Here is a 56,470-nt window from a genome sequence, read left to right as displayed (position 1 = left end):
GCCGGTCACGTTGGGGCCGCCGGTGTGCGTCAGCTGCCACTGGTCCCAGATGCGGTCCGCGTTGGCGTGCAGCAGGAAGAAGATCGGGTCGTTCGACGAGGCCATGGGCTGACTGAGCGTGCCGCGGCACCAGTTGTGCACATTGTTGTGGGCGGCCACCTCCAGGCCGTTGGGCTGGACGCCGGCCATCACCCTTCCGAACGTGAAGGCCGTGAACGTGGGGCGGGTCAGGAGCCCGTCGATGGTCGCCTGGGTCGGCAGACCGCTCGTGGCGGGCGCCGGCCGGGAGACGCCGGTGGGCTTCCACACCCAGTCGGGGCGGGCGTGGTCGTTGGCGTAGTCCCAGTAGGGAATCGTCAGCGCGGGATCGACCGAGCGGAGCAGGTCCTCGAACTTGAGGCAGTACGCGCGGTGCCAGGGCAGGAAGCGCTGGGTGGCGGCCGGTCCCATTCCCTGCATGGTGTGGTGCCGGTGGCTCATGTCCTGGTGGTCGGCGATGAGCTGCTTGTACGCCGGCGTGGTCGCGAGCTGACGCAGCACCTCGTTGTACCGGTCCCGCTCGGCGGTGCTCAACTGCCGGTGGTCCTTGCGCACCCGCTGCGAGGCCCGTACGAGCCTGGTCACCAGGGAGCGGAGCCGCTCCGCCTCCATCGGTGGGGCCATCGGCGCGGCCGTCCCGTCGGCCACGTTCCACCCGGCTTCGCCGAGACCGGCCGCGGCGAGGTGAGCGGCGGGCGCGGCTGGGCCGGGCGGCGCCATGCCCGGCTGGGCGTGCGGCCCGTCCGCCATCATCCGGTTCAGCCGCAGGCCGATCTCCTCGCTGTCGATGAGCTGGGCGGGCGCCCACTCCGAGGCGATCTCCAGGGCGTCCTCGGCGGTGGGGAACCCCTCCGTCGCCACCTTCGCTGCCTTCCTGGGACTCATACGCGGCTCACTCCTCACTCTTGTCCGCCCACACCCCTTCCGGCCGGGCCACCCCACCCACTCTGGGAGGAACCGCACCGGGCGGCGACCGCGGCGGGCCGAACGGACGAGCGAGGGAGACGGAGTTCGCCGCCGAGCCGTCCTTGTGCCTTACGCGGCGAAGCGCTCCGCGAGGGCCTTCGCCTTGCTGGTCGCGTCCTGGAGGGCGCGGTCGCGGGAGGCCTCGAAGAGCGGGATCAGCTCGGACATCGCCGGGTTCTGCGGGGCCATGGTCAGCTCCGGGACGATGAAGTCGAGCTCGAGCCCGAGCGCGTCGCCGAGGACCGCCGTCAGGTAGTTCTGGACGTACTCGTACGGCTCGCGCGGGGTGCCCGGCGCGTAGGAGCCGCCGCGGCTGGCCACGACCGTGACGGGCGTGCCCTTGGCGGAGGGGGCCTCACCCGCGGTGCGGCCGAACAGGATCACGTTGTCCAGCCACGCCTTGAGGGTCGAGGGGATCGAGTAGTTGTACATCGGCGCGCCGATCAGCACCGCGTCCGCCTGCTCCAGCTCCTCGATCAGCTTCACGCGGTCGGCGAAGGCGGCCGCCTGCTCGGGGGTGTGCGCGGCCGCGTCGACGAAGCCGGCGGTGTGGGCGTGGGCGTCGATGTGCGGGACGGGGTTCACGGCCAGGTCCCGGTAGATCACCGTGCCGCCCGGATGCTGCTCCTCCCAGGTCCTGCGGAAGGCGTCGGTCACGGCGCGGGAGGCGGATGCCTCGCCCGGGAAGAGGGAGGAGTCGATGTGGAGCAGCGTGGCCATGGGGGTCTCCAAGGGAACGAGCCCGCGGGTGACGGGATGAAGTTTCGTATGCAGCTATGTCTAACACAGGTACTTACTTTTTTTCATCCCCATACGGTCGGGTAGTACCCTGGCTCCATGGCGGCGGAGCAGACGCATGACGCGGCTCAGTGCAAGCGGGTGGACGACGGCATCACTCGCGTCTTCCAGGTGCTCGGAAAGCGCTGGAACGGCCCGATCCTGTCCGTCCTGCAGGGGCGGCGGACGCACTTCGCCGACCTGCGCCGGGCCATCCCCGGCATCAGCGAGCGCATGCTCTCCGACCGGCTCGCCGAGCTCGGCGGAGCGGGACTCGTGGTCCGCGAGGTCGACGAAGGACCCCCGCTGCGGGTCTCCTACCGCCTGACCGAGTCCGGCGCCGCGCTGGAGCCCGCGCTCAGGGAACTCGGCACCTGGGCGAAGAAGCACCTGCCGGACGCCCCGCCCTGCACGGAGAACGGGTAGACCTGCGGCGCGTACAGATGGAGAGCGGGGCCGACCGGGCTTCCCCAGCCCGGGTGAAACGCCCAGGACTTCCGGGCCGCCGCGCCTGATGCCGTCCATGGGAGCGGCATAGTGACGGCGTCTGAGTTCCGGCCCGCAGGAGGACACGCATGCTCGGCACCGACTTCCGCGCCGGGTCGCCCGTCTGGATCGACCTCGGCAGCCCCGACACGGACACGGCCGCCGCCTTCTACGGTGCCGTCTTCGGCTGGCAGTACCTCTCGCTCGGGCCCGAGGCGGGCGGATACGGGTTCTTCCAGCAGGACGGCAGGACCGTCGCCGCTCTCGGGCCGCTGACCGAGGAGGGTGCGGCGTCGGCCTGGACGACGTACTTCCGCAGCGACGACATCGAGGCCACCGCCGGTGCCGTGACCGCCGGCGGCGGCGGTGTGCGCGTCGAGCCCATGAGCGTGGGCGAGGGCCGGCTGGCCCAGTTCACCGACCCGCAGGGCGCGCGGTTCGCCGTCCTGGAGTCAGGGATGGGCCTGGAGAGGACGTCGAAGAACAACACACTGGTGTGGGTGGAGCTGCACGTCCCCGACCCGGAAGCGGCCATCCGCTTCTACCAGGGGCTGTTCGGCTGGCGCTCCCAGGAGATGCGGGTCCCCGGCATGACCTACCGGGTCCTGAGCATCAGGGAAGGCGACCAGCTCGAGGGATCCTTCGGCGGCGTGGCTCCGCACCGGGGAGAGCAGGAGACGGCGCGCTGGGTGCCGTACTTCGCCGTGGCCGATGCGGATGCCGTCGTCACGGCCGTGCAGGGGAACGGCGGGGCGGTGCTCATGCCGGCCGCGGACGTGCCGGACGTCGGGCGCATCGCCTGGCTCGCGGACCCGGGCCAGGCCGTGTTCGCCGTACTGAAGCCGAACCCCCGCCAGAGCTGACCTCTCACCAGCCTTTCGGCGCGCCGCTGCCCGGTGCGGTCCGTGCGCGGGCCGCCCGGTACGACAGTTCGGGCGCCGCACCCTCTCCTGCCCTGACTCCCAGCCAGGTGAGGAAGGCGAGGACGAAGACTCCCTCGACGAGCAGAGAGAGCGGGCCGTAGGGCGCCTCCCAACCGGGTTCGTAGTAGCCGTTCGGCAGGCCGACGGTGCGCGACAGCAGGAAACCGACGATCATGCCGAGGCTGACGAGCGCCCCGGCCGCCCAAGCGACCATGGCGCGCCGCATGGTGACGAGCGCGAGCGCCACGACCAGCATGACGGCGCTGCCCACGGCGAACAGGACGCCGATGTAGAACATCTCCTCAAGGTGATCAGGAACGAGCAGAGTGTGCAGCACCGTGTTTCCGACGGCACAGCACACTCCCAGCCCCCTCAGGGTGACTTCGGTGGCATTGGAGGTCATCATGACTCCAGCTGTTCATTTCGCAGTGTTTCGTCAGGATTGATCCCTCTGTCTCTATACGGCTGGCAGCGCTCGGGGGATTGCGCCCGGACTGCCGCTTCCAGGGCGCGTCGCCCTGCGAGACCGTCACCACCTGGGCGACGGGGCGCAGTTGGACGTGATCGGGCATGGGATCCGGGCCAGGAGTGCCGGATCCCGTGCCAGGACCGGTGAGGTCAGGGACCGATGGCGGCCTTGACCGGGTACGGGAAGCTCTCCTGCTGCCAGACCACCGTGAACCGGGCGCTCGGGGCGGTGTCGACCTGGGGGACGCGGCCGTCCGAGGTGAGCGTCTTCGTCGCACCGAACGTGCCGGAGCGGCTGACCGTGCGGGCGCTGGTCCTGGTGTAGCTGTACGGGGGCGTCGACTTGGGCACGATCGTGTGGAAGACCAGCATGCCGTCGCCGTCGTCGTCGAGGGCCAGGTCGGGCCGGTCGCCGAGGCCGAGGGTGGTGACGGCGCCCCGGGTGCCGCCCGCGGACAGCCGGCGGCCGAGCAGTTCGAGCTTGCCGTCGGTGTAGCGGGTCCACACGATCACCGAGTCGCCGTCGAGGTCCGTCGCGAGCGCGTGGTGGAAGCCCACGTTGTCCGTGGCGGCCGAGATGCGCAGCGGGGCCGCCAGGGTGCCGGTGCGGCTCCAGCGCGAGGCCCAGACCTGCGCGACGGTGCCACCGCCGGAGTGGTAGCTGATGACCGCGTCGCCATCCCGGTCCACGCCGACCCGCACCATGCCGAAACCGCCGTACGACGCGATCGGCGTCGTCAGCACCTTCGTGGCGGAGACGGCTGTCGAGGTGATCCGCTTGGCCACGACGTCCGAGGCCCGCGCCCAGGCCACGACGAACCGGCCGCTCCGGTCGACCCCGACGGCCGGCTTCTCGGCCGAGCCCGAGCCGAGGGAGACGGGCGCGCCGACCGTGCCGTCGAGCTCGAGGCGCCGGGCGACCGTGTACCAGCTGCCGTCGCGGCTCTCCGTCCAGGCCGCCAGCGCGGTGCCGCCCGGCGTCACCGCGACGGCCGGGGTGGTGGCGGGCGCCGACGTGGAGAGCTTCTGGAGCGGTCCGACGAGGCTGCCGGAGGCGGCGACCCGCCGGCCCACGACCTGGCTGTCCTGCTGCCAGACCACCGCCGAGTCCCCGGTGTCGTCGGAGGCGATCTCCGGCCAGGACACCGCGGCACCGTCCGGCGACAGGGTGCGGATCGCCCCCTTGGTGCCGCTCGCGTACCGCACCCGGGTCTGGACCCGCTGGTAGGAGTACGTCGTCGACATGTCACCGGCCGTCCAGGCCAGCAGGGCGTCGCCCTGGCGGTCGACCGACACCTGGGGCGAGTCGGCGGCGGACCAGCCGGACGCCGACACGCTCCACGACGACGTCCAGGCGGCCTCGGCGTTCATGCCCACCGTCGCGGTGACCGCGAGACCGGCCGCCGTGGCGACGGACATCCCTGCGAGCACGCGACGCTGCACTGAACGCCGATGACGTGCGATACGCGGAGCCACGCTCATCCCCTTGTCCTGGCTTCCATGACAGGGGTCACAGCCGTCACACAGGTACCCCTGGTACACCAAGCGCACATTCAGGCTCAAACATCACAGCGGCCACTGCTCGGCAGCCGGGGCGACGGGCTCACCCCCTGGGGGGCGCGGCCGGTCACCGGGTCCCGCCTGAGTACGAGAGCGGATGCCGGGCACGCCCCCGGGCGCGCACGATCCCCTCATGACGCTTTCCTCCCCGCCCCCGCCGGGCCGAACTCCCGCCACCGCCCTGCTGGTCCTGACCGCGGTCCTGCTGGCGCCCCTGGTGTACGGGCTGTACTGGCTGGGCCACGACGCCATGGAGTGCACCAGCGCGACGGGCTGCCGCGGCAACCACGACGACAAGGTGGCGCTCGTGAACGCGGCCCTGGTCCTCTTCGGCGCCCCCTCCGGCGGCGCCGCCCTCACCGGCTTCGCGGGAGCGGTCCTCGGACGCCGGGCCGGCGTCTGGGCGGCGACCGGCGCCCTTCTCGGCACCCTGGCGACCTGGGCCGCCACCATCGCCTGGCTGTACGTCAGCGTCCAGAAGGCGAGCTTCGACTTCTGAGCCGGGTTTCCCGCCTGAGGGCACGTCGGCCGGCTGCGACTCAGTCACGCCGCGTTCTCGGTGGCGGCGATCGTCCGGCGCAGAAGGCGTCGCGCGGTGTCCAGTTCGGCGGCCCGCTGGTCGAGGACGTCCAGCTGGGTGCGGAGGGTGGTGAGGACGCCGGGACAGGGGCGCAGCGTCGCCTCGTCGAAGGTGCAGGGCAGGACCTGGCGGATGATGCGGGTCGGCAGGCCGACGGCCAGCAGGGCGCGAATGCGCCGCACTGTCTCCACCGTCCGGTCGTCGAACTCGCGATAGCCGTTGGCGCGGCGCTCCGAGCTGATCAGCTCCATCCGCTCGTAGTAGCGCAGCAGGCGCTCACTGACTCCGGCACGACGCGACAGCTCCCCGATCAGCACCGACCAGCTCCCTCCGACTTGACCTTCCCACCGTGTCAGGGAGCAACAGTGCACTGATCGGCCACATTCCGCGCCGATCGCCAAGGAGGGAGAGAGTCATTGATCATCGATGCGCACAGCCACGTCCACGACCCCGTCGAGGCACACGTCGGGCTGCTGGACGAGGCCGGGGTGGACCGCGCCGTGCTGTTCGCCACCCGCCCACACCCGGAGCGGGCCGGTGACCTTGCCTCGCTGCGCCGCGAGATGACGATCCTGGACGAGGCCATCGGGGGTCGCGCCGGCGACGTCGAGGGGTACCGCAGAGCGTGGGGGGAGTTGGACGCCGCGCTCGCCGCACAGCCGCAGCGGTTCATCGGCTTCCTGTCCGTACCGCTGGACCTGGAGCCGGAGCAGACTGCCGCGACCGTGGAACGCGAGGTCGTCGGGCGTGGGCTGCGCGGAATCGGCGAGCTGACACCGCCGCCGGGACGGGCAGAGGTGATCGAACCGGTGCTCCAGGCGGCGGCAGATCACGGTGGGCTGCCCGTGGTCGTGCACGGATCCGCCCCGACCACGGCGGACGATCTGATGAAGATGTCGGCGCTCGCCGGCCGGTATCCGACGGTCCCGTTGGTGGTCAGCCAGCTCGGCGGGCTGAACTGGATGCAGGCTGTCGAGCTGGTGAGGGACACCCCGAGCATGTACCTGGAGCTGTCCACGGCCAACATCGTCTTCGCGGTCCGGCTGGCCATCAAGGAGATTCCGGACCGGACCCTGTTCGGATCGGACGCGCCGTACGGCGACCCGGTCCTCGCCCGGGCGATGGTGGAGCGGGTCACCAGCCCGGGAGAGGTACGCGACCGGGTGCTCGGCGGGACGATCGCCGAACTGGTCGGGCTCGGCTGATGCGGGCCCGGCGTCCCCCCGGTGCCCGACGGATCGGGCGCTTCGGATGCTGCAGGGATGACCGCGATGCCGTAGGGACGTAGGTCAGTCGCCTTCGCCCCGTCCCCGGTCCCGGTACGCGTGGGCCAGTTGCCGGTCCCGGCGGATCAGGGCGTACGTGGTCGACGCGACGAGTGCGAGGGCGGCCGACACGGGGGCCAGGAAGTACAGCATCAGGACCCGTCCCGTACGCCGGTCGCCCGGGTGATGGCGGACTCGACCGCCGCGACCCGGTCGGCCAGCAGGCCGAGGGCGGCCACCGCGCGGGTCAGGGGGTCGTCGCCGGGGCCGCCGAGGGTGCGGGCGCGGACGTCGGCGGTCTTCACCTCGGCCCAGCGGGCCGCCTGTTCGGGGCCGAGGGTGCCGCGCAGTTCGGCGAGCTTCAGCAGGTTGGCCTCGGCGCCGGTGGTGAGGGTCTGGGCCTCGGCCGTGTAGTGGTCGGTGATCACGGCGGCGAGTTCGGTGTCGTTCATGACCGGGCTCAGGCGCTGGGCGATGCGGTTCAGGTCGCGGTAGGAGCCCTGGAGGCGGAACGGCGGTTCGGTGCGGGCCGCCTCGGACCGGGCGGCGGAGGCGATGTAGGCCGCGTTGACCGTGAGGACCGTGTCGCGGGCGGCGAGCAGGTGGCGCAGGACCGCGAGGACACGGTCGAGTTCGGCGGGCGGGACAGGGTGGGCGAGGCGGTCCGCGCGGGCCGTGGGGTCGGCGGAGGCCAGGCGGACCAGCAGGTCCAGGTCCGCGCGGTCGCGGCCGGCGAGCGGGGCGAGGAGCGGGTGGGCGGTGAGGGCGTTCTCGACGAAGCTGAGCGCGAAGACGTCCTCCTTGCCGGTGAGGACGTCGCCGAGGTTCCAGACGTCCGCCCGGTTGGCGAGCATGTCGGGCACGCGGAAACGGTCCCCGGACTCGGTGTAGGGGTTGCCGGCCATGCAGACCGCGAAGCGCTTGCCGCGCAGGTCGTAGCCGCGCGGCTCGCCCTCCCACACCCCGTCGACCCGGCGGGTCGCGTCGCACAGCGGGATGAACTGCTGCAGCAGCTCGGGCGAGGTGTGCTGGATGTCGTCCAGGTACAGGAGCGTGTTGTTGCCGGCCGCCAGCGCGAAGTTGATCTTCTCGATCTCGCGGCGGGCGGTGGCGTTCGGGGCGTCGGCCGGGTCGAGCGAGGTGACGCCGTGGCCGAGCGCCGGGCCGCTGACCTTGACCAGCATCAGGCCGAGGCGGTCGGCGACGTACTCCATCAGCGTCGTCTTGCCGTAGCCGGGCGGGGAGATCAGCAGGAGCAGCCCGCCGGTGTCGGTGCGCTTCGACTCGCCGGTGGTGCCGAGCTGCCGGGCCAGGCTGTCGCCGACCAGCGGGAGGTACACCTCGTCGACGAGGCGGTTGCGGACGAAGGCGGACATCACCCGGGGGCGGTGGTCGGCCAGGCGCAGGCGCTCGCGTTCGGCCGCCACCAGGGTCGTACGGCGGCGCTGGTAGGCGCGGAAGGCGGGGACCTCCAGCTCGGCGAACCGGGCCGTCCTGGCCAGGAACTCGTCCAGGCGCAGCGGCAGCCGGCCGCCCGTCACGCGCGGGTGGGCGCCCAGCAGGCCCTCCGCGGTCGCGGTCAGCGGGGCGTCGCCGTCGTAGCGGGGCAGGTCCGGGCACAGCTCGGCGGCGACCGCCTCGGCCAGCTCACCGGGGCCAGCCTCGGCACCGGTGGCGGCCGCGTACGACGTCAGCCACGCCTCGGCCACCTGCCGGCGGGCGCCGAGGTCGGCCAGGGCCTCCAGGTCCCGGGCGTAGTCCGAACCGCCCACCGTGTGCCGGAACTTCTCCAGCAGGGTGCGCGCGGTCGCACCCAGGACGAAGCCTTCGGAGCCGGACGTCAGCTCGTCGAAGAGGTACGCGGCGGCGGCACGCCCCGGCGGCCTGTCACCCCCCTCACCGGCGTCCCACCGCCCGATCGCCTCCGCCAGCTCCCCCACCAGCTCGGTGAGGGCGCCCGACGGGCCGAACGTGTCCCGGGCCCGGGCCAGTGACAGCGCCCGCCGGGACCAGGCCTCCCGCGCGGCCGGCGTCGTGCCGTGGGCCCAGAACAGCTGGGCCGCGGCCCGCGCCGCCGGTTCGTGGCGCAGGGTGCCGGCGCCGTCGTGCAGGGGCAGCAGGGCGGTGAGGATCGTGGTGGTGTCGTGGTCGTGGACGCCGCGTTCGTAGCCCTCGTCGTACGACTCCTGCGCCGCCTCCCGCACCAGGGCGGGCAGGTCGGCCGCGGCCAGGGCGGCCGGGCCGTGCTCGGACAGCAGCCGGGCGGCGAGGTGTTCGGCGCGGTAGACCTCGGGCGACTCGGACGGCAGGTGGCGGCCCCAGAACGGGCGGGTGTCCGCGAAGCCGGGGTCCGTCACCGGGCGGCGGTAGTCGGTGCCGGTGACCGCGAAGGCGAGGCCGTCGCCGTGCGGGACCAGGGTGAGGTCGAGGGGCTGGGTGTTGACGGCGAAGCGGTGGCCGCCGAGGAGCAGGGTGCGGCCGTCGTCGGCGTACAGGTCGGTGCGGTCGCGCAGGGCGCGGGCGGCCTCCTGGCGGGCGGCCTTGAGCCGGCCGTCCAGCTCCTCGGCGCGCACGCCGTCGCCGAGGGCCCGCAGCTCGTCGGCGGTCCGGCGGACCTTGGCGACCATCGGGTCGGAGGCGAAGTACGTGGTGACCGCCTCGGTGTCCGCGAGTGCGGCCGCGCGGCGGTCGACCGTCTCCAGCACCCGGGCGGCGGAGGCGGCCAGTTGCTCGGCGCGGCGGGCGCGGGCGTCGGCGAGGGACTGCTTGCGGGCGGCGAAGGCCTCGTAGATCTCGGCGCGCCTGTCGGCGAGTTGGCCGAGGAAGTCGTCGAACTCGGCGAACCGGGCGTCCAGGTCCTCCAACCGGCCGAGCAGCAGGGTCAGTTGGTCGTCGCAGGCCTGAGGGCTGGCGGCGGCAGCGAGCGCCGCGGTGACCGCCTGGGCCAGCAGGGCCGTCTCGGCGGCGAACTCGGCGCGGCCCTCGTGGTCGAGGAGGGTACGGCGGCGGGCGTCGAGGGTGGCGCGGGCGCGGTTGACGCCGCCCAGCACCTCGGCGATCCGCTCCAGGACGGCGGTGCGGACGGTGGCGTCGGCGATGTCCAGGCCGGTGACGACCTCGGTGACCGTGCGCAGCCCGTCGGCCAGCTCGTCCAGCCGGGCGGCGACGGTCGCGGCCGCGGCGACGGTCGGCGCCGCACCCGCCTCCGCCACCAGCTGTTCGACCTCCGCCTGCTGGATCGCGAGGGCGTCCTCGCGGGCCAGGAAGGACACCGCGCGCCGCCCGAAGGCCGCGAGGTCCCCCGCCGCCTCGGCGGCCAGCTCGTCCACCCGGGCGGTGTCCGCGTACCGCAGCTCCTTCAGCGTCAGCAGATGGCCCTGCGCGTGCCGGAGTTCGGTGAGCCCCCGCACCCAGGAGGCGGCGTCCCGCGGGGCCTGACCGCGCAGCCGGCGCACCACGGCGGCGATACGGACCGCTGCCTCCTCCAACGCCTCATCGGCCTGCCGGGACAGGGCCCGTACGGTCTCGAACTCGGCCAGCACCTGCTCGGCGGTCTCCCGCACCGCCGCCAACGGTGTGTGCAGATCGCCGAGTTCGGGCTCGCCCAGCCAGTGGTGGGTGTCGGCGGCGCGCACGCAGGCGGCGGCCAGCACCCGGTAGCCCTCCCCCGTCCCGATGCCCTCGGCGACGAGCCGGGCGACCGACAGACAGTCGGCGAGCCCGCGCACGAGGTCCGCGTTGCCGATCCGGGCCAGCACGCCCGTGCCGGTACGCAGGGCGGCCGCGTGGGTGTCGGAGACGTACGGCGAGGTCCACCACTGCACGGGGTGCGCGTGCGCGGGCTCGTCGCCGTCGGCGCGCAGCACGGCCAGGGTGCCGTCCTCGAACAGGGCCCAACCCCGGCAGGGCAGCGGGGTGGCGACCTCCTTGCGCAGGGTGTTGTACGACAGCAGGAGCGTGCGGCCCTCGGCCCGGGAGCGGAACGCGTACAGCACGTCCTCGCCGTTCGGCGAGCGCACCTCCCGCTCGAACTCCAGCCCCGTCGCGTCGAGTTCGTACCTCTTGTGGACGCCCGAGGCCAGGCAGTAGCCGCCCGGGAAGACGATGCCCTGGTCCTCGGGCAGCCGGCGGCACGCCTGTCCGATGCCGTCCAGCCGGACCACCGACCGGCTGAGCGTGTCGAACACCAGGTACCGGTCGGCGTCCTCCTTGTACGGCCGCACCCGCAGCAGGACCAGCGCGCCCACCTGCGCGTGCGCGACCCCGGCGTCGGCGAGGGCCTGCAGCGGCTCCTCGACCGGCTCGGCGTACAGCTCCTCGCCCTCCGGACCGCGCACGGTGAGCCGGCCGCCGACGGTCGCCACGCCCACCCCGCCCGGCACCGCCACGTACGGGTCCCGGCCGCGGCCCCCGAGAACATGGTCCTCGCGGGTGGTCCCGGTCCAGGCGAAGTCGTGGGCGGGCGGGACCACGTCGTCGCGGTCGCCGCGCGCGTCCAGGAACCGGGCCCCGCCGTCGGCGGTCAGGCTCCAGCGCAGGGCACGGACGTCCTCGGCCTTCTCGCCGGTGCGGAAGACGGCCAGCAGCCGGTCGTCCAGGCGGCGCAGCCGCAGCAGCCGGGCCTGCCGGTAGTAGCGGTGCAGGGCCGTGAACTCCCGCACGAACGCGGGGTCCTCGAGCAGTCCGGGTACGGCGTCCTCGGGCAGCCGGTTGAGGTCCCGGTCGTACAGGGCGAGGACGTCCGAGGCCGCCGTCCCGTCGGCCGTCCGGCCGGTGCTGCCGAACAGCAGCGCGTCCCCGACGGCGACGACGTCGCAGGGCACGCACGCGTGCCCGGTGCGCAGCCGCCCGGTGGCCGTCAGGCCCAGCCCGGCGGAGCCGAACTCCTCGGCGCGGCGCGCGTTGAGGGCCTCGGCCCGCCGGGCGAGGTCGGCGGCCTGGGCGGTGAGGCGGTCGCGCAGCACCTCGTAGGTGCCGGCGTCGACGGCGTCGTACGAGCCCGTCTCCGGGGCGGTTGCCATGGACGGCGCTTCCCTTCAAGGGCTTCGAAGACTGTTGAGTACGTGAACTTCGCGTGGGTGAGCAGGGGGCTGCCGGGCCGCCGACCCCCGTACGGCGACCCGGCAACCGGCCGTCAGTTCCTGGCGGCGCCGTTCAGCGCGGTCAGCGGGGTGTCCGCGAGGCCCAGCTCACCGGCCCGGTCGAGCAGTTGCCGGAACTGTCCCGCCTCCGGGCCGCCGGACTTCATCAGCTTCATCAGCAGCGCCGACACCGTGAGGTTCTGCACGTCGGCGGTGCCGAGCGAGCCGAGGATCCGGCTCAGGTCGTCGGTGAAGCTGCCCGAACCGTCCAGCCAGGGCTTCGCCAGCGCCTGCGCCGTACGGGAGTTGTCGACGAAGCCGTCGACGCCCTTGCCGAGCGAGACCGCCGACACCAGCCGGTCGAAGAAGACGGACTCCCCGCCGACGATGTCGATGTCGGCGTTCTCCAGGCCGGTCGCGAGGACCGTGGCCTGGGCCTCGGCGACCTGCCGCTGCGTCTCCAGGCCGGCCAGCCGGATCTCCTTCTCCGCCTGCAGCCGCAGCCGGTACTCCTCGTGCCCGCGGGACGCCTCGTCCAGGGCGGCCATCGCGGCGGCCTTCTCGGTCAGACCCGCCGCCTCGGCCTTCAGCTTCTCCCCGATGCCGGTGGCCTCCGCGAGCGCCTTCGCCCGGGCGCCCTCCGCCTCGGCCTTCAGCCGCGCCTCGGTGGCCTGAGCCGCGGCCCGCGCGCCCTCGGCCTCGGCGAGCGCCTTGGCCTGCGTGCCCTCGGCCTCCGCGCGCAGCCGCGCCTCGGTGGCCTGTGCCTCGGCCCGGCCGGACTTCTCGATGACCTCGGCCTCCTTGTCACGGACCTGCACGGCGGCGAGCCCCTCGGCGGCGGCCTCGGCCTGGACGCCCTCCGCGAGCCGCAGCTTGGCCCGGGCATCGAGGTCGGCGGTCTTCAACCGGGCCTCGGCGAGCGTGAGTTCCTCGGCGGCGCGGTGGATCGCGGCCTGCTCGGCGGCCTCGGCCGCCTTGATGTCCTTGACCAGCTTCTCCTGCGCCTCGGCCTCCGCGCCGATGACGAGTGCCTGCCGTTCGCGCTCGGCCTCCTCGACCAGACGCAGTTTCTTGATGGACTCCTCCTGCTCGGCGACCGTACGGTCCACCGCGACCCGCTCCCGGATGACCTCGGCGATCTCCCGCTTCTCCGCCTCGACCTCCTTCTCGGCGGCGATCCGGGTCAGCTGGGTCTCCCGTTCCCGGGAGATGACCTCCAGCATCCGGTCCTTCTCGATGCGTTCGTTCTCGACGGCGATGACCCGCTCGCGGTTCTTCGCGGCGACGGCGACCTCGCGTGCCTGGTTCTCCCGCTGCACGCCCAGCTGTTCCTCGGTGCGCAGGAAGGCGCCCTGCGCGCGCAGCCGCTCCTCCTCCACGACCCGGGCGGTCTCCGCCTCCTCGCGGGCCCGGGACGTTTCGATCTCCCGCTTCTGCTTGATCTCCGCGTCCGCCTGCCGCCGCTCCAGCTCCAGGATGGCCTCGCGGGCGTCGACGTTCTGCCGGGTGATCTCCTTCTGTTCGTTGCGCTGCGCCTCGTTGGTGCGCACGTGCTCGACCGCCGTCAGCTCGGTGATCTTGCGGATGCCCTGGGCGTCGAGGACGTTGGCCGGGTCGAGCTGGGTGAGCGGGGTCTGCTCCAGGTAGTCGATCGCCGCGTCCTCCAGGTGGTAGCCGTTGAGGTCGACGCCGATCAACTCGATGATGTGGTAACGCAGTTCCTCGCGCTTGGTGTACAGGTCGGTGAAGTCCATCTGCTTGCCGACGGTCTTCAGCGCCTCGGAGAACTTCGCGTGGAACAGCTCCTGCAGCGTGTCCTGGTGGCTGGCGCGCTCGGTGCCGACGGACTGGGCGACCTTGATGACGTCCGGGACGGTCTTGTTGACCTTCACGAAGAACAGGATCCGGATGTCGGCGCGGATGTTGTCCCGGCAGATCAGCCCGTCCCGGCCGGAGCGGCTGATCTCGATGGTCTTCACCGAGATGTCCATGACCTCGGCCTTGTGCAGGATCGGCAGCACGACCTGCCCGGTGAACGACACGTCGACCCGCCGCGTCTTCGACACGATCAGGGCCTGGCTCTGGTCCACCTTGCGGTACAGCCGGGCCGAGGCCGACAGCGCGAGCAGTACGACGGCGAGACAGACGGCGACCAGCACGCCGAGCGCTTCCATGGCATACGTCCTTGTGCGTCAGACGATGAAGACGAAAGAGCCCGGCTCCGGTGCCGGACACCTGCCGGTGTCCGGCACCTGAACCATCCGTAGTGCTCCCCCGTCCGGCGATCGTGCACCCGGGGCGTACCCCCGCGCACTGCCGGTCTCCGGCAGCGTTCACTATGTTCTCGATGCCGGACAGGCGCTAAGAGAGCGTCACCGGCGCATCAAAATCACGGGGGATGGGGACGGCGTGACCGAGCAGGCGATACCGGCGCACTATCTGGACGGCTATGCCCACACTCTGGCCGAGGTCGCGGCCACCGGCCGCCGGCTGACCCGGGAGGAGCTGGCCGCGCGCCGGTCCCTGGGCGAGCAGGCCGCCGAATCCGGCCACGGACTGCGGGCCCTGGTCGTCGCCCACCTGGCCGCCGCCCGCGCGGCCTGGCCCGGCACGCCCGGCTCGGCCGACAGCGCGCTGGCCGCCGTGCAGCAGGCGGTCGACGCCTTCGCCGAGGGCTACGAACGCGCCCAGCGGCTCGCCGTGCGCCGCGAGGAGGCCGCGCGCCGGGAGTTCATCGACGACCTGCTCTACGGCCGCAGCGATCTGGGCCGCCTCGCCGAGCGCGCCGAGCGGTTCGGCCTGAGGCTGTCCCGGGCGCACGCGGTCGCCGTCGCCGAGGGCCCGGCCCCCCACACCGAGGGCGACCCGGTGACCCGGCAGGTGGAACGGGCCGTCCTGGCCCGCTTCGACGCCCGCAGCATCCTGCTCACCACCAAGAACGGCCGGCTGCTGTGCGTCGCGCCCGGCGACGAGGACGAGGTCCTCACCTACTTCGCCAAGCAGGCGTACGCGTCGGCCGAGGGCTGCCGGGTCGCGGTCGGCCGCGCACAGCACGGACCCGGCGGGGTCGTGCAGTCGTACGAAGAGGCCGTCGCCACACTGGAGATGGCCGCGCGGCTCGACCTGGACGCACCGCTGCTGCGCGCCGCCGACCTGCTCGTGTACCCGGTCCTCGCCCGCGACCGGCAGGCGATGGCCGATCTGGTCTCGCACACACTCGGCCCGCTCACCGCGGCCCGCGGCGGACCGCAGCCGCTGCTGGACACGCTCACCGCGTACTTCGAGTCGGGCTGCGTGGCCGCCGAGGCCGCCCGCCGGCTCTCGCTCAGCGTGCGTGCCCTGACCTACCGCCTGGAGCGCGTGCGCAAGCTGACCGGCGCCGACCCGGCCGACCCGGCCCACCGCTACCCGCTCCAGACGGCGGTGATCGGCGCCCGCCTGCTGGACTGGCCCGCGAAGCCGCTCTGACCACTCCTTACGGAGGGGTGACGTACCGCCCGTCGCAGCCGGCCGCGGGCGGGTCGTGGACCTAGCGTGGCCGTATGCGTGTACTGGTCACCGGCGGTGCCGGCTTCATCGGGTCCCATGTCGTCGACGCACTGCGGGCGTGCGGGCACGAGCCGGTCGTGTACGACGTCCGGGACGATCCGGCCGCCGACGTGCGCAACCCGATGGCCGTCGCCCGCGCCCTGTCCGGCATGGACGCGGTCTGCCACCAGGCGGCCATGGTGGGCCTCGGCAACGGCGTGGCGGACGCGGCCGAGTACGTCTCCCGCAACGACCTGGGCACCGCCGTCCTGCTCGCCGCGATGGCCGAGGCGGGCGTACGGCGGCTGGTGCTGGCCGGGTCGATGGTGGTCTACGGGGAGGGCCGCTACGACTGCCCCGTACACGGTGCCGTACGTCCCGGCCCCCGTGCCGCCGCCGACCTGACCGCGGGCCGCTTCGACCCGGCCTGCCCCCGCTGCGGCACCGAACTGTCCCCCGGCCTGGTCACCGAGGACGCCCCGACCGACCCGCGCAACGTGTACGCGGCCACCAAGCTCGCCCAGGAACACCTGTCCGCCGCCTGGGCCCGCTGCACGGACGGCACGGCGGTATCCCTGCGCTACCACAACGTCTACGGCCCCCGCATGCCGCGGAACACCCCGTACGCCGGGGTCGCCTCCTTCTTCCGCTCGGCCCTGGACCGCGGCGAGCCTCCACGCGTGTTCGAGGACGGCCGCCAGCGCCGGGACTTCGTGCACGTCCGGGACGTGGCCGCCGCCAACGTCACCGCACTGGAGGCCGAGCCGCGCCCCGGAACGCTCACGGCGTACAACACCGGCAGCGGCACGCCCCACACGGTCGGCGACCTGGCCCACGCCCTGTCCACCGCCTGCGACGGCCCCGAACCGCTGATCACCGGCGAGTACCGGCTGGGCGACGTCCGGCACATCACGGCGGACTCGTCGCGGCTGCGGGCGGAGCTGGGCTGGAAGCCGGAGGTGTCCTTCGAGGAGGGGATGCGGGAGTTCGCGCGGGACCGGTGAGGCGTTACGGCACGGTTACTGCTCTTGCCACTGCCGAGGAGTTCCACTCCGGCTGTCGCCCGCCGCGAAGAACAGCCGGCCGGGGATCCGTACGGACCGGGGTGACTCCCGTCGGCGTCCACAGCCTGTGGACGGGCGGTCAGGGCCATCACCCGGTCAGCAGCAACTGAATCAACCGCCCCGAAGACCGCAGGAATTAACCGAACTCCCGTACAACTCTCGCCTTTCTTCGACGGTCTCCTCATAGCGCCACCTGGCGCCCGGGATCCGCCCCGACCGTGGGAGACACTTTGCGCAAGCGCACCTGCCTGCTGACCGCCACGCTGCTCGCCTCCGGCCTGACCCCGGTGGCCCTGGCCGCCCCCGCCTCGGCCGCCCCTTCGGGGCTCCAGGGCGACTTCAACGGGGACGGCTACCGGGACGTGGCCGTCGCCGCCTCGTTCGCCACGGTGGGCGGCAAGGCCGAAGCCGGCCAGGTCGCCGTCGTCTACGGCACGGCGAGCGGGCTGAACCCGGCCAAGCACCAGCTGATCAGCCAGAACACCGCCGGCATTCCCGGCGACGCGGAGAAGGGCGACCAGTTCGGCGAGCAGATCGCCACCGCCGACCTCAACCGCGACGGCTACAGCGATCTCGTCGTCGGGGCACAGCACGAGAATGCCGGCAGCGCCCAGGAAGCCGGCACGGTCGTCATCGTCTGGGGCTCCAGGAGCGGCCTGTCCGGCGGTACGACGGTGAAGAACCCGCAGACGCTGTACGGCAGTTACTTCGGGCTGAGCATCGCGGCGGCCGACTTCACCGGCGACGGCAAACCCGACCTGGCGATCTCCGCGCAGAGCGACACGCAGAACCCCAGCAGCTGGCGGGTCCGGCTGATCCGGGGCCCGTTCGCCAAGTCCGGCTCGACGGGCCGGGTCTCCTCCTACTCCCCCGGCATCGACAGGCCGGACCTCACCGCCGGCCGGGTGAGCGGCGACACCAAGGCCGACCTGGTGGTCACCGGGCAGAAGCCCAACAGCGACCATCTCGCCACGGCCGTCTACTACAAGGGCACCGCCGACGGCATCAGCAAGACGGCGAGCCTGCGCACCGCCGAGACGGCCGCGATCGGCGACCTGAACAAGGACGGCTTCGGCGACATCGTCCTCGGCAACCCGGAGGACCCGGCCACCGACCCCTCGGCCTCCACCGGCGGCAAGATCCACGTCATCTACGGCACCTCGTCCGGCCCGAGCGCCACCCGCCGGATCTCGCTCACGCAGAACACCTCGGGCGTCCCGGACTCCTCGGAAGAGGTCGACCGCTTCGGCCAGGCGCTGGCGATCGGCGACTTCGACAAGGACGGCTACGGGGACCTGGCGGTCGGCGCGCCGGGCGAGACCTTCGGGGACGACTCCGACTACCGCTCCTCCGCCGGAGCGATCACCCTGCTCCGGGGCTCGGCCTCCGGCCTCAGCACAACCCGCCCCGTGTTCCTCACGCAGGACAGCCCCGGTGTGCCGGGCACGCTGGAGGCGGGCGACAACTTCGGCGACACCCTCCTCGCCTCCGACGTGAACCGTGACGGCCACGCCGACCTGACGGCCGCCGCCGTCGGCGAGAACGACCCCGAGGGCGCGGTCTGGTTCCTGCCCGGTGCCTCGTCCACGCTCTACTCGACGACCGCGTCCACCACCTTCGGTCCGACCGCGCTGGACCTGCCGGCCCGTAAGTACACCGACTTCGGGGCCGAGCTCGCGGGCTAGGAGACGTCTACGCCTCCGCCGCCGGCAGGGTCACCTCGAAGCGGCAGCCGCCCGGGATGTTGCGGACGGTCGTGCTGCCCTGGTGCGCCTCGACGATGCCCCGGACGATCGCCAGGCCGAGCCCCGCACCCGCCGGCGGCGTGCGCGCGTCCGTGCCGCGCCAGCCGGTGTCGAAGACGCGCGGCAGGTCCTCCTCGGGGATGCCGCCGCAGCCGTCCGTCACCGACAGCACCACGCCGTCGGGGGCCCGCTCGGCGGCGATCGCGACCGTGCCGTCGGCGGGGGTGCGGCGGATGGCGTTCACCAGCAGGTTGGCGAGGACCCGGCTCATCTCCTTGCCGTCGACCTCCACCGGCAGCGGCTCCACCCGGTCGCCCACGAGCCGTACCCCGTGCTCGCGGGCGAGCGGCCCGACCCCCGCGAGGGCGTCGCCGACCAGGTCGTACAGCGAGATCCGGGCCGGGCTCAGGGGCAGCGTGCCGGCGTGGATGCGGGAGAGTTCGAAGAGGTCGCCGACCATGTCGTTGAGGCGTTCCACCTCGGTGCGGATCTGCTTGAGGTAGCGGTCGGGGTCAGCGGCCACCCCGTCCTCAAGGGCCTCCGACATGGCGCGCAGCCCGGCGAGCGGGGTGCGCAGATCGTGCGAGATCCACGCGACCAGTTCCCGCCGGGAGGTCTCCAGCGCCCGCTCGCGTTCCCGGGACGCGGCGAGCCGGGCGCTGGTGGCGGCCAACTCACGGCTGAGCGCGTCCAGTTCCGCGGTGGCGGGGGCCTCGGGCGCGGCGAAGGCACCGCCGTCACCGAAGTCCCGTGCCGCGTCGGCGAGTTCACGGCTGCGGGCGACGACCCAGCGGCCCAGCAGCAGCGCGGTGACCAGGGAGACCACGGCCGCCATGGCCACGACCGTGGTGACGACCCGCAGGTCGTGCGAGGACAGGAACATCGCCTGGGCCACGGCCATGGTCCCGGCGAGCATGGCGACCACGCCGACGGCCGCCACCACGGCCAGCGAGGCGGTGAGGGAGCGCCGGCGGATCAGCCGCAGCACGGCCGCTCCGACGAGGCCGGTGGCGGCGGCGCCGAGGAAGGCGTAGAGGGCGATGAGCAGGGTGTCGCGCATGTCAGTCGCCCTCCGTCCCGGTACCGGTGGGATCGAAGCGGTACCCCACACCCCACACCGTCCGGATGAGGCGGGGGCGGGCGGGGTCGTCCTCGACCTTGCCGCGCAGGCGGCGCACATGGACCGTGACGGTCGACAGGTCGCCGAAGTCCCAGCCCCACACCTCCCGCATCAGCTCCTCCCGGCCGAACGCCCGCCCCGGATGCCGCAGGAAGAAGGCGAGCAGGTCGAACTCCCTGAGGGTGAGGGCCAGGTCGGTGCCGTTCTTGGTGGCGCGGCGGGCGGCCGGGTCCACGGTCAGACCGGCCGCGCCCAGCGGGCCGCGCGGCACGGCGGGCCGGGCGCGGCGCAGCACCGACTCCACCCGCAGCACCAGCTCGCGCGGGCTGAACGGCTTGGTCACGTAGTCGTCTGCGCCGACCTCCAGGCCGAGGATGCGGTCCTCCTCGTCACCGCGCGCGGTGAGCATGACGACCGGCACCGGGCCGTGCTCGCGCAGCCGCCGGCACACCTCCAGGCCGTCCATCCCGGGCAGCATCAGGTCCAGCACCACCAGGTCCGGCCGGTGCGCGGCGGCGCGGGCGAGGGCGTCCGGGCCGTCGGCGGCCCGGTCCACGGCATATCCGGCCCGGTCCAGGTAACCCGCGACGACCTCGGCGACGGTCGGATCGTCGTCCACGACGAGGATCCGGCCCAGGGCGCCGGGGTGCGGCCCGGCCTCGGGTGATGCGTACGGCTGCTGCATGTCTCCACCCTGGCACCGAGCCGCCCGGGAGGCTCGGCCGCGGCTCCGACGTCCGCGTTTCGTAAGGAGGCGATGACCGCTTTGCCCCGGTTCGGCTTCGTAGGGTGAACGCCGTGACGAGCACCTCCCCTCCCCCTCCCGACGTGGATGTCGTGCTGCCCTGCCTGGACGAGGCCGAGGCACTGCCCTGGGTCCTCGCGCGCGTCCCGGCCGGCTGGCGCGCCCTCGTCGTCGACAACGGCTCCACCGACGGCTCCGCCGACCTCGCCCGTGGCCTCGGCGCGACCGTCGTGCGCGAGGAGCGGCGCGGCTTCGGCGCCGCCTGCCACGCCGGGCTGCTGGCCGCCACCGCCGACGTGGTGTGCTTCTGCGACTGCGACGCCTCCCTCGACCCCGCGCACCTGGTCCCGTTCGTCCGCGAGGTCCGGGCCGGCGAGGCCGACCTGGTGCTCGGCCGGCGCGTCCCGCGGACCCGGGGCGCCTGGCCGGCCCACGCCCGCGCCGGCAACCTCGCCCTCTCCCAGCTCCTGCGCCGCCGCACCGGCCTGCGCCTGCACGACCTCGGCCCCCTGCGCGCGGCCCGCCGCGAGCAGCTTCTCGCCCTGGGCCTCACCGACCGCCGCAGCGGCTATCCCCTGCAGATGGTGGTCCGCGCGGCCGACGCGGGCTGGCGCATCACGGAACACGACGTCCCGTACCTCCCGCGCACCGGCGCCTCGAAGGTCACGGGCACCTGGCGCGGGACGTGGCAGGCGGTACGGGACATGAGCCGAGTCCTCAAGGAGTAGCCGGAAGTCCTTTGGCCGCGGGCCGGTGGGGCTGGTCGCTCCCCCAGGTTCTCGGCTTCGCTCGAACAGGGGGCACCCCCACCGCGGCGGAGCCGCATATCGACACAGCCCTGCGCCCCTAAGGAGTTGCGGTGCCGTCGGCCGCGCAGGCGCCGCAAGTGAAACCGAACCCCGCCCAGCCCCCACTCCGGTCACCAGCCAAGGAAGGCCCACATGACCACCCTCCTCGTCATCGCCAAGGAGCCCCTGCCCGGGCGGGTCAAGACGCGGCTTACTCCGCCCTTCACGCCCGAGCAGGCCGCAACCCTCGCCGAAGCCTCACTGGCCGACACCCTGCAGGCCGTGGCCGAAACCCCGGCCACGCGCAGAGTCCTCGTGCTGGACGGCCGGCCAGGCCCCTGGCTACCCCCTGGCTTCGACGTCGTCCCCCAGTGCACCGGCGGACTCGACACCCGCCTCGCCGACGCCTTCGCCCGCTGCGCCGGCCCGGCCCTGCTGATCGGCATGGACACCCCCCAGGTCACCCCGGACCTGCTCACCGTGGACTTCGCGGGCTGCGACGCGTACTTCGGCCCGGCCGAGGACGGCGGGTTCTGGGCGCTGGGCCTGGCCCGCCCGGAGCCCGCGCTGCTGCGCGGCGTACCGATGTCCACGCCGGAGACCGGGGCCGTGCAGCGGGAGCGGCTGGTCGCGGCCGGGCTACGGGTGCGGGACCTGCCCCGGCTGCGGGACGTCGACACCGCCGCCGACGCCCGCGCCGTCGCCGCCCTCGCCCCGCACGGCGCCTTCGCCGCCCGGCTGACGGACTGCACGACGGCCGGTACACGATGACGCCCGCACCCGGCCAGACGGCAGCTCCACGCATCCGAGCCGCCGCAACCGCCACAACCGCAACCGCCGCAGCCGCCGCAGCCGCCGACGGTGAATCCGCCCCACAGGGGCCACCCACGCCCGACGATGAAAGTGTCACGGGTGGTGCGGGTGGGAACACGATCGCCGACGGCGCGGCCGAGGTGGTGTCGGCCAACGCCCCGCAGGGCCCCGCCTGGGCCGCCTCCGACCCCTACGCCACCGCCCTGCGCACCGGCCGCGGCCCGCTGTACCTGCGCCGCACCGACGGCTGGCTGCTGCCGCTGGAGGTGGAGCGCTGGTGCGCCGACGCGGACACGGTGGACCGGGCGGTGCTGGACCGCTGCGAGGGCGCCGTCCTGGACGTCGGCTGCGGCCCGGGCCGGCTGGTGGCCGAGTTGGCCGCCCGGGGCCGTACCGTCCTCGGCGTCGACGTCAGCGAGGCGGCCGTCACCCGCACCATCACGGTCGGCGGCCAGGCCCTGCGCCGCTCGGTGTTCGACCCGCTGCCCGGCGAGGGCCGCTGGGGCACGGTCCTGCTCATGGACGGCAACATCGGTATCGGTGGCGACCCGCGCGCCCTGCTGCACCGGATGGCCCAACTCCTCATCCCTGGCGGTCTGTTGATCGCCGAGACCGCCCCACTGGACCTCGATGAGCGCACCCGGGTGCAGGTCGTCGACGTCACCCACGGGCGGGCCGTGATGGGCGACCCGTTCCCGTGGGCGCGGATCGGCACCCCGGCCCTGCTCCGGCTCGCGGACCGGGCCACCAGGTGGCGCACGGAGGCTCAGTGGACGGCGGGCGAGCGCCGCTTCGTATCCCTGCGCACGCGCATCGCCAGCAGCAGCGCCGAGCCGCCGAAGAGGACGGCGCTGATCAGCAGCCAGCGACCGAGGAAGACGTTCGCGGACTGACCGGCGGCCAGGCGGTAACGCCGGTCCACCAGGTCGAGGATCAGCGGGAACCACACGAGCAGCAGCAGCCCTGACAGCGCGGCCGGCACCCGCACGTACATCACCCACCCCCGCCGCCCGACCGCGTCGAGACCGTGCACGACCACCCGGTCCGCCATGGAGTACAGCGGCACCAGAACGAGGTCGTGCAGCAGGGCTGCCCCCACGACCCACAGCGCCACCCCGTACCAGTCACCGGCGAGCAGCCGTACACCGGCGTACACGGCGAGCGCGAACGAGCAGCAGAGCAGCAGGATCTGCAGGGGACTGCCCGCAGGCAGGGGGCGCATCACAGACAGGCGGCGCATCACAGGTCTCCGAAGTTCAGCCGGGCCACCCACTTGGTGTTGAGCACTCCGGGTGCGGCGGGCACGATGACGCGCGCCGGGTGGCCGTGGTCGGGGGACAGTTCCTCGCCGTTGACGTACAGGGCGAGCAGGGAACGCGGGTCGGCCACCTGGTTGGCGCGCAGGGCCGCGCGGCGGAAGGCGCCGTGCCGCTGCAGGGACTCCACGAACACGTCCGGCGGGTAGCCGTCGTACCCGACGAGCGCCGCGAGGTCCCGCAGCCGCACCCCGCGCCACCACTGGTCGGCGGTGGACCAGCCCTCCACGCAGGCGATCGGCAACGATGAGCTGTGCAGGGGCAGTTGCAGCAGTTGGGCGCGGCTGAGGCGCACGGTTCCGGTGCGGCCGGTGACGACGAGCCGCCAGGCCTCCGCGCTGGTCTCCGCGGCGTCGATCCCGGCGTACGCGGCCGTCTTGTTGATCTGGAAGCCGTTCGGGCCGCCGGCCGGGTCGGCCCCGCCGTGCGGCGCGAGCAGGGCCGTACGCCGGAAGGGTCCGCCAAGGCTCTGCCCCACCGTGGTCAGGAACAGCAGCAGCGAGCCGCCGCCGACCAGCCACAGCGCCCCGCGCCGGGACATGGTGGGCGGGTCGGGGTCCGGCGCGACCAGGTCGTCCGCGTCCTTCTCGTCCCCCTCCCGCAGCCGCCGCCGCACGGTCCGCACCGCGGCCGGCGACTTCAGCACCGCGTGCGCCACGAACGCGGCGAAGAACACCCACGCCCCGTAGAAGTGCAGCGGATAGAAGGAGCCGGGGAAGACGTAGTCCAGCTGGACGTTGAGCACCCCGGTCGTGAACTCGAACAGCCCGCCGCCGACCAGCAGCAGCAGCGAGATCCGCTCCAGCGCGTGCGCCACGGAGCGGGCCGGCGGCAGCGTGAACAGCTTCGGCACCACCGACCACAGCTTGGCCAGCAGGACCGGGATCAGGGTGATGCCGAGGATGACGTGGAGGCCCTGGGTGAACCGGTACAGCCACACCGGGCCGGTCGGCCACGCGAAGAGGTAGAAGCCGAGGATCCCCTTGTCCGGGGTCGTGTCGTTCACCGGGTGCAGGTCCGGGTTGTAGGCCGCGTACGACACCAGGCCGGTCACGAACAGCACGGTGATGCCGACGAGCAGCACGAGACCGAGCACCGAGGTGAACCAGCGGCCGCGCAGGGGGCTGCGCCAGAAACCGGGGGAGGTGGGAAGTCGGGGAAGGTCGCGCATGCCCCGACCGTAAGCCGCTAAACGCCCGGGAAAGGGGGCGCGACCCATGACGAAACGCTGACGTCCGGCCTGTACGACGACCCGTGCGGGGCCGTGCGGCCTAACGTGCCGACGTGACCCGCTCCCTCCGCCGTGATCTGTACGCCGCCGGGGCCGCCGCCCTGCTCGTGACGGCGGCCGTCCTGGTCGGCCGCCACCTCCAGGACACCTACCGGATCCTCTTCGTGCACTGGCCGCCCGTACTGGCCGAGTGGGACCCGCACGTGGGCCCGGGCACCCCGGCCGCCGTCGTCCTCGCGGCGGCCGGCGTGGCGTACGGCCCTGCCCTGGCCGCCCGGCTGCCGTGGCGCGCCCTGCTGGTGACGGCCTGGGGGTCGGCCATGGCCTGGATCCTCTCCCTCGCCCTGGTCGACGGCTGGCAGCAGGGCGTCGCGGTCCGCCTCACCACCCGCGAGGAGTACCTCCGGGTCATCGGCCGCTTCCACGACATCCCGGCCACCCTGCGGGACTTCACCCACCACATCGTCAGCGGGACCCCCGCCCCCTGGCCGGCCCATGTCGCCGGTCACCCGCCGGGCGCGACGCTCACCTTCGTCCTCCTCGACCGGATCGGGCTGCGGGGCGGCGGCTGGGCCGGGATGTGGTGCGTGACGGTCGGAGCGACGGCCTGTGTGGCGGTCCTGGTCGCCGTCCGCGCCCTGGCGGACGAGACCCTGGCCCGACGCGCGGCCCCCTTCCTGGTCCTGGCCCCGGCGGCGGTCTGGCTGGGTACCTCCGCCGACGCCTACTTCGCGGCGGTGGCCGCCTGGTCCGTGGCCCTGCTCGCCCTCGCGGTCACACGACGCACCCTGCCCTGGGCGGCCGCCTCCGGCCTGCTCCTCGGCCTGACCTGCTACCTGTCGTACGGCCTCACGCTCTTCGCCCTCGTCGCGGCGGCGGTGCTGCTGCTGGGCCGGGACGGGGTACGCGAGCGCCCGGCGCTCCTCCTGGCCTACCTCGCCGGACTCGCCGTCGTCCCGCTGGCGTTCACGCTCGCGGGCTTCAACTGGTGGACGGCGTACCACCTGTTGGTGACCCGCTACTACCAGGGCGTCGGCGGCAAACGCCCCTACGGCTACTGGGTGTGGGCCAACCTGGCCTGCACGGTCCTGATCACGGGCCTGGCGACGGCGGCGGGCCTGCGCCGCACGGCCACGGCCCTCACCCACCGCACCGACCACGCCGCCGTCCGCCTGGCGGTCCTCGTCTCCGCCGCCCTCCTCGCGCTCCTCGTCGCCGACCTGTCCGGGATGAGCAAGGCCGAGACCGAGCGCATCTGGCTGCCGTTCGCGATGTGGCTGCTGCCGGCGTGCGCGTACCTGCCCCGCCCCCGGGCCTGGCTCACCGCACAGGCGGTGCTCGCGCTGCTCCTCAATCACCTGCTGCTGACGGGGTGGTGAGCGGGCGGTGAGCGGCTTTCGTCCACAGGGTTGTGGGCGAACCGGAAGAGAAGAGCCTCCCTTCGCGTCCGCTCATGACGAGATCACGCCACTTCCACCCATACCGCGTTGCGTGTGCAATGCGCGATGCGAGAGGGTGTTCGATGAGCGCACAACGCACATACGGGGGTGGGTGCATGAAGTTCGACATGGGGTCGACGACCCTGTCGGAACTCGGCAAGAGCACGGGCGGCTCCATCGAGGACCTGGGCACGCTGATCAAGTTGCTCATCCAGGCGTCGGAGCCGCTGGAAGGCAAGTTCAACGGGGCGGGCAAGGCCGCGTTCGACCGGTTCAAGGCGCACGCGGACCAGATCACGAACGATCTGAACGGTTCGCTCGACGCGATCCTGGGCGGCCAGTCCGGTATGGACACCGCGTTCGGCTCCGGTGATGTGGAGATGCAGGACAACTCCCACCAGAACATGGGCGCGGCCAACTTCACCGCCGCCCGGTTCGGCGCGCGCTGACGGTCAGTCGCCGAAACGTTCACCTTCACGTGCACCGCCACCGTTCTTTCGAGTTCCGACCTTTCGAGCCTCCGAGGGGGATCTGACTGTGGGCCAGAACCAGGACCGCCGTTCGTACGACACCGACGCCTCGGCCGAGGTGCAGATGAGCCTGGCGGCCGTGATCGCCCAGCTGGAGAGTGTGCTGTCCGACCGCGACCGGGCTGTGAAGGCCGCGATGGCCGACTTCCAGGCCGACGGGGTCTCGGACGAGTACCACGGCAAGGAGGTCCGCTGGCACAAGGCCGCGCACGAGGTGCGCACCATCATCCATCTGGTGCGCACCACGCTGGAGCAGAACGACTCCACCGCCCAGTCCACGCTGGCCAAGGCCCGGGCCGCGGTCGCGAACATCGGCTGACGGACGACGGGGAACCGGCCACCTGAGCCAGGGGCGCGGGAGTTACGGAGGATGAGGGGACTGTCGTGACGGGGTGGGACATCGACCCGGCCGGGGTGTACAGCGTGCTGTCCAAGACGGGAACCGCGGCGAAGAACCTGTCGGACGCGCACAGCGCCATGCAGGACAACCTTCGGGAGGCCGCCGACGCGGCGGGCACCCTCACCAGTCAGTACGGGCCTTACACCAGCACCGCGGGGGAGGTCGGTTCGGCACTGGCCCAATTCCTGCAGCACTGGAGCCCTGACCTGCTCTACATCGCCAAGCGCGCCTCGAGGTCGATGCACGGGGCGGACCAGGCCACCGGCGAGTACGTGAAAGGCGATCTGGAACAGGCGGCGAACGCCCAGCACACGGCGGCCCAGGAGCCGAAGATCGACATGCCGGGCAAGGGCGGAACCGGGCACCGCACTCAGGGCGGTTCGTCGTGACCGAGAAGCTGATCAACCCCTCCGGCATACCGCACTTCATCGGCGACCTGGCCACACTCGACACCGATGTGATGCTGCTGACCGCGGACGCGGGTCAGTTCCGCGCGTCGGGCTCGGACGTGCACACCACCTTCCAGGGCCTGTCCGCGTTCTACAGCGCGCCCGAGGCGGAAGACCTGTTCGCCACCACGCTGCCGGTACAGACGAAGTCGGACGCGTTCGCCGACGACCTGGAGAAGGTCGCCTCCGCTCTGTCGGACTACAGCACCGAAGTCCAGCCTCTGGTGAAGAAGCTGGACGCGCTCAAGGCGGACGCCACCGCGTTCGTGAACTCGGTGCAGGGCGACGACGACTGGCACAAGGACGAGGACAAGCGCAACCACAACAACGCCCTGTGGTACGACGTCAACCACACTGTCGCCGCCTTCATGGCCGCCGAACGCACCGCCTATGGCAAGATCATGGCCCTGATCGGCGGCACCCCGCTGACCGCCGACGACGGCTCGCACGGCGAGAACATGTACGGCTACACGGCCGAGGACCTCGACCACGCGCCCGAAACCCCGTGGGGCGCCCCGGCCGAGCGCGAGTACGAGGGCCTGGCCTGGCTGGTCCACCAGGGCAAGCAGGTGTGGCACGGCGTCTGGGACGATGGCGTGATCGGCACCATCAAGGGCATCGGCACGCTGTTCGGCAAGGACGGCTGGGGCGAGGCCGGCGAGGCGTGGAAGAGCCTCGCCAAAGTCGCCACCGCCTCCTCCCTCACCACCGCCACCCTCGGCACCTGGTGGCTGACCCCCGACGACCGGCTCCCCTCCTGGCTGCGCGACTCCCGCACCGCCTACAAACAGTCCGTGAAGGGGATGGTCGCCTACGACCAGTGGAAGACCAACCCCGCCCGCGCGGCCGGCGCCGCCGGCTTCAACATCCTGACCGCCCTCGGCACCGACGGAGCCGGCGCCGCGGCCTCCGACGCAGGCAGGGCCGGAGCCGCCGCCCGCGCCCTGTCGACCGTGGGCAAGGCCGGCCGGGCCCTCGACCCCGTGACGTATGCCGGCAAGGCAGGCAAGTTCGCCTTCGTCAGGGTCGGCGACACGTTCACCACCCTCAAGAACCTCCACACCGGCGCAACAGCCGACCTGCTCAAGCAGGCAGACGCACTCCGGTCGCCCAAGATCCCGCACGACGCCGTTCCGTACGTTGACGCCAAGGGCAACCTCGTCTACATGGTCAAGGGCGGCCACATCTTCGACGCCGAGGGCAGGCTCCGCCAGCACGCGGACGAAGCCGCACACGAACCCAGTGCCAATGACCGCGCCCGGCTCCACACGCCATCGCCCCACACCGAAGCCCCCGCACGACAGCCCGAACCCGTTGGCGCTCATTCGGTGACGCGCTCGGCTGCCGATACAACGAAGCAGGAACGATCCCTCACCTCGGAGGCCGCACCGGAGCACACGCCGATGCGGGGACAGGAACCAAGCACGGTCGACTCGACGTCACGCGCTGAACATGCAGGTACTGCCGCCCAGACCGAGTCGCGCTCCGCTGGCCATTCGAGCAGCGGCACAGGCGCAGGGCACGCTAACGCTGGCGACGTTTCTCCGACTCGTCCAGCCTCCACTGCAACCGTCGAGGGTCCATCGTCGGGTTCTGGTTCGTCAGGCACGTCGGCAGGATCGTGGCATGGCGAGAGGCCACATGGACCTGCCCATGGTCTCAGGGATGCCAGTCCCTCCCATGGAAGCCTCCCTGAAGAGAAGACCGGACCGTCGGCTCAAGACGAAGCTGATCACCACGGTGGCGAGGAGCGTCAGTCCGGCGACGAGGACCCCCCGAATGAGTCGACAGGCCACGAGAGCGGCGAGGGCACATCATCTGCTACAGCTGCGGCTTCAGCGGACCCCTACGCTGGACACAACGCGGACCTGACCAGGCCAGCGCTGCTTCCGGCGGACGGTCCACTCACTCTGGACGCTGTGCGGAAGGCTCATCATCCCCGTACTCGCTGGGTGAACGGGGAGGAGTTCCACCGCCAGATGTACGGTGGCGGCGCAGAGCGTCACTATCCGGTTGCCACGAACCAACACCCCAAGTACCCCGTCACAGCCAAGGGTGGGCGCAAGGTCGACGTGCCGGTGGACATGCCCGATGGACGCACTCTTGCCGTTGAGGTGAAGACGTACAGGGAGTACCGGACGATCACCTTGCACGATGGGTCCAAGCAAGCCGTGAAGGGTGAAGTTCCGTTGAGTAAGCACATCAAGGAACAGATCCACAAAGACATCGCGCTGCGCCGCAGGGACCCACGATATGATCCACGTTGGTCGTTCACTCATGCGGGCCCCTCGAAAGAGCTGCGGGACTACCTCATAGAGGCAAAAATAATCTTCCTCGAGTACGGCCCAACGCCTAAGAAGTAGCTGTTCACAGGCCGACTTGAAAGGCTAATCCGAATGCAGAACAAGACACCAAATGAGTTGGCTGCTGCGGCTGAGGGCTGGGCGGAAGGTGCGCTCCAGAACGCACGGCATCTTGCTTCGATGCTGAGTGTCCCGAGTGACCAGTTTGACGCGGACCCGTTGGCAATTCTTCCTGCTCTGGAGAATTATGTCTCGCGACTCCCGCTCGATGAATTCGAGCAGTCAGACTGGATCACGCTGCACACCGATCTCACCTCATTCCTCGGTGACGTACTCGTTCGTCGACGTGGTGGGACCTGGATCAAAGTGGTAGACGCGAGTTCTCCTGCAGGATTCCGTTACCTCATCGAGGCTGAGGGCCTCGACGGAGATATGCATCGCGTCGAGCCCTATGACGTGGTGATGGAAGAGTTCCAGAACCTGCCTATCGAGATCACACGCATGATCGCCAATGCGGAGGTTATGCTGCACGTTACCCCAGACGTGGGCTGACCATCCTCTTGAACAAACAGCGAGCGGATCCCCTAATGAATGCCGCTCAGCGAATCGACATCGATGATCCGGAAGTGGACATAGATGATACGCAGCGCCTGCCCTACCGGGCAAGGCGATTTACCGGCGAGGTGACGGAGCACCTCGCCGGTAGCCTTGTGAGTTTGGATGTCTACGTCGACGGGCTTCAGGACGTCCGTTCGCACGAGTGGTACAAAGATGGAACCCTCCGATCAGAGGGAACCGTGCGTAATGGCGTGCCCCGCGGGAGTTCAAAGAGTGGCATCCGAATGGAGTGTTGGCATCGCGGAAAGTTTTCGACGATGACGGCCTCACGCTCCGCGAAGAACACGAGTGGGACGAGCACGGCCGGCCGACAAGGAGTTGGCGGCTGGGAGACACCCATGATGTCGAACAGTGAACGTGAGTAGTCCAGATCTCCAAGAATGGGTTGATGGGGACGCCGGACCATCGTAGAAGTAGCGGACATGCTCGGGGTGCCCCCTGAGATCTACACCCGTTACCTATGAGTCTCATTCCAGCCCTGCAGGACTGGGTCTCACGCGCCTCACTCAACGAATTAGAGCAGGCCGACTGGATCACGCTGCACGCGGACTTGGTGTGCTACATCGCCGACTTCCTCATCCAGAAGTACGACGCACAGTGGGTTGTCGAAGACGACTCATCAGCACCCCGTGGATACCGCTATGTCATCAAAGCAACCGGGTTCGATGGACAGACCCGTCGGATAGATCCTCTCGAGCTCGCGAGGACGGAATTTACCGATCTCCCGATCGAGATCGTCCGCATGCTGGCTACAGCGGAACTCAACCTGGGCCTTACCTCGCAGGCTGGCGAGGGTGGGTGAGACTTTTTCCACCTGATTATGACGGTGTCTTGATTGACTGTGACGCGTTCGTCCGGCATGGGCATAGTTGAGCGGCTGGTGCCGGACGGGCTGTGGGAGATCTTCCAGGATGTGGTGCCGGAGCCACCGGTACGCGCCCAGGGTCGGGGTCGGCGGCGACGTGATGACCGCGCGATAGCTGGCGGCAACCGCCACCGGTCTTCAGTGCCTCCTGGCAAACGGTCCAGCGGCGCTTCTCAGATTGGTACCAGGGCCGGGTGTGGGCCAAGCTGCATCGCGTGGTGCTGGACCGGCTCGACGGAGTGGCGAGTTGGACTGGTCGCGGTGCGCCATCAACGGCCGCACAGGTGATGCCGACTTGGGCTTTCGGGGCTACGTAGCATGGCCCGTCGCCGCTTCCCCGAGGCTTCTGCGCGTTTGCGCGCGGCCTGGAGGAGCTCAGATCATGAAGCACACCCCGACATCAGCATCGCCGTCTGGCGCAAGCCGAGCTACAGCGACGGGGGAGCCAACAACTGCGTCGAGGCCGCCGGTGGCTGCGCTGGCCTTGTGTCGGCCGGGGACAGCGAGGTCCCGGACGGCCGCTGCTCGTGTTCGGTGCGTCCCCGGTGGGCGGTGTTCTTGGCGGAGGCCAGGAATGGATTGCCGGTTGATGGGTGATGACGTGCTTCACCCACCCTCAGAACCTCAAAAAGGTTCCGCTGCCTGGAGGATGCGGGGCGGCAGATAGGGAGACGTGACCCTGATCGTCCAGCCCCGGCGGCGGGCGTGGCAGGTCAAAGCCAGGATGTCGAGGTTGATCGCGGCGTCGGGGTTGGTGGCGCGGTCGGCGATCTGATGGTGGTCGCGGTGTGCTTCGAGCGCGTCGAGGAGGGCCAGATTGAAGCTCTCCTCGTCACCTTCCACCAGTTGGGAGAAAAGCACCGCCGGCGGCGGCAGGAAGGTCTGGTTCTTCGCCTTCTCGCAGTCGCGCAGGGCGCGGCTGGTAGCTGGTTCGGGATCCTCGCCACGTAGGTAGTCGTGCAGGGCCTGACGGTACGAGGCGAAGATGGACCTGTCTTGTACGACCCGTGCCGGGCCGGCGAGAATCAGCGGCGCCAGGTCTTGGCGTCGGCCTGTGATCAGGGCGAGATTCACCGCTGTGTGCCAGGTACTGGGCCCAGCATCCTCGTCGTGGTCTGCGAGGAACATGACCGTCGTGCCGTCGATGGTCACTTCGACGTCGGTGCCGGGTTCGGCCAGTGTCGTACGGAAGAGTGCGGCGCCCAACTGCGCGGCGAGGTGCAGGTTTGCGAACTGGAGGTCGGTGGCGTCGGTGGAGTGCGCGGCGCGGGCCTTGAAGAGGATTTCCTGGTTGGTCATGGCGTGCGCCAGTTCCCAGGCGGCAAGTTGCTCTCCGGGCACCGGAGTGAAGGCTTCTCTGGTGTGCTTGTCGAACAGGGCTTCGTTCTCGGGGATCAGGGGATTCGGGCGTATCGCTCGTTCGAACTCGACGGGGTCGTCAGCAAGTTCGATAAGAGCGTCTTTGCGTCGGTTTCGTCCATACGCCCCCACTCTCGGCCCCGCAGTCTCGAAACCGGTTACCAGGGCGCGCGGCAGGTAGTCGGTGTCGACAGGCAGAGGCCAGCCCTCTCGACGGTAGGCAAGGGCCGTCAATGCGATCGGGAGAAGCGGCAGCAGGTTTCTCGGTGGGGTCCCCTGCGCGGGGAACGAGGTATACGGGACCAGCAGCCGTACCACAGCAGTGCGGAACACCTCCTGCTCCCGGGCGGCCAGGGCACGCAAGGCAAACAGGCCGATGCTGTACGGGCGGTCGAGGAGCCCTTCCGCCGTCTCACTGTCAAAAGACCGGACCCGGGCGATCGCCGCATCGATCGCCGCGAGCTTCTCCTCTCGCGAGGGAGGGTAGTCGGCATCGTCGTCTCCGGTGTCACCGATGACATAGGCCATGAATCCGTTGACAAGCTCGGAGTCGGGGCGGCCGGCCTGAGCCTTCTGCTGTTCCTGGCGGGCGAAGTGGAAGGCTTCGCCGTGCCATTCGGCCTTGTCCGTGAGGACGGCCAGGCAGAAGGCATCGAGCCACTCGGACAGGGAGACGGACTCGGGGCGTCCCTCGGACCGCGGCTCGTAGTCCAGCCCCCAGTTCACGTAGTTGAGGAATACCTGAAAGTGGTTGTGCGGGAAGTAGGCCGCGTATGCAACGGCTCCGGCGGCGGCCTCTGTGGCGTCCTCGAGCACAGCCTTGGCTTCCGGAGTGTGGAGATCAGGAGTCTCGACGGAGAGTGCGCCCAGGTAGTCGAGGAACTCCTCGGCGAGCAGTCCCCAGTCGAAGGCGGTCACCGGACCGGCCTTCGACAGGGACCGGACCTGACGGCCGATCCTGTTGGCGAAGTCGTCACAAGCCGCTGAGACCATAGCCTCGCTGACCTGGTGCCGTTCTATTCGCACTTTCCCGCTCCCCGTAGCCAACATTCGTGATCCAGTCTAAAAGCAGTCGGCATCCAAGATGGAAGCCATCACCTGGGCACTGCCGCTCATCCGGCTAGCGGAAAGCGAACGGCGAACCCTGGTGGCGATCAGCAGTGCAGGCCGACGACGCCCAGCCGAACTCCATTCGCTGCGCAGGCGGAAGACCGAACAGCGTGATCACAGTAGGTATGGCGATACGGCTGACCAGGGAAGAGGCCTCCCACTCACCCGATCAGGCGAAGCAGTCACCACGTCACGCTCCGCACACGTCACTGACACTCGGCCCACAACAGCTTCCCGCCCTTCGACGCGCCCAGCTCCCGCAGCACCGATACCCCGACGGCATTCGCACAGGCCCGTACGAGATGCAGCCCGCGGCCGTTCTCGACGTCATCCGGCGGCAGGGCGGACGGCAGCCCGTTGTCGACGAACCCGGGCGGCACCCTCGGGTCCGTGTCCCATACGGCGAGCCGAAGTCGACCGGGTTCCATCGGCAGTACGCGCAGGGCATAGGGACCCCGGGTGTGGAGATGGGCGTTGGTGAGCAGTTCGGATGCCAACAGCTCGGCAGTAGGAATGAGTTGGGTGAGGCCGTGGGCGGCCAGGACCGTGCGGAGGGTCGCACGGGCGATCCCCGGTGCGCGTGGATCGTGCGGGAGGTGAAGGGTGTAGGCCCAGGACGGGGATACGGTGACCATGGAAGTCTCCGACTGCTGAGAGAAGTTGGGTACGTGCGGTGGGTTGCCCAGTGGCCTGCCACCCCGTCGGACGGTGCGCTTCTGAGCGAGGGCGCCTATGAACGAAGGTAGCGGCAAGTTGTAAGTTGTTAGACCTAGAAGCCTAAATAGCTTTGACGTTCACGCGTGTGGGTGACCCAGGAGACGAACGTTGGCCATGAGAAGCGCTCCCACCGGCCGTCAACTTCGGCTGGGGGCCGAACTACGGAAGTTGCGCGAGCGCGCAGGCCTGACCTCGACCCAGGCCGCGCAACTACTCGGGATCAAGCAGAACCAGGTCAGCAACATGGAGGCCGGCCGCCACGGTGTGAGCCCTGATCGTCTGCGCACCATCGCCTGCCGCTACGACTGCTCGGACAAGGCCCTCGTCGAGGGGCTCGTCGCGATGACACCGGACCGCAAGCGCGGCTGGTGGGAGGAGTACCGAAAGCTGCTCCCCAACGCACTCCTCGACCTGGCCGAGTTGGAGCACCACGCCCAATCATTGCGAGCGGCCAACACAGCCCGCATCCCAGGGCTTCTCCAGACCCACGACTACGCGCGTGAGATCTTCCGCCAGGCGGTCATCGAGCTCTCGCCGCCCGAGATCGAGCACCGGCTCTCGTTCCGCATCAAGCGACAGGCGATCCTCTATCGCGAGGACAACCCCGGCCCGTACGAGGCGATCATCCACGAGGCAGCCCTGCGCATGGAGGTCGGTGGCTCCTCAGTCGCCAGGCAGCAGCTGCAGCACATCCTCGACATTGGCGAACGCGACCACATCACACTGCGATCCATTACCTTCAGCGTCGGCGCCTACCCGGGTTCCGGGCAGTCGATCTACTACGCGCACGGCCCGGTACCGCAGCTGGACACCGTTTACCTCGACCAGTCCCACGGTCCCGCGTTCCTCGACGCCGAAGCCCAGTTGCAGAAGTACCGGACACTCTTCGAGCGGGTCCGGGCCGTCGCCCTCGGCCCCGAGAAGACCCGCGACCTCATCCATGGCGTGATGCGAGAGCTGTGAAAGAACACCTATGAATCCGAGCTGGCAGAAGTCGTCCTACTGCTCCGAGGGCGAGGCTTGCGTCCACGTCGCCGCCACCCCCGAAGTCATCCACATAACCGAAAGCAGCGACCCCACCGGCTCCATACTCACCGCCACCCCCGTCGCCTTCGCCACTCTCCTCGCCGCACTGAAGAACGAACCACACCCCAGCCGCCCCTCGATCGAGGTCACCGTCGGCGATGCGGACACCCTCCACCTCCGCAACACCGATGCCCCAGCCGTCGTCGTCACCACCGACCGCCCCAAGTGGGAAGCCTTCGCACTCGGCGTCCGTGCAGGCGAGTTCGACCATTTCGTGGAGCCCATCGAGTTGGAGGCGTGACCGAGCCCAGAGCCAGGTTCCCCACATGCGTCGCGCTGATCAACGTCGTCTCCCTGTCCTACCCTGGCGTGATGGGTGTGGCGATAGAGGTGCTGATCGTGGACTGGCCACGGGTGGAGGCGGCAGCGCCCGGCGACCGGGAAGAGCTGCTGAGCGAGGCGGCGTTCGGAGAGGCGTACAGCGACGACCTCTTCGAGCATGGCTGGTCGTGGTCCACGCAGCCGGGTGAGGACTGGTACCGCAGGTACGCCTTTCGGAACACGCTCGGTTCGTACAAGCCGCACTTCTGGGCCGGTCACCGCTGGGACCACATGCGCGACTTCGTCGAGCCCCAAATGCGCGAGGTGCTTGACCGGTTCAACGACGTGCTGTTCTGGCACCGTCTGGAGGACACCACCGGGGTCGGTTCGGGAATTCCGGAGCAGTCGTGCACCTGGGACGCGGACCTGTTGCTGTGGTGTCCGCCCGATCACGTGCCGCTGATCGCCGGATGGTGGCGGCAGGCGGCACCCCAAATGGACGGTCTGCACGAGCCGTTCAATCAGTACGCCGCTGCGTCCGACGGATGGATCAACACCTTCGAATCGTTTGCCGACCTTCTCACCGACTGGGGAGAGATCGTCACGGAGGCGGAACGTCGTGGCTGGGGCATCGTCGGCCTGCGCTGCTGACCGTTTCCTCAGTTCACCGTCTACGGCCCCGGCATGCCGTCATGAGTGAGATCCGGCCACTCCACCCCATTCCGCGTTGCGCCTGCAACGCGATATGGGAGAGCATGTTCGACCGTACTCGCGCACTCATGCATCCCTGCAGCCCGGGCAATTACGAGGAATTGAGCCATGTCAGCCCAGGATTACGACAGCCAACTCCTCGAGTCCGTGGCGGTGCGGCGTCGACGGCTGCGTGACGCCGTGCTGTTCGGGGCGCAGCGGCAGCGGCGGACGGTGGACGAGCGGCTGGGGAAGGCGTTCGCGGGTGTCGTCATCGCTGCCGTGGTGTGTGCCGGGTGCGTGGGGTGGTCGTTCGTTTCGCACCGGGTGATCGGGAAGGCGCCGTACGGGACTTCTGTGCCTGCGTCGACGCCGTCCGCTCCGGCCGCCAAGACGCCTCCGAGTGCGGATTCAGGCCGATGATAGGTTCGAACGCGTGATATCCGGGGGGACTGTGAGCCGTACGGCGCTGAGCCGCATAACCCTGGTCGGTGAGCGGCGCCGGGTGGATCTGGTGCTGCCGTCCCGGGAGCCGGTCGGGCTGCTGTTGCCCGAGGTGATGCGGCTTCTCGACGACAGGGTGGGTGAGCGGCCGCAGGCCCGTCATCTCGTGACGGCGGACGGCAGTGTTCTGGAGCCGGACGCGTCGCTGGAGTCGGCGGGGGTGCCTGACGGAGCCGTGCTGCGGCTGGTGCGTGTCGAGGATGCGCCGTCCGCTCCGGTGGTCCACGACGTGAGTGATGAGGCGGCCGGCGATCTGGATGTGCGGGCCTGGCGCTGGGACGCGCGGGCGCGGCGGATCGTGGCAGCCGGTGCGAGTGCGGTGTGGGCGTTGGCCGCCGGGTTCATGACGCGGGAAGGGTTTGCGGCTGAGGCCGCCGGAGTGGCGCTCCTCGTGAGCGCGGCCGTGGCTGCGGTGGCCGGTGCGCTGTTGGGTCGGGCAGGGCGCAAGGGGCTTGCCGCCGCTCTGGTCGTCGTCGGCGCCGTCGTGGGTGTGCAGGGCGTGTGGTCGCTCGCCGGTGCCCAAGGGTGTTCGGGGACCGTGCGGTTGGCCGGTGTGCTCGCCGTTGTCGTGGCGGCGTTGGTGCTGCTCGGCTGGTTCTCGCCGTTCGGGCGGGGTGCCATGGTCGGTGCCGGGGCGCTCGCCGGGGCCGGGGCCTGCTGGGAGGTCGCGCTCGCCCTCCAGTCCGGCGGGGCGAGCGCCGCCAGGTCCGCGCGCGCCGGGGCACTGCTCGCGGTGGTGTCCGTGGTGGCGCTGGGGGTACTGCCCCGGCTGGCCTTGGCGGCGTCGGGGCTGTCCGGGTTGGACGACCGGCGCTCGGCCGGGGCGTCGGTCAGTCGTTACCAGGTGGCGACCGCGTTGGCCGCCACGCATCGGGGACTGGCGCTGGCGACGGTCGTCACCGCGGCCTCCGGTGCCGTCGCCGGGGTGCTGGCAGTGCGCGCGGTGACGGTGTGGACCGTACTGCTGGCGGCGGCCGTCACGCTCGTCCTCGCCTTGCGAGCGCGTGCCTACCCGCTGGTCGGGCAGGTCGTCGCACTCCTCGCGGCCTCCATGGCGGTGGCACTGCGGCTGGCCTGGTTGTGGCTGGAGCACTCCGGGGCCACTGCTCCGCTCGCCGTGCTGGTGGTGCTGGCCGTGGTGCCGTTGGGTGTGCTGGCCGTGCAGCCCGCCGAGCATGTGCGGGTACGACTGCGCAGGGCCGGCGACGTACTGGAGTCGGTCGGTGTGATCGCTCTGTTCCCGCTGGTGCTCGGGGTGTTCGGCGTGTACGGGCGGCTGCTCGGCACCTTCGCGTGAGGTGGCGGTGATGACGACTTCCGGGCGGTGGCAGGACGACGTCCTGCGCGAGCTGACCGCTGACTCGGTCGAGGTCGAGGGCGCGGCCAAGAGGAGTTCCTCGGCGGACGGTCGTCCTCCCTTGCCGGTGCGCGACCCGGACGAGGAGCGTCCCCGTCCAGGGCAACCCGAGCCCCGCAGCACCGTGCCCCGCGAGCAGCGCACCCCCGTCCCGGCCCCGCACGCGGACGGCACCCCGCAGATCCCGCATACCCCCACTCCGGCACCACCGCACCCCGCGACCAAGACGCCCGCTCTGCAGGCCTCGACCGCCGTGCCGAGCCGGCCGACACCGCAGGCCCCGGCTCGGGCAACGCCCCACCCTGCGACCGAGGCGCCGGCACCGCTGCCCCAGGCACCGAACACCTCCCCCGCCGTACGGCCCTCCCGCAGACCCCGGCTGCCGATCGCAACACCGGAGTCCGTCCCGACAATCGACCCCCGCCTCGCCCTCGCGCTCGGCTCGCCCCCGCACGGCGACTCGCTGGCCCGCCGCTCAGGCCGGTCGCTGCGCAAGCTGACCTCGTCGGCCGCGCGGGGGGTCACCGAGGAGACCCGGCTGGGCAGTTGGCTGCAGCAGCCGGTGACCACCGGCCGGGTGATCGCGGTGACGTCGATCCGCGGTGGCGTCGGCAAGACCACGACCGCCGCGCTGCTGGCGCGGACGTTCAGCCACTACCGGCACGATCCGGTGCTCGCCCTGGAGGCGGACGCCGCCCTGGGAACGCTTCCGGTGCGGATGGGCGCTCAGTCCGTGCGCTGGTCGTGCGTGGAGCTCGCGCAGATCCTCACCCCGTCGATGCAACTGACCGATGTCACCGGATACTTGGTGCCGGTGGCGGACGGCGGCTGGCTGCTGCCCGCGAGTCAGGGGCGGGTCGGTGCCCCGCTGGACGTCCCGACCTACCGGACCGTCACGCTCGCTCTGCGCCGCTACTTCGCCGTCACGGTCGTGGACTGCGAGACGCTGCCCGGCGAAGTGTCCCGTACGGCGATGGACACGGCGCACGCGCGTGTGGTCGTCGCCCCGCTCACCGCCGAGGGCGTGGGTGGCACCCGGATCGTCCTGGACTGGCTCGGTCAACTGCCGCACTCCGCGCTCGCCTCCACCGTCGTGGCCCTCACCTCGAACACGCCGGACGCGAACCTCGACCTGAAGGCCGCCACGGCCCATCTGCGGGAAACCGGGGTCACTCTCGTGCATCTTCCCTACGACCGGCATCTGGCAGGTGGTGGACCGATCAGGACGGACCGGCTCGGCGAGGCCACCCGCCGCGCCGCGACCCAGCTCGCCGCCGAGGCACTGCAGCGGGCGGTGCGCGTCCGTTGACTCAGCATCCGGTCCATCGCCCGGCCCGCTCCACGCGGCCGCTTCTCCCGCCCCCGGCCCGCACGATCGAGCCGCCGCCGAACCTGCCCGAAGGCAGGACCGGCAGCCCGGCGACCGCTCTGCTGCCGATGGCCGGCGTCATGAGTTCGGTCGTGATGATGACGGTGATCCGCTCCAGCCAGTTCGCGGGCCTGGGCGCCGTCGTGCTGGTCGTGGCGCTGCTCGGCGCGGTGGCCCTGTTCCTGTCCCAGCGCGGCAAGGCGCAGCGGCAGCGGCGTGTTCAGCGTGAGCGGTACCTGGAGTACCTGGAGGAACTGCGCGCCGAGCTGGGCGCGGCGGAGCGCGAGCGCCGCCGTGCCGCCCGGTTCCTGCACCCCGCCCCCGCGGCCCTGTACGACGTCGTGCGGGATCCCGCTCGGCTGTGGGAGCGGCGCCGCACCGACGCGGACTTTCTCCATGTGCGGGTCGGTGTCGGCGATGTACCCGTACAGGAGCTGACCATCGCCCGGCAGGCGGCCGGGGGCGTGCTCACCCCGCCCGACCCGTTCATGCTGAACGAGGCGCGCGCCCTGCAGGCCCGCTACACCACCGTGTCCGACCATCCGCTGACCGTGCCGCTGGACCGGGCGGGCAACGTCAGCATCGTCGGTGACCGTGCCGGTGTGCTGCGCGTCGCCCGGGCCCTGCTCGTACAGGCCGCCGTGGCACACGCCCCGGACGACGTGGCCGTCGCACTCGCGGTGCCCGGGGACCGTATCGAGGAGTGGGAGTGGGCGAAGTGGCTCCCGCACGTCCTCGACCCGGAGACCCGCGACGGTGGCCTCGCCGCGCGGCGCGTCGCACCCGACCTGCCCCAGCTGGCCCAGGTGATCGGCACGGATCTGAAGCGGCGGGCCGTGTACGCGGCCGAGGTGCGCCGCGGCCTGTCCGACAAGAAGGCGCTGGGACTGACCGACCGGTTGCTCGTGCTCAGCGACGCGTACGGAGAGAACGCCGTCGACCTTCCGCGCCCGGACAGCGCCGTCGCCCTGGACGACATGGGGGTCACGGCCCTGCACCTGCTCGCCGACCAGGTCCACGAACCCGATCACGTCTGTGTGCGCATCACCGTCGACGGCGACCAGGTCACGGTGGAGGACCTGCGCGGAGAACAGGGCGTGCGCATGCATGGGGTGGCCGACCGGGCCGGCCTTCCCGGTGTGGAAGGCCTCGCACGGGCCCTCGCACCGCTGCGGCTGTCCGCCGAGTCCGCCGCCGAGGGCACCCCCGTCGCCGGGCCGGTCGACTTCCCCGAACTGCTCGGCATCGACGACATGGGCACCCTCGATCCGGGGCGGCAGTGGGCGCCGCGCGGCGACCGGGATTTCCTGCGCGTGCCCATCGGCCTGGACGACCGGCACGATCCGGTGCTGCTCGACCTGAAGGAGGCCTCCGAACTCGGCATGGGCCCACACGGGTTGTGCGTCGGCGCGACAGGTTCGGGCAAGAGCGAACTGCTGCGCACCCTCGTGCTCGCGCTGGTGACGACACACTCCCCGGACGACCTGGCGCTGGTCCTCGTCGACTACAAGGGCGGCGCCACCTTCGCCCCCTTCGCCGGTCTGCCGCACGTGGCCGGCGTCATCACCAACCTGGAGAACCAGGCCGGCCTCGTCGAGCGTGTCCACACCTCCCTCGCCGGTGAGATCAAACGCCGCCAGCAGGTCCTCAAGGACGCGGGCAACATCGCCGACATCGGCCACTACCGCACGCTGCGCGCCACGGCCCGCCCCGACCTCGAACCGCTGCCCCACCTCTTCGTCGTCATCGACGAGTTCGGCGAACTCCTCACCGCGAAACCGGACTTCATCGACCTGTTCCTGTCCATCGGCCGCATCGGCCGCTCCATCGGCGTCCACTTGCTGCTGTCCAGCCAGCGCATCGAAGGCGGCAGGCTCAAGGGCCTGGAGACATATCTGTCCTACCGGCTCGGTCTGCGCACGTTCTCGGCCGACGAGTCGCGTACGGTCCTGGAGACCACCGACGCCTTCCATCTGCCGCCACTGCCCGGCTTCGGTTACCTGAAGGTCGACACCTCCACATACACCCGCTTCAAGGCGGGCTTCGTCTCCGGTGCGTACCGCGGTCCCGCCGTGCGCGAGAGAGCCGCCGACGCCGAGCCGCTCGCCCGGACGTATCCGGCGTTCAACGCGCCCGCTGCGGTCCCGGCACCCGAGGACACGCCGGGAGCACGTAAGCTCGAAACGGGACCGACGGTCCTGGCCGTCGCGGTCGACCGGCTCGCCGGCGCCGCCGAGCCGGTACGCCGGATCTGGCTCCCGCCGTTGCCCGAAGCCCTCTCCCTCGACGCGGCTGCGGGCCCCGTACAGGCGTCCGCCGACGGCCTCCGGCTCGCGCGCGCGGACGGCCCGTTGCGGGTGCCACTGGGTCTCCTCGACGATCCGGCCAGCCAGTGGCAGGCCACGTGGGTGCACGACCTGAACACGGCGGGCGGGCACACAGCCGTCATCGGCGGCCCGGCCTCCGGCAAGACGACGCTGTTGCGCACCCTGGCGCTCTCCCTCGCCCTCACCCACACGCCGCGCGATGTCGCCGTCTACGGCCTGGACCTGGTCGGCGGCGGACTGAGCGCCCTGGCGGGTCTGCCGCACGTCGGCGGCATCGCGACCCGCGCCGACCACGAGCGCGCCGCCCGCACCGTCGCCGAGGTGCGTGCCATGCTCGCCGAGCGCGAGGAGATCTTCCGTGCGCAGGGCATCGACTCGATCGACCAGGTGCGGGCCCTGCGTGCCCGGGGCGAGCTGCCCCGGCTCGGCTCCACCGACGTGGTGCTGCTCATCGACGGATTCGGCGCTCTGCGCGACGAGTTCGCCCAGCTCGACGACGATGTGGCCGACCTCCTCAAGCGCGGCAGCGGCTACGGCATCCACGTCGTGGCGGGCATGCTCCGCTGGAACGACGTACGCATCGCCACCCAGTCCCTGTTCGGCAGCCGCATCGAACTGCGCCTCAACGACCCGGCCGACTCCTCCATCGACCGCAAGCTCTCCGAGACCCTGTCCGCGGACACACCGGGCCGGGCCCTGACGGACGGCAAGCTGTTCGCCCAGGTGGCGCTTCCCCGCATCGACGCGCACGCCACGGCGGACGGCCTCGGCCCGGCCCTGGAGCAGGCGACGGCCACGTTGCGCGCCACCTGGCACGGTGAACTCGCCGCGCCGGTAAGGGTCTTGCCAACTCAGCTGGCTGCTGGGCGACTGCCCTCCGCCATGTCGGAACCGCGCGCTGTCCCGATCGGTGTCGACCAGGAGACCCTCTCGGCGACCGTCCTCGACCTGTTCGGCTCCGACCAGCACCTGCTGGTCCTCGGCGACAACGAGTGCGGCAAGACGAACCTGCTCAAGCTGATCTCCCGCGCTCTCATAGACCGCTACGACGAGGACGAGCTGGTCTTCGGCGTCTTCGACCCGCGGCGCGGCCTGCGAGGCGTCGTCCCGGAGCCCTATCGCGGCGGCTACGCGCACAACGCCGCCCTCTCCCACGCGCTCGCCACCGGCATCGCCACCGAACTGAAGAAGCGCCTGCCGGAAACCGCCGACCCCGACGCCCTCACCGACGAACCGTCCTTCACCGGACCGCGGATCGTGATCCTCGTCGACGACCACGACATCCTCACCGCGGCCGGGCAGCAGCCCCTCACGCCGTTCCTGCCGTACATCTCCTCGGCCCGGGACATCGGCCTGCACTTCGTGGTCACGCGCCGCGTCGCCGGGGCCTCGCGGGCCCTGTACGAGCCGCTCCTGACGGCACTGCGCGAGACCGGCGCCGCGGCACTCGTGATGTCGGGCGACCGCATCGAAGGCCAGCTGTTCCCCGGCCTGTACGCCTCCGCGCAGCCGCCCGGCCGCGGCACCCTGGTCCGCCGCGGACGCCGCCACCAGCTGGTCCAGACCGCCCTCGCACCCGAGGACGAGACCACAGAGGCGCGGGCATGACCAAGGACGTCATCGCGCTCACCGAGAAGATGCCTCACACCCCGGCCCTGCTCGCCGCTCTGCACGCCGGCGGCCCCGGCCTGAGCCTGACCGCCGACGCCGACGGCGCTGTGATCCAGTTGTGCACAGCGGCCGGCCGTCCCCTGGTCTCCGTGGAGGCTCCCCTCCTGGTCCACGTGCCGGGCGAGGCCGAACGCCTCCTCGGCCCGCACGTCACCACGCCCCAGCCGCCGTACTGGTGGACCGAGGCCCGCGCCTCCACGGCCGTCCCCGAGGCCGAACCTCTCGCCGCATCGGTCTGCGGGCGCCTGACGATGCTGCTCGGCGGAACGACCTGGCCACGCGAGGCCACCAGCACGGCGGTCGTGGAGACGGCCCAGGAAGCCGACGGCAACACCGCGACGCAGCTGCCGGACGGGGCCCTGCCCGCCGTCGACGTCCTGACCGAGTCCACCGCCGTCGTGCTCGCCGACCGTCCGGTCCTCGGCCTCACCACCTGGCTGTCCGACGTACTGCGCGCCACAGCAGCGGCCGACCGGGCCCTGCACATCGTCACCCCGCCCCACGTCCGTCTCACCCTCCCCCTGCGCACGGCCCTCGGCGCCACACCGAACCGCTGGGTCGTCAAGAACCCGGCAGGTGGTTACTACGACGGCCTGTCCGGGGCCGAACTCACCTGGCAGGACGGTACGTTCGCGCCGTCCGGCCCGCCCGCGAAGGTCGCGGACGCCTTCGCAGAGGGCGCGGCACCCACCCACGATCGCCGGCTCACGGTGGCACTGCGCACCGTCAGCTCCCCCGAGGCAGACCTCGTGCTCGGCGGCGCCCTGGAGACGGCCTGGCGCCATCTGACGGGCGCACCGCCGGCCGGCTGGGGCACGGCCGAGCCGGTCAATCTCCCTTGGTCGCCTCGCCAGTTGACCGACCTGGCCCGCAGACGTTCCCCCGAGCCCACCCACACCCTCGCCGTCGGCTCCCCCGACCGGCCGGCCATCGCGACGCACCGCACGACACGCACCACGGCGGGGGTCGCCGAAGAAGTCACGCTCACCGTCGGATATCCAGCAGCCCAGTACGTCCCCCTGGACGCGATCGAGCCGCTGGCCGCCGAACTCGTCGACGGCTACGGCCTGAGGGCGATGCTGACCACCCTGACAGCGGCCCACGCCGACCTGACGCTGCGGCCCCTCCTCACCGCTCCGCCGATCCCGGTCGCGTTCACGCTCGGCGCCAGGGACGTCGCAGCCGCAGGACTCGCCCACGCCCGCAGGCCCCCGCTCGCGGTGAAACCCGTCCAACTCGGCACAGCCGGAGACCCGGCCCTGCACTACCCCCTCGGCGACGGAACCGACCCCGCTGCCTGGACCGCGCTCCAGACCCTCACCGCACACCTCGAGTTCCGGCCCGGCTCAGCAGATTGAACGGGGTCGACGTCGGCAACGTCTGCCTGTCGAGCGCGCGCTTCCTCTCTATCGAAAGTACTTGCATTTATGGAAAGTACTGTCCATGCTGAAGATGAACAGTGGGCGGTCCGACCACCCGCCCCACCGGCACCGGAGGTACACACATGGCCACTACGGGGGACCCCATCGACGCACGGCAGGCGAGCGACGCGCTGACCGCCGCACGAGCCGCCCAGGCCGCCGCACGCGCGGCCAGTGACCGGCGGACCAGGCCCCGGGGTTATGCCGTCGGCCAGGCCCTGACGTTCGCGGCCGGCTTCACGGCACTGGGCCTCGCCGACGGCCGGCCACGGTGGGCGGCGTGGCTGCTGACCGGCGGACTGCTGAGCCTGGCCGCCTTCTTCGTCCTGGTCTGGCTCGGCGCGCACCACGGCGGCGTCACCCGCTGGTTCGACCGGCGCCCCGAGGCCGGACGGCACGCCTGGCGGACCTGGCTGCTCCCCTTCGCCCCCATCGCCGTGAGCCTCCTGGCCGCGATCCCGTACGGCACGACGGGCTGGCTGGTGGCCCTCGGTCTCGCGGGCGGCCTGGAGCACCTGCTGCGGGCCACGGGGGTGGGCACGGCATGACCGGCGCTCCCGAGCCCCCCGCCCTGGACCGCGAGCTCCACCACCCCACCCGGCTGGCCCTCGCCGCCTACCTCTCCGCGTGCGGCGAGGCGGAGTTCGCCGTCCTGCGCGACTACTGCCAGGTGTCCGACTCGACGCTGAGCAAGACGCTCTCCGCCCTGGAGAAGACGGGCTACGTCAGCATCCGCAAGGGCTACCTGGGCAAGCGCCCGCGCACCTGGGCCGCCCTCACGCTCACCGGCCGACGCGCGCTGACGGGCCACCTGACGGCGCTGGAGGAGATCGCGTCGGCGGCCCGCAGGGCGGGAGCGGAGCCCGAAGGGGACCGGGCTGAGTCCGAAGAGGGCTAGTACTCCTCGTCGATCTCCTTCGTCGGCCTGCCCCGGCCCGGCTCGGGCAGCTCGGCCAGTTCGGAGCGCACGAGCAGGACGTCGCCGATGAACAGGTCGTAGATCAGGATCCCGATGGTCCCGCCGATCAGCGGCCCGACGATCGGGATCCACCAATAGGCGCTGAACGAGCCGGCGACGCTGCCCGGGAACGCCAGGCTGTCCCAGCCCGCCGCGTAGGTGAACAACCGCGGCCCCAAGTCACGGGCCGGGTTGATGGCGTAACCCGCGTTGGCGCCGTAGGACATGCCGATGGCGGCGACCACGAAGCCCACGACCAACGGCGCGAGATTGGCCTTCACGGCCTGGTTGCGCAGATCGAGTACGGCGGCGATCAGCATGAGCAGGAAGGCGGTACCGACGATCTGGTCGATCAGCGGCCCCCAGATGCTGCCGTGGAAGTACGGCGCTGGGAAGGTCGCGAAGATCGAGAACGTGGCGTTCGTGTGCCCGTTCACCTTCGGCCCCGTCACGGCGGCGTCGTAGGCGTTGATCGCCCAGTGATACACGAGGTAGACCAGCGCCGCACCGGCGAACGCGCCCACCACCTGCGAGAACCAGTACGGCAGCACCTTGGCCCAGGAGAATCCTCGGCGCACGGCCATGGCCAGGGTCACCGCCGGGTTGATGTGGGCGCCGCTCACGCCGCCGGCGACATAGACGCCGAACACGACCGCCATCGCCCAGCCCCAGGTGATCAGCAGCCAGTCGCCGGCCGCGAGGAAGATCGTCGTGGGGGTGGCGGCACGGCCCGAGCCGGGCAGCGCGGCGACCGCCATCGCGACCACGCCGCAGCCGAAGGAGATGAGGACGAAGGTCCCGAGGAACTCCGCCAGGCACTCGCCCAGCAGGCCTCCCCGGCTTCTGAGCCGGGACGGCCTGATGATCGGAGGGATTTCGACAGCCATGGAGGCCCCCTTGAAGAGAGCAATGCGGCCAACATCACCATATTGGCCCACAAATACTCTTCACGCAGGGCGAACCGATCTCCGGAGTGACCGGTCAGCTGTCCAGGTCGTCGGCGTAGTGCCGGAACCCGTGCCGCTCCCGATGCATGCGCCACAGGGTCTCCGCGAGCACGGCCGGATCCTTCCGCACGTGCCCGGGCGTGATGGCCCCGGGAATCACCAGCTGGGCGACATGGATCCCCTCACGGGCGAGCCGGTCGTGCAGCAGATGCCCGTACGCGCTCTCCGCGGCGAACGCGATCGAGGTCCCCGCCCGCTCGGGATGCGGCACGGCGGCCGTCCCCCCGTTCACGAACAGGATGGTCCCCCGGCCGAGCGCCCGCATACCCGGCAGCACCTGCTGCACCGCCGCGACCGGCCCGTACACCGAGAACTCGATCGGCCCGAGCAGATCCCGGTACCGGGTCTCCAGCACGGGCCGCATGAAGTCCCGGTGCGGGACGGGGCTGTACTGCAACACCTCGACGGTCCCGAGCTCGGCAGCGGCCTCCTTCAGGGCCGCCACCAGCTGCTCCGGCCGACGCACATCGGCCGGGAACCCACGCGCGGCGACACCCTCGTCGGCAAGCTCGCCCACCAGGACCTGCAACCGCTCCCGGTCCCGCGCGACGAGGGCGACGTCGTAGCCCTCCCGCCCGAACCGGCGTGCGACGGCGGCACCCAGCCCGGGTCCGGCACCGACGATGGCCATGGTGCTCATGAGCACATCCTTGCCCGGACGACGGCACACCACCACCCACGCCCGGGCATGACGACGACCGGTCTCAGCCCGCGGCAGTACCGGCGGCAGCGGACTCCACCACCACACCCTGCTGCTGCCCCTGCCGGATCCGCTCCACCTGTACGGCGGTGACGGCCCGCACGACGAACGCACCGGCCACGGCGGCCCCGATGACGGCGGCGTCGGACACGAGCAGCGGCCACACCTCGCTGTACGCCCGGGCGATGATCTCGTCGGTGGAGTCGCGGTAGACGATGCCCACCCCGCCGAGCATCCCGATCAGCCAGAGCCCCCACCACACGTTGACGGAGACGGGCAGCTTCCGCCCCGGAGCGGTGGTCCGAAAGGCGTCGGCGACGATCCCACGCGGGAACCACAGGCTGGCGACGGGCACGATCCAGCCGAGGTAGACCCAGATCCCGGCGTACTTCGGCGTCTGCCCCGTGAGCGCACGCGCGTTGTCCCGCACCCGCCACATCCACGAGAGGAACAGGAGCGCGCACAGGAAAGCCGCTCCGGCCCCGAGGCTGGTGACGAGGTGATACGAGTCCTCCAGCCCGTTGAGCGCCCGGTGCACCCCGTCCCCCTGGTCCGGCGGCCCCGAGGCGGGCTCCCCGGCCTCGGCCAGCCGCACTTCCCACACGGCCCGCACGACCCACGCGAGCCCCGCGAGCAGCAAGGCCCCGGCGGTCAGTTGCCCGGACAGCTTGATGGGCCGTACGCCGAGGGAGCGGGAGCGAGCAGCAGGTTCCACTATCTGTTCGTTCACCGCATCATCCTGGCGCACGCCGACGAAGGCTTGCCAGGGACACGCCAGCCACGAGGGCGATCAGCGAATGCCCTCGTCCATGAGCACGTACAGCAGCCCGACGAGCGACCCGCTGCTGACGATCTCCCGCCGGTCGATCATCCCCCGCACCTCGCCAAGCGGAACCCACTCGATCCGGTCCGACTCGTTCTGCTCAGTGGGCGGCCCGACGTACGCAGCCCCGTCCGCACGAAACACATGATGCTGAGAGTCGGTGATCCCATTCGCCGGCTCGGCGTAGATGAGAGGCTTCAGCGGCCCGGGACGCCAGCCGGTCTCCTCCAGCACCTCACGCGCCGCCGCCTCCTCCGGCGTCTCCCCCTCCTCGATCAGCCCCATGGGAAGTTCCCAGGCCCACGAGTCCGTGATGAACCGGTGCCGCCACATCATGAGGATCTCGCGCCGGTCATTGACGACGGCCCCCACCGCAAGGTGCCGCAGCCGCACCACGTGGTACTCCCACCGCAGCCCATCAGGCTGCTGCACGTCCACCAGGCACAGATTCACCCACGGATTCGAGTAGATCCGCCGCTCCCCATAGGTCTTCCACTCCATCAACGCACCCTTTCCGCCGGCTGCCTGCAGCTTCGCAGAGAGGGTCACGACGACACGCCACTACGCATCCCGTGCGGATGAAACCGCGCGGATCGGCGGTGCCCGCACGAGCCCGATGGGTACGGTGTCGGCCGTTCCGCCGGTCGGCACGTCCACTGGGGTGAGAACGAGTTCCCGGAAGTCGCGGCGAGGAGCGTCGGGCCGCCCCGAGAAGTACCCCTGGAGCACCAGCGGATCGTCAAGGGGCGGAGCGTCCATGTATGTGGCCGGCAGCGGCATCAGCGGGACCACGGCTGACGCACTGATGTATTTCTGGTTCTTCCTGGTCGCCTTGTCCGCTGTCTACGTTGCGTTCGACGCGTTCACGAAGAACCCCGAACTCACCGTGATGAAGTGGGGCTGGGTCCTGGTGACCCTCTATCTCGGCCCCATCGGCGCCGCGATCTATGTGCTCTCGTGCAAGGAACCCCGGCCGGGAGCCCACGAACGGTTCGTGGCACCGCTGTGGAAGCAGGCTGTCGGATCCACCATCCACTGTGTGGCCGGCGATGCCACCGGCATCATGATCGCGGCAGTGGTCGCGGCGATGATCGGTCTTCCGCCCTGGGGCGACAGCCTGATCGAGTACATCGTGGGGTTCGGCTTCGGGCTGCTCGTTTTCCAGGCCTTGTTCATGCGCGACATGCTCGGCGGAAACTACTTCCGAGCCGTGCGTTCCACGGTGTTCGCCGAGTGGCTGTCGATGAACTGCGTGATGGGCGCCATGGTGGCCGTGCTCGTGATCATCCGGAGTCACGTGCCGGGCACGGGCGACGCCGCCGGTGTCCGTTTCTGGGCCACGTTCTCCCTCGCCGTCCTGGCCGGTCTCACCTTCGCCTATCCCGTGAACGTCTGGCTGGTGGCCAACCACTTGAAGCACGGAATGGGGACGGTACGGGCACTGGGAAGGGGCGGCGAAGCGGTGCACAGGGCGACGGCCGCGGCACCCTCGGCCGGTACCGGAATGGCCATGCCGCAAACCGAGGTGACCCGAGAACAGAAAGCCGCCATGGCGACGCTGACCGTCGTCTTCCTCGCCTCTGGCGTGCTTCTGGCCGCGATCTTCGGGCATCTCGGCTGACGCCGGCGCGACTTGGCAAAAAGTCGTCAAGTCTCCGGGTTCTGCGCCGGCAACGCGCACCAGCAGTCCTCGCCCACCGCCGGCGGTGCGTCGGACAGCGCCTCGGTGAAGGAGCGGATGAGCGGGCTCTGCGCGGCCGTGCGCCAGACCGGGGCCCATCGGGACGGCGGGGCGTCGAGGATGGGGATGAAGGCCAGGTTGGGCCACGGGTAGAAGTCCGCTATGTCGCCCGACACCGAGGCGACGGCCTGACCGGTGGCCACGGCGGTGAGGGCCTCCTGCCATGTCGAGACCTGCGGGCCACGGGGGATGGGGCGACCGGAGGGGGTGTGGAAGGGATTGAGGGCCTCTTCCATGTAGGCCGGCAGCGAGCGGCTGGCCACGAACGCGCAGTCGGCGAGGTCCTCCAGGCTGACGGCGTCGCGCCGGGCGTACGGGTGGGAGGCTCCCGTCATGAGCAGGGTCCGTGAGGTGCAGATGACCGGGCCCACGGTGAGGTCCGGTTCCTCGACCGGCAGCCAGAGCACGGCGATGTCGACGTCCCCGGAGCGGAGCAGGTCCAGGGGGGCGGGGGGCTGGATCTCACGGAAGCGCACCTGGATCTCCGGGGAACGGGTCCGCAGGAGGGTCACGGCGTCGGACAGCATCCAGGAGTGGGGGCCGACGGTGCCGACCGTCAGGGTGTCCGTCCCACGGGCGGCGGCCTTCGCTGCGGCGACACCGTCCATGATCTGCCGGTAACCGGCGCCGAGTTCGCGTTGCAGCCGCTCGCCGAGCGGGGTGAGCCGTACCGCGCGGCTGGTGCGTTCGAACAGGAGGCCGCCGATCTGCCGCTCCTGCTTCTTGATCGACTGGCTGACCCGGGCCTGGGTGACGTGCAGGCGGTGCGCGGTGCGGCTGAAGTGCAGTTCCTCGGCGAGGGCCAGGAAGATCTCGATGTCGCGGAGCTCCACTCGCGCCCTCTCGGACTCATTAGCCAACGGTTATGACTCGTTATCAGGTTCATCGTTGATGCCCGAACGGGCCAGGCGCAAGGTGGGGGCCGACACCGACGCGGATTCACGGGGGAAGACGCAGATGAGGAAGATCCTCAACACCGCTCACATCTACATGATCATCGGGCTGGTCAGCGGCCTGTACTACCGCGAGCTGACCAAGGCCAAGGACTTCGAGGGCGACACCCAGCTCGCCGTCGTGCACACCCACGTACTGGCGCTCGGCATGCTGTTCTTCCTCGTCGTCCTGGCGCTGGAGAAGCAGTTCGCCCTGACCTCCCACCGGCTGTTCAACTGGTTCTTCTGGACCTACAACGCCGGCCTGGCGGTGACCGTCGGCATGATGACCCTGCACGGAACGCTGACCGTCCTCGGCCACGCCGACTCGGAAGCGATCGCCGGGATCGCCGGCCTGGGCCATGTCCTGCTGACGGTGGGCCTGGTGCTGTTCTTCGTCACGGTGGGCAAGTGCCTGCCGGGCGCCTCCCGGGCGAAGGACGCCGGAGTCACTCGCCCGAAGGACGCAGCCCCGTCAGCTTCTCCGGGTTCACCTGCAGGCGCAGATTCCTGATGCCGTCCTCGGACAGGTCGTAGGTGAGGGCCGCCACCGGCATCTCGCCCAGGGTGAACAGGATGCCCAACTCGCCGTTGACGAAGGCCTGTCGGAAGGTGAGACCGGCCGACTGCGGCTTCGCCAGGACGCCGAGGATCCAGCGCGCCACGTGGTCGGGGCCGTACAGCGGGCGGCGGGCCGCGGTGACCTTGCCGCCGCCGTCCGACCAGCACGTGACATCCGGCGCCAGAAGTTCCATCACCGCGTTCAGGTCGCCGCCCGCGCACGCCTCGATGAACTGGGTGGTGATCCGGGCCCGCCGGTCCGGGTCCGTGTCGTAGCGGGGGCGGCGGGACTGGACGTGGTTGCGGGCGCGGTGAGCGATCTGGCGGACGGTGGCTTCCGGGCGGTCCAGGATGTCGGCGATCTCCGCGTGGGAGTAGCCGAAGACCTCGCGCAGGACGAACACCGCCCGCTCGACCGGGGTCAGCGTCTCCAGGATCACCAGCATGGCCGTCGACACACTGTCCGCCAGCTCCGTTTCCTCGGCGGCGTCGGGAGAGGTGAGCAGGGGCTCGGGGAGCCAGGGGCCCACGTACTGCTCCCGGGTCGCGCGGGCGGAGGTCAGGCGGGTCAGGGAGAGGTTGGTGACGGTGCGGACCAGGTAGGCGCGGGGGTTGCGGACCGCCGAGCGGTCCGCCGCGTTCCAGTTGAGCCAGGCGTCCTGCAGGACGTCCTCGGCGTCCGCCACACTGCCCAGCATCCGGTACGCCGTCGCGAACAGCAGCCGCCTGTGTTCGAGGTAGGGGTCCGGGTTCCCAGCGGGCTGCGCCTGCGTGCTCTGCATGGGATCAACCTGCCAGAACCGCCGCCCCGCTCGTGTCGTCGGCGGCGGCCTGGTTCCTCGCCCGGCCCGCCTTCGACACCGCGGCGGTCACGTTCATGCGCCTGCTCAGCCGGTAGAACGGCAGCGGGCTCCCGCTCACCAGCTCCTTGTACCGGACCGCCGCCCGGCCCGTCAGGTACGCCCGCCGCGGGGTGTCGTCCGGGTGCGTGAACTGGATGACCGCGTCCCTGCGGCCGAGGCTCACCGGCTGGTGGACGTAGCCGAAGCGGAAGGGGCGGACCGGGCGGCCGCGCAACAGGCGGGCGATCGTGTCCGCCGTGTACGCCGCCGTCGGCATCCCGCTCTGGCAGGTGCCGTGCAGCCTGCCCCAGGGCATCCGGATCGCCGCCGCGTCCCCGATCGCGTGGATCTCGGGGTGGGAGACCGAGCGCAGGGTCTCGTCCACGAGCAGCAGGCCCTGCTCGTCCACCGCCACGCCCGCCCGCGCCGCCAGCGGCGAGACCCGTACGCCCGCCGTCCACACGCACACCGCCGACTCGAGCACCTCGCCCGACGCCAGCTCCACCGCGTCCGGCAGCACCTTGGCCACCCGTGCGCCGGTGCGGACCGTGACGCCCAGGCGGGTCAGGGCGGCGCGCAGGTACGACCGTGCCCGCTCGCCCATCATCGCGCCCGGCTGCTGTGTGCAGAGCAGGGTCACCGACAGGTCGGGGTACGACTCCGCGATCTCCGTCGCGGCCTCCACACCGGTCAGCCCGCCGCCGCACACCGTCACCGTGCCCGCCGTCCCCGCCGCCTCGGCCAGCCGCGCCGCCAGGCGGCCCGCCGGACCGTGCCCGTCCAGGGTGTACGCGTGCTCCTCGGCTCCGGGCACCCCGCCGGTGTCGGCCCGGCTCCCGAGGGCGTAGACCAGGGTGTCGTACGGCAGCACGGCCGGGCCCGCGTCACCCTCGTCGCCCACGTCCACCGTCACCGTGCGTTCCCCCGGGTCCAGGGCCGTCGCGTACCCCTGGACGAAGGTGATGCCCGTGCCCGCCAGCAGGTCGGGGATGGGGTGCTCGGCGAGATCCTGGCCCGTGGCCGCCTGGTGCATGCGCAGGCGCTCGGTGAAGCGGGCGGCGGGGTCGACCAGGGTCACCCGGACGCCGGTGCGACGCGTGCGGTGGGCCAGGCGGATCGCGGCCAGCATGCCGGTGTAGCCGGCGCCCAGCACCACGACCCGGTGGCCGTCCTGCGCCCGTGGTCCGGTCTTCGGCTGCTTCGACATGTCCACTCCCGGGGTCGGGTCACCGGGTCGCTTCGTCTTCGGTTGGTGCCGGTGACGACCATGCGACTGGCGAGCCCGGCCGGGCGTGACAGACCGGCCATGTGACCTGCGTCACACGCGAGCGGGGTGCCCCGGCTGGTAGGTGGCGAGCGCCCAGATCACGAAGAAGTCGATGGCGATCATGATGAGCGCCCAGACCGGCGAGTACGGCAGGAACAGGAACTGGGCGATCACGCTCAGGGAGGCGAGGCCGATGCCCACCGCCCGGGCCCACTCGGCGCGCCTGAGGACACCCGCGCCGGTGATGACGGCCACGACGCCCAGGATGAGGAGGATCCAGCCCCAGCCGGTGAGGTTGATCTTGTATATGTAGGCGCCGATGCGGGCGTACACGTCGTCAGTCGCGATCGCGGAGATGCCCTGGAGGATGGCGAGGACGCCCTCAACCAGGAGCAGCACCCCCGCGAAGACGAGACCGCCCTCGGCCCAGTCGGTGCTCCCCGCCCGCTCCGGTCGGGTGTGCTGCGTCATGGTTGTACCTCCGCCGTCGTCGTCCCGAGTGGGTCGTACGTACGACGATCCGGCCCACCCGGCCGGGAGACCACGGGGGTTGCTCCGTACGGGTGAGCCGGCGGGCCGCGGCGGAACGGCTCAGGCCATCCAGAAGAAGACGGCCGTCATCCGCTTCTCCGCCAGCTCCTTGCCGAAGTAGCCGGTCGCGCTGTGCACCAGGTTGGCGTTGTAGAGGAGGAGGCGGTTGTACCGGTGCGGGACGCGGACGTCCTCCTCGAAGGCGTCCGGGGTGACGAAGCGGGTGCCGAGGGCCTCGACGAGGTTGTTGTGCGGGGCCTGGACGACGTTGCCGCCGAGCCGGCCACCGGGCAGGGACTGGCGGAAGAAGCTGGTGCCGCAGTCCTTGGGCACGTGCGGGTTCAGGTACAGCACGGCCGCGTACCGGCACAGCGCACGCGAGTCGGTGTGCGGGCGCGGCTCGCTCTCGCCCTCGCCGACCACCTGCACACAGTTGTGGTTGAGGGTGCCGCCGCCGGGCGCCTGCTGCACCCACAGCTCCCGGGCCCCGGTCGCCTGCTTCACCAGCCGCTCGATGCGGCCGAGTTCACCGGGTTCCAGGCCGGGCATCGCGCGCAGTCCGGGCCAGGTCTCCGAGGTGTACGGGTAGCCCTTGACCCAGTCGTCCTTGGCCAGACACCGCTCCCGTACGGCGTCGACGTCCGGCAGGACGTCGTCCAGGACCCAGTAGTCGCGGCCCTTGGTGGGCTTGCGGTAGGGCAGGACGGGCAGCGCGGCGGGCACCCTGGGGGGTGGCTGTGGGGGCATGCGGCGAATCTAGGCCTGCGTTTCCCCTCGCTTCTCCCGAGGAAGAGTCAACTCTCCTGCGGGAAGGTCAACCTTTGACCAACCGCGGTCTTCGGACCCTCACGCGGGACCGGAGCGAATCTTTACCCGAAACCACCGACACAAATGGCCTCCGCATCCGTATTGCTGTGCGTCCGAACCGCCTGCGGGCGGGATCCACGGCCGGGCAGGAGGCACGGTGCGCATTTCGCGGAACGCGACGGGAACGCTCTTCGTGGGCGGTGCAATGGCTCTGACCCTCGGCGCGCTCGCCTACCCGAGCATGCTCGGTGTCAGCACCGTCTCCAGCTCGCCGTCGCGGGTCATCGCCAACACCCAGTGGGGTCCGCTCACCGAGGCCGACCGGGACTTCGTGGTGAAGGTGCGGGCCGCCGGTCTGTGGGAGTACCCGGTGGGGCAGATCGGGCTGCAGAAGGGCACCACCAAGGGGGTCATCGAGGCCAGCAAGCACCTGGTCGACGGGCACTCCGCGCTGGACACCACCTGCCGCAAGATCGCACCGATGCTGAACATCACGCTGCCCAACGTGGCGAGCCCCCAGCAGGAGGGCTTCGTCAACACGCTGAAGTCGGAGAGCGGCAAGAAGTTCGACACCGACTTCGCCAACATCCTGCGGATGACGCACGGTTCGATCTTCAACACGGTCGCGGCGATCCGGTCCACGACCAAGAACTCGCTGGTGCGGGCCCTGGCCGACCAGGCCAACGACACCGTGCTCGACCACATCACGGTGATGGAGAAGACCGGCCTGGTCGACTTCGACCAGACCCTCTTCAATCAGACCACCCCGCCGAAGCTGCCCTCCTCCGACCTGACCCCGCCGGCCCCGCCGGCGGGCCAGCCGGAGGTGGTGCTCACGCCGCCGCCGAACGCCACGTCCACACCGGTGAACATCGACGGCCTCACCGGCGGCAACGGCGGCGGCGCCTCACCCGCCCCCAGCCCGAGCCCGACCGTGGGCTAGCCCAGCCAGACCGTGGTGTCCGGCGGGAGCACGCGCGGCTCAGGGAGCGGGGTGCTGGCGAGCAGCACCTCGCCCGGGGCAGTCGTACGGGCTGTGCGGCGAGGTCGGTGACGCAGCGCCAGGTCTCGGTGCGGGCGAAGTCCAGCACCCCGGCCGGGGCGTCGGGCGTCCAGGTCGGCGACTCGCCCTCCAGCAGCTTGCGGCGCAGCCTGAGCGCGGTGCGGTACAGCTCCAGGGTGGAGCCCTCGGCACCCGCCTGGGCCTCGACGGCGTACGACGCGACCGGTATTGGCCCTAGTGCCCCGACAGGCAACGTTCGCCCCGTCGCGACGCCCGGCACGCACTCTCGCCGCACCGGCCGAAAGCCCAAGTACGTCCAGTACGAGG

Annotated in this window: 53 protein-coding genes and 2 pseudogenes (1 of these 55 cut by a window edge); 32 read left to right on the top strand and 23 right to left on the bottom strand. The window is 71.1% G+C overall.

The window, feature by feature from the left end:
• On the bottom strand, positions 1–924 hold the 5' portion of the coding sequence (locus ACWC5O_RS32660) for a tyrosinase family protein (protein WP_450581156.1). Its footprint begins 99 nt before the window's first position; the window shows 924 of its 1,023 coding nt (coding positions 1–924); it begins with the start codon at positions 922–924; its stop codon lies beyond the left edge, outside the window.
• A gap of 150 nt (positions 925–1,074) precedes the next feature.
• Positions 1,075–1,725, bottom strand: a complete 651-nt coding sequence (locus ACWC5O_RS32655; RefSeq protein WP_450581157.1) for an FMN-dependent NADH-azoreductase — start codon at positions 1,723–1,725, stop codon at positions 1,075–1,077.
• Positions 1,726–1,842: 117 nt separating this feature from the next.
• On the opposite strand from ACWC5O_RS32655, the gene ACWC5O_RS32650 reads away from it, so the two are divergent.
• Positions 1,843–2,208, top strand: a complete 366-nt coding sequence (locus ACWC5O_RS32650) for a winged helix-turn-helix transcriptional regulator (protein ID WP_450581158.1) — start codon at positions 1,843–1,845, stop codon at positions 2,206–2,208.
• Positions 2,209–2,357: 149 nt separating this feature from the next.
• On the top strand, positions 2,358–3,131 hold the full coding sequence (locus tag ACWC5O_RS32645; protein WP_450581159.1) for a VOC family protein: 774 nt from the start codon (positions 2,358–2,360) through the stop codon (positions 3,129–3,131).
• A 4-nt stretch (positions 3,132–3,135) separates the two neighbouring features.
• On the opposite strand, the gene ACWC5O_RS32640 is transcribed toward ACWC5O_RS32645, so the two are convergent.
• The gene (locus tag ACWC5O_RS32640; protein WP_450581160.1) at positions 3,136–3,597 is read right to left on the bottom strand and encodes a hypothetical protein; all 462 of its coding nucleotides are present in this window, start codon (positions 3,595–3,597) and stop codon (positions 3,136–3,138) included.
• Positions 3,598–3,809: 212 nt separating this feature from the next.
• Positions 3,810–5,078 (bottom strand): hypothetical protein, encoded by a 1,269-nt coding sequence (locus tag ACWC5O_RS32635; RefSeq protein ID WP_450581161.1) that lies wholly within the window; start codon positions 5,076–5,078, stop codon positions 3,810–3,812.
• 274 nt (positions 5,079–5,352) lie between these two features.
• Between ACWC5O_RS32635 and ACWC5O_RS32630 the strand changes: the two genes are divergently transcribed.
• The gene (locus ACWC5O_RS32630) at positions 5,353–5,718 is read left to right on the top strand and encodes a hypothetical protein (RefSeq protein ID WP_450581162.1); all 366 of its coding nucleotides are present in this window, start codon (positions 5,353–5,355) and stop codon (positions 5,716–5,718) included.
• A 44-nt stretch (positions 5,719–5,762) separates the two neighbouring features.
• Here ACWC5O_RS32630 and ACWC5O_RS32625 read toward each other — a convergent pair whose 3' ends face one another.
• On the bottom strand, positions 5,763–6,116 hold the full coding sequence (locus tag ACWC5O_RS32625) for a MerR family transcriptional regulator (protein WP_450581163.1): 354 nt from the start codon (positions 6,114–6,116) through the stop codon (positions 5,763–5,765).
• Positions 6,117–6,215: 99 nt separating this feature from the next.
• On the opposite strand from ACWC5O_RS32625, the gene ACWC5O_RS32620 reads away from it, so the two are divergent.
• Positions 6,216–7,004 carry an amidohydrolase family protein gene (locus ACWC5O_RS32620; RefSeq protein WP_450581164.1) on the top strand — a complete coding sequence of 263 codons (789 nt, stop codon included), beginning with the start codon at positions 6,216–6,218 and terminating at the stop codon, positions 7,002–7,004.
• Positions 7,005–7,088: 84 nt separating this feature from the next.
• Here the strand turns inward: ACWC5O_RS32620 and ACWC5O_RS32615 are convergent, their stop codons facing one another.
• The 3 genes from ACWC5O_RS32615 to ACWC5O_RS32605 all read right to left on the bottom strand — a co-directional run bounded on the left by ACWC5O_RS32615 (position 7,089) and on the right by ACWC5O_RS32605 (position 14,319).
• Complete coding sequence (locus tag ACWC5O_RS32615; RefSeq protein WP_450581165.1) at positions 7,089–7,217, bottom strand: hypothetical protein; 129 nt, start codon at positions 7,215–7,217, stop codon at positions 7,089–7,091.
• Positions 7,217–12,085: a DNA repair ATPase gene (locus tag ACWC5O_RS32610; protein ID WP_450581166.1), complete on the bottom strand. Its 4,869-nt coding sequence runs from the start codon at positions 12,083–12,085 to the stop codon at positions 7,217–7,219. Before ACWC5O_RS32610 ends, ACWC5O_RS32615 begins: the two co-directional genes overlap by 1 nt.
• Before the next feature lie 113 nt (positions 12,086–12,198).
• The gene (locus tag ACWC5O_RS32605; protein ID WP_450581167.1) at positions 12,199–14,319 is read right to left on the bottom strand and encodes a flotillin family protein; all 2,121 of its coding nucleotides are present in this window, start codon (positions 14,317–14,319) and stop codon (positions 12,199–12,201) included.
• A 235-nt stretch (positions 14,320–14,554) separates the two neighbouring features.
• Between ACWC5O_RS32605 and ACWC5O_RS32600 the strand changes: the two genes are divergently transcribed.
• The 3 genes from ACWC5O_RS32600 to ACWC5O_RS32590 all read left to right on the top strand — a co-directional run bounded on the left by ACWC5O_RS32600 (position 14,555) and on the right by ACWC5O_RS32590 (position 18,422).
• Positions 14,555–15,613 (top strand): PucR family transcriptional regulator, encoded by a 1,059-nt coding sequence (locus tag ACWC5O_RS32600; protein ID WP_450581168.1) that lies wholly within the window; start codon positions 14,555–14,557, stop codon positions 15,611–15,613.
• A gap of 74 nt (positions 15,614–15,687) precedes the next feature.
• Positions 15,688–16,677 (top strand): NAD-dependent epimerase/dehydratase family protein, encoded by a 990-nt coding sequence (locus ACWC5O_RS32595; protein WP_450581169.1) that lies wholly within the window; start codon positions 15,688–15,690, stop codon positions 16,675–16,677.
• Positions 16,678–16,955: 278 nt separating this feature from the next.
• Positions 16,956–18,422: an FG-GAP-like repeat-containing protein gene (locus tag ACWC5O_RS32590; protein WP_450581170.1), complete on the top strand. Its 1,467-nt coding sequence runs from the start codon at positions 16,956–16,958 to the stop codon at positions 18,420–18,422.
• Positions 18,423–18,429: 7 nt separating this feature from the next.
• Here the strand turns inward: ACWC5O_RS32590 and ACWC5O_RS32585 are convergent, their stop codons facing one another.
• Positions 18,430–19,542 (bottom strand): sensor histidine kinase, encoded by a 1,113-nt coding sequence (locus ACWC5O_RS32585; protein ID WP_450581171.1) that lies wholly within the window; start codon positions 19,540–19,542, stop codon positions 18,430–18,432.
• A gap of 1 nt (position 19,543) precedes the next feature.
• Entirely contained in the window at positions 19,544–20,287 is a 744-nt protein-coding gene (locus tag ACWC5O_RS32580) for a response regulator transcription factor (RefSeq protein ID WP_450581172.1), read from the bottom strand.
• A 104-nt stretch (positions 20,288–20,391) separates the two neighbouring features.
• Between ACWC5O_RS32580 and ACWC5O_RS32575 the strand changes: the two genes are divergently transcribed.
• From ACWC5O_RS32575 to ACWC5O_RS32565, 3 genes are all read left to right on the top strand, one after another.
• Positions 20,392–21,075 (top strand): glycosyltransferase family 2 protein, encoded by a 684-nt coding sequence (locus ACWC5O_RS32575; protein ID WP_450581173.1) that lies wholly within the window; start codon positions 20,392–20,394, stop codon positions 21,073–21,075.
• Positions 21,076–21,288: 213 nt separating this feature from the next.
• Complete coding sequence (locus ACWC5O_RS32570; RefSeq protein ID WP_450581174.1) at positions 21,289–21,906, top strand: TIGR04282 family arsenosugar biosynthesis glycosyltransferase; 618 nt, start codon at positions 21,289–21,291, stop codon at positions 21,904–21,906.
• Between the two features lie 185 nt (positions 21,907–22,091).
• Entirely contained in the window at positions 22,092–22,841 is a 750-nt protein-coding gene (locus ACWC5O_RS32565; RefSeq protein WP_450581175.1) for a class I SAM-dependent methyltransferase, read from the top strand.
• 346 nt (positions 22,842–23,187) lie between these two features.
• Here ACWC5O_RS32565 and ACWC5O_RS32560 read toward each other — a convergent pair whose 3' ends face one another.
• Positions 23,188–24,483, bottom strand: a complete 1,296-nt coding sequence (locus tag ACWC5O_RS32560) for a molybdopterin-dependent oxidoreductase (protein WP_450581176.1) — start codon at positions 24,481–24,483, stop codon at positions 23,188–23,190.
• A gap of 65 nt (positions 24,484–24,548) precedes the next feature.
• Here ACWC5O_RS32560 and ACWC5O_RS32555 point away from each other — a divergent pair, with 65 nt between their 5' ends.
• The 9 genes and pseudogenes from ACWC5O_RS32555 (at position 24,549) to ACWC5O_RS32515 (ending at position 31,696) form a co-directional block, all read left to right on the top strand.
• On the top strand, positions 24,549–25,874 hold the full coding sequence (locus tag ACWC5O_RS32555) for a hypothetical protein (RefSeq protein ID WP_450581177.1): 1,326 nt from the start codon (positions 24,549–24,551) through the stop codon (positions 25,872–25,874).
• Positions 25,875–26,050: 176 nt separating this feature from the next.
• On the top strand, positions 26,051–26,383 hold the full coding sequence (locus ACWC5O_RS32550) for a hypothetical protein (protein WP_450581178.1): 333 nt from the start codon (positions 26,051–26,053) through the stop codon (positions 26,381–26,383).
• Positions 26,384–26,471: 88 nt separating this feature from the next.
• Positions 26,472–26,783, top strand: a complete 312-nt coding sequence (locus ACWC5O_RS32545) for a pore-forming ESAT-6 family protein (protein ID WP_450581179.1) — start codon at positions 26,472–26,474, stop codon at positions 26,781–26,783.
• A 65-nt stretch (positions 26,784–26,848) separates the two neighbouring features.
• A complete protein-coding gene (locus tag ACWC5O_RS32540; RefSeq protein WP_450581180.1) occupies positions 26,849–27,253 on the top strand; it encodes a DUF6507 family protein in 405 nt (134 codons plus the stop codon).
• The gene (locus ACWC5O_RS32535) at positions 27,250–29,676 is read left to right on the top strand and encodes a hypothetical protein (protein ID WP_450581181.1); all 2,427 of its coding nucleotides are present in this window, start codon (positions 27,250–27,252) and stop codon (positions 29,674–29,676) included. Before ACWC5O_RS32540 ends, ACWC5O_RS32535 begins: the two co-directional genes overlap by 4 nt.
• Positions 29,677–29,709: 33 nt before the next feature.
• Positions 29,710–30,168: a hypothetical protein gene (locus tag ACWC5O_RS32530; RefSeq protein ID WP_450581182.1), complete on the top strand. Its 459-nt coding sequence runs from the start codon at positions 29,710–29,712 to the stop codon at positions 30,166–30,168.
• Positions 30,169–30,694: 526 nt separating this feature from the next.
• Entirely contained in the window at positions 30,695–31,036 is a 342-nt protein-coding gene (locus ACWC5O_RS32525; RefSeq protein WP_450581183.1) for a hypothetical protein, read from the top strand.
• 57 nt (positions 31,037–31,093) lie between these two features.
• Positions 31,094–31,373: pseudogene (locus ACWC5O_RS32520) on the top strand (IS5/IS1182 family transposase); the annotation flags it as partial.
• A gap of 44 nt (positions 31,374–31,417) precedes the next feature.
• The gene (locus ACWC5O_RS32515) at positions 31,418–31,696 is read left to right on the top strand and encodes a DUF397 domain-containing protein (protein ID WP_450581184.1); all 279 of its coding nucleotides are present in this window, start codon (positions 31,418–31,420) and stop codon (positions 31,694–31,696) included.
• A gap of 27 nt (positions 31,697–31,723) precedes the next feature.
• On the opposite strand, the gene ACWC5O_RS32510 is transcribed toward ACWC5O_RS32515, so the two are convergent.
• Together ACWC5O_RS32510 and ACWC5O_RS32505 are read right to left on the bottom strand one after the other, a co-directional pair.
• Positions 31,724–33,376, bottom strand: coding sequence for an Imm49 family immunity protein (locus ACWC5O_RS32510; RefSeq protein WP_450581185.1), 1,653 nt, complete (start codon positions 33,374–33,376; stop codon positions 31,724–31,726).
• 398 nt (positions 33,377–33,774) lie between these two features.
• Positions 33,775–34,203: an ATP-binding protein gene (locus tag ACWC5O_RS32505; protein ID WP_450581186.1), complete on the bottom strand. Its 429-nt coding sequence runs from the start codon at positions 34,201–34,203 to the stop codon at positions 33,775–33,777.
• A 196-nt stretch (positions 34,204–34,399) separates the two neighbouring features.
• On the opposite strand from ACWC5O_RS32505, the gene ACWC5O_RS32500 reads away from it, so the two are divergent.
• The 10 genes from ACWC5O_RS32500 to ACWC5O_RS32455 all read left to right on the top strand — a co-directional run bounded on the left by ACWC5O_RS32500 (position 34,400) and on the right by ACWC5O_RS32455 (position 45,869).
• Positions 34,400–35,248, top strand: a complete 849-nt coding sequence (locus ACWC5O_RS32500; RefSeq protein WP_450581187.1) for a helix-turn-helix domain-containing protein — start codon at positions 34,400–34,402, stop codon at positions 35,246–35,248.
• Between the two features lie 10 nt (positions 35,249–35,258).
• Positions 35,259–35,612: a DUF397 domain-containing protein gene (locus ACWC5O_RS32495; RefSeq protein WP_450581188.1), complete on the top strand. Its 354-nt coding sequence runs from the start codon at positions 35,259–35,261 to the stop codon at positions 35,610–35,612.
• 89 nt (positions 35,613–35,701) lie between these two features.
• On the top strand, positions 35,702–36,283 hold the full coding sequence (locus ACWC5O_RS32490; protein WP_450581189.1) for a hypothetical protein: 582 nt from the start codon (positions 35,702–35,704) through the stop codon (positions 36,281–36,283).
• A 168-nt stretch (positions 36,284–36,451) separates the two neighbouring features.
• Positions 36,452–36,745, top strand: a complete 294-nt coding sequence (locus tag ACWC5O_RS32485; RefSeq protein WP_450581190.1) for a hypothetical protein — start codon at positions 36,452–36,454, stop codon at positions 36,743–36,745.
• A gap of 13 nt (positions 36,746–36,758) precedes the next feature.
• Positions 36,759–38,123 (top strand): type VII secretion integral membrane protein EccD, encoded by a 1,365-nt coding sequence (gene eccD, locus ACWC5O_RS32480; protein WP_450581191.1) that lies wholly within the window; start codon positions 36,759–36,761, stop codon positions 38,121–38,123.
• Positions 38,124–38,133: 10 nt separating this feature from the next.
• Positions 38,134–39,492, top strand: a complete 1,359-nt coding sequence (locus ACWC5O_RS32475) for a nucleotide-binding protein (RefSeq protein ID WP_450581192.1) — start codon at positions 38,134–38,136, stop codon at positions 39,490–39,492.
• The gene (eccCa, locus tag ACWC5O_RS32470; RefSeq protein WP_450581193.1) at positions 39,489–43,487 is read left to right on the top strand and encodes a type VII secretion protein EccCa; all 3,999 of its coding nucleotides are present in this window, start codon (positions 39,489–39,491) and stop codon (positions 43,485–43,487) included. Before ACWC5O_RS32475 ends, eccCa begins: the two co-directional genes overlap by 4 nt.
• Positions 43,484–44,908, top strand: coding sequence for a DUF6177 family protein (locus ACWC5O_RS32465; protein WP_450581194.1), 1,425 nt, complete (start codon positions 43,484–43,486; stop codon positions 44,906–44,908). Before eccCa ends, ACWC5O_RS32465 begins: the two co-directional genes overlap by 4 nt.
• A gap of 146 nt (positions 44,909–45,054) precedes the next feature.
• Positions 45,055–45,519 (top strand): hypothetical protein, encoded by a 465-nt coding sequence (locus ACWC5O_RS32460; RefSeq protein ID WP_450581195.1) that lies wholly within the window; start codon positions 45,055–45,057, stop codon positions 45,517–45,519.
• Positions 45,516–45,869, top strand: a complete 354-nt coding sequence (locus ACWC5O_RS32455) for a transcriptional regulator (protein WP_450581196.1) — start codon at positions 45,516–45,518, stop codon at positions 45,867–45,869. Before ACWC5O_RS32460 ends, ACWC5O_RS32455 begins: the two co-directional genes overlap by 4 nt.
• Here ACWC5O_RS32455 and ACWC5O_RS32450 read toward each other — a convergent pair.
• The 4 genes from ACWC5O_RS32450 to ACWC5O_RS32435 all read right to left on the bottom strand — a co-directional run bounded on the left by ACWC5O_RS32450 (position 45,866) and on the right by ACWC5O_RS32435 (position 48,960).
• A complete protein-coding gene (locus tag ACWC5O_RS32450) occupies positions 45,866–46,816 on the bottom strand; it encodes an MIP/aquaporin family protein (protein ID WP_450581197.1) in 951 nt (316 codons plus the stop codon). The genes ACWC5O_RS32455 and ACWC5O_RS32450 overlap by 4 nt on opposite strands.
• Positions 46,817–46,910: 94 nt before the next feature.
• Complete coding sequence (locus ACWC5O_RS32445; RefSeq protein WP_450581198.1) at positions 46,911–47,576, bottom strand: SDR family NAD(P)-dependent oxidoreductase; 666 nt, start codon at positions 47,574–47,576, stop codon at positions 46,911–46,913.
• Positions 47,577–47,640: 64 nt separating this feature from the next.
• A complete protein-coding gene (locus ACWC5O_RS32440; protein WP_450581199.1) occupies positions 47,641–48,366 on the bottom strand; it encodes a DUF4328 domain-containing protein in 726 nt (241 codons plus the stop codon).
• 60 nt (positions 48,367–48,426) lie between these two features.
• The gene (locus tag ACWC5O_RS32435) at positions 48,427–48,960 is read right to left on the bottom strand and encodes an NUDIX hydrolase (RefSeq protein WP_450581590.1); all 534 of its coding nucleotides are present in this window, start codon (positions 48,958–48,960) and stop codon (positions 48,427–48,429) included.
• Positions 48,961–49,216: 256 nt separating this feature from the next.
• Here ACWC5O_RS32435 and ACWC5O_RS32430 point away from each other — a divergent pair, with 256 nt between their 5' ends.
• Positions 49,217–50,080, top strand: coding sequence for a DUF4396 domain-containing protein (locus tag ACWC5O_RS32430; protein ID WP_450581200.1), 864 nt, complete (start codon positions 49,217–49,219; stop codon positions 50,078–50,080).
• A gap of 26 nt (positions 50,081–50,106) precedes the next feature.
• Here the strand turns inward: ACWC5O_RS32430 and ACWC5O_RS32425 are convergent, their stop codons facing one another.
• Entirely contained in the window at positions 50,107–51,033 is a 927-nt protein-coding gene (locus ACWC5O_RS32425) for a LysR family transcriptional regulator (RefSeq protein WP_450581201.1), read from the bottom strand.
• A 124-nt stretch (positions 51,034–51,157) separates the two neighbouring features.
• On the opposite strand from ACWC5O_RS32425, the gene ACWC5O_RS32420 reads away from it, so the two are divergent.
• The gene (locus tag ACWC5O_RS32420) at positions 51,158–51,646 is read left to right on the top strand and encodes a DUF2871 domain-containing protein (protein WP_450581202.1); all 489 of its coding nucleotides are present in this window, start codon (positions 51,158–51,160) and stop codon (positions 51,644–51,646) included.
• On the opposite strand, the gene ACWC5O_RS32415 is transcribed toward ACWC5O_RS32420, so the two are convergent.
• The 4 genes from ACWC5O_RS32415 to ACWC5O_RS32400 form a co-directional block, all read right to left on the bottom strand.
• On the bottom strand, positions 51,582–52,475 hold the full coding sequence (locus ACWC5O_RS32415) for an RNA polymerase sigma-70 factor (protein ID WP_450581203.1): 894 nt from the start codon (positions 52,473–52,475) through the stop codon (positions 51,582–51,584). The two genes, ACWC5O_RS32420 and ACWC5O_RS32415, sit on opposite strands and share 65 nt — an antisense overlap.
• A gap of 4 nt (positions 52,476–52,479) precedes the next feature.
• Positions 52,480–53,742, bottom strand: a complete 1,263-nt coding sequence (locus ACWC5O_RS32410; protein WP_450581204.1) for an NAD(P)/FAD-dependent oxidoreductase — start codon at positions 53,740–53,742, stop codon at positions 52,480–52,482.
• Positions 53,743–53,853: 111 nt separating this feature from the next.
• A complete protein-coding gene (locus ACWC5O_RS32405) occupies positions 53,854–54,273 on the bottom strand; it encodes a DUF7144 family membrane protein (RefSeq protein WP_450581205.1) in 420 nt (139 codons plus the stop codon).
• A gap of 120 nt (positions 54,274–54,393) precedes the next feature.
• The gene (locus tag ACWC5O_RS32400) at positions 54,394–55,080 is read right to left on the bottom strand and encodes a DUF6445 family protein (RefSeq protein ID WP_450581206.1); all 687 of its coding nucleotides are present in this window, start codon (positions 55,078–55,080) and stop codon (positions 54,394–54,396) included.
• Positions 55,081–55,345: 265 nt separating this feature from the next.
• Between ACWC5O_RS32400 and ACWC5O_RS32395 the strand changes: the two genes are divergently transcribed.
• On the top strand, positions 55,346–56,083 hold the full coding sequence (locus tag ACWC5O_RS32395; protein WP_450581592.1) for a DUF4142 domain-containing protein: 738 nt from the start codon (positions 55,346–55,348) through the stop codon (positions 56,081–56,083).
• Here the strand turns inward: ACWC5O_RS32395 and ACWC5O_RS32390 are convergent.
• A pseudogene (locus ACWC5O_RS32390) lies at positions 56,080–56,470 on the bottom strand (hypothetical protein); the annotation flags it as partial. The gene ACWC5O_RS32395 and the pseudogene ACWC5O_RS32390 sit on opposite strands and share 4 nt — an antisense overlap.

The sequence above is a fragment of the Streptomyces sp. NPDC001450 genome, from assembly GCF_053597295.1.
Note: the sequence above shows the minus strand (reverse complement) of the source record. Positions and strands in the feature narration are given on the sequence as shown.

Coding starts and splice junctions, on each gene's coding strand:
- ACWC5O_RS32655 (WP_450581157.1), bottom strand. CDS start 1,725: ATGGCCACGCTGCTCCACATCGACTCCTCCCTCTTCCCGGGCGAGGCA.
- ACWC5O_RS32650 (WP_450581158.1), top strand. CDS start 1,843: ATGGCGGCGGAGCAGACGCATGACGCGGCTCAGTGCAAGCGGGTGGAC.
- ACWC5O_RS32645 (WP_450581159.1), top strand. CDS start 2,358: ATGCTCGGCACCGACTTCCGCGCCGGGTCGCCCGTCTGGATCGACCTC.
- ACWC5O_RS32640 (WP_450581160.1), bottom strand. CDS start 3,597: ATGATGACCTCCAATGCCACCGAAGTCACCCTGAGGGGGCTGGGAGTG.
- ACWC5O_RS32635 (WP_450581161.1), bottom strand. CDS start 5,078: ATGTCCGTCGCCACGGCGGCCGGTCTCGCGGTCACCGCGACGGTGGGC.
- ACWC5O_RS32630 (WP_450581162.1), top strand. CDS start 5,353: ATGACGCTTTCCTCCCCGCCCCCGCCGGGCCGAACTCCCGCCACCGCC.
- ACWC5O_RS32615 (WP_450581165.1), bottom strand. CDS start 7,217: ATGCTGTACTTCCTGGCCCCCGTGTCGGCCGCCCTCGCACTCGTCGCG.
- ACWC5O_RS32610 (WP_450581166.1), bottom strand. CDS start 12,085: ATGGCAACCGCCCCGGAGACGGGCTCGTACGACGCCGTCGACGCCGGC.
- ACWC5O_RS32605 (WP_450581167.1), bottom strand. CDS start 14,319: ATGGAAGCGCTCGGCGTGCTGGTCGCCGTCTGTCTCGCCGTCGTACTG.
- ACWC5O_RS32595 (WP_450581169.1), top strand. CDS start 15,688: ATGCGTGTACTGGTCACCGGCGGTGCCGGCTTCATCGGGTCCCATGTC.
- ACWC5O_RS32585 (WP_450581171.1), bottom strand. CDS start 19,542: ATGCGCGACACCCTGCTCATCGCCCTCTACGCCTTCCTCGGCGCCGCC.
- ACWC5O_RS32580 (WP_450581172.1), bottom strand. CDS start 20,287: ATGCAGCAGCCGTACGCATCACCCGAGGCCGGGCCGCACCCCGGCGCC.
- ACWC5O_RS32570 (WP_450581174.1), top strand. CDS start 21,289: ATGACCACCCTCCTCGTCATCGCCAAGGAGCCCCTGCCCGGGCGGGTC.
- ACWC5O_RS32560 (WP_450581176.1), bottom strand. CDS start 24,483: ATGGGTCGCGCCCCCTTTCCCGGGCGTTTAGCGGCTTACGGTCGGGGC.
- ACWC5O_RS32550 (WP_450581178.1), top strand. CDS start 26,051: ATGAAGTTCGACATGGGGTCGACGACCCTGTCGGAACTCGGCAAGAGC.
- ACWC5O_RS32530 (WP_450581182.1), top strand. CDS start 29,710: ATGCAGAACAAGACACCAAATGAGTTGGCTGCTGCGGCTGAGGGCTGG.
- ACWC5O_RS32525 (WP_450581183.1), top strand. CDS start 30,695: ATGAGTCTCATTCCAGCCCTGCAGGACTGGGTCTCACGCGCCTCACTC.
- ACWC5O_RS32515 (WP_450581184.1), top strand. CDS start 31,418: ATGGCCCGTCGCCGCTTCCCCGAGGCTTCTGCGCGTTTGCGCGCGGCC.
- ACWC5O_RS32505 (WP_450581186.1), bottom strand. CDS start 34,203: ATGGTCACCGTATCCCCGTCCTGGGCCTACACCCTTCACCTCCCGCAC.
- ACWC5O_RS32500 (WP_450581187.1), top strand. CDS start 34,400: ATGAGAAGCGCTCCCACCGGCCGTCAACTTCGGCTGGGGGCCGAACTA.
- ACWC5O_RS32495 (WP_450581188.1), top strand. CDS start 35,259: ATGAATCCGAGCTGGCAGAAGTCGTCCTACTGCTCCGAGGGCGAGGCT.
- ACWC5O_RS32485 (WP_450581190.1), top strand. CDS start 36,452: ATGTCAGCCCAGGATTACGACAGCCAACTCCTCGAGTCCGTGGCGGTG.
- ACWC5O_RS32475 (WP_450581192.1), top strand. CDS start 38,134: ATGACGACTTCCGGGCGGTGGCAGGACGACGTCCTGCGCGAGCTGACC.
- ACWC5O_RS32465 (WP_450581194.1), top strand. CDS start 43,484: ATGACCAAGGACGTCATCGCGCTCACCGAGAAGATGCCTCACACCCCG.
- ACWC5O_RS32460 (WP_450581195.1), top strand. CDS start 45,055: ATGGCCACTACGGGGGACCCCATCGACGCACGGCAGGCGAGCGACGCG.
- ACWC5O_RS32455 (WP_450581196.1), top strand. CDS start 45,516: ATGACCGGCGCTCCCGAGCCCCCCGCCCTGGACCGCGAGCTCCACCAC.
- ACWC5O_RS32450 (WP_450581197.1), bottom strand. CDS start 46,816: ATGGCTGTCGAAATCCCTCCGATCATCAGGCCGTCCCGGCTCAGAAGC.
- ACWC5O_RS32445 (WP_450581198.1), bottom strand. CDS start 47,576: ATGAGCACCATGGCCATCGTCGGTGCCGGACCCGGGCTGGGTGCCGCC.
- ACWC5O_RS32435 (WP_450581590.1), bottom strand. CDS start 48,960: ATGGAGTGGAAGACCTATGGGGAGCGGCGGATCTACTCGAATCCGTGG.
- ACWC5O_RS32430 (WP_450581200.1), top strand. CDS start 49,217: ATGTATGTGGCCGGCAGCGGCATCAGCGGGACCACGGCTGACGCACTG.
- ACWC5O_RS32420 (WP_450581202.1), top strand. CDS start 51,158: ATGAGGAAGATCCTCAACACCGCTCACATCTACATGATCATCGGGCTG.
- ACWC5O_RS32415 (WP_450581203.1), bottom strand. CDS start 52,475: ATGCAGAGCACGCAGGCGCAGCCCGCTGGGAACCCGGACCCCTACCTC.
- ACWC5O_RS32410 (WP_450581204.1), bottom strand. CDS start 53,742: ATGTCGAAGCAGCCGAAGACCGGACCACGGGCGCAGGACGGCCACCGG.
- ACWC5O_RS32405 (WP_450581205.1), bottom strand. CDS start 54,273: ATGACGCAGCACACCCGACCGGAGCGGGCGGGGAGCACCGACTGGGCC.
- ACWC5O_RS32400 (WP_450581206.1), bottom strand. CDS start 55,080: ATGCCCCCACAGCCACCCCCCAGGGTGCCCGCCGCGCTGCCCGTCCTG.
- ACWC5O_RS32395 (WP_450581592.1), top strand. CDS start 55,346: ATGGCTCTGACCCTCGGCGCGCTCGCCTACCCGAGCATGCTCGGTGTC.